This is a genomic window from Pseudomonas sp. TNT2022 ID1044 (genome assembly GCF_028656895.1).
Classification (GTDB): Bacteria; Pseudomonadota; Gammaproteobacteria; order Pseudomonadales; family Pseudomonadaceae; genus Aquipseudomonas; species Aquipseudomonas reinekei.
The window spans coordinates 1-55,045 of sequence record NZ_JAMDHB010000027.1; the positions used below are offsets into that span (position 1 = coordinate 1).

58 protein-coding genes are annotated in these 55,045 nt (G+C 58.7%); 27 read left to right on the forward strand and 31 right to left on the reverse strand.

The features are described from left to right. Positions 1-93: 93 nt before the first annotated feature. Positions 94-345, reverse strand: a complete 252-nt coding sequence (gene oprI / locus M5G20_RS26855; RefSeq protein WP_003183784.1) for an outer membrane lipoprotei OprI — start codon at positions 343-345, stop codon at positions 94-96. Positions 346-984: 639 nt separating this feature from the next. Here oprI and M5G20_RS26860 point away from each other — a divergent pair. Further along, positions 985-1,272, forward strand: a complete 288-nt coding sequence (locus M5G20_RS26860; RefSeq protein ID WP_020800382.1) for a GNAT family N-acetyltransferase — start codon at positions 985-987, stop codon at positions 1,270-1,272. Between the two features lie 72 nt (positions 1,273-1,344). Here M5G20_RS26860 and M5G20_RS26865 read toward each other — a convergent pair whose 3' ends face one another. Together M5G20_RS26865 and M5G20_RS26870 are read right to left on the reverse strand one after the other, a co-directional pair. Then, complete coding sequence (locus M5G20_RS26865; protein WP_150703802.1) at positions 1,345-2,421, reverse strand: 3-deoxy-7-phosphoheptulonate synthase; 1,077 nt, start codon at positions 2,419-2,421, stop codon at positions 1,345-1,347. A gap of 128 nt (positions 2,422-2,549) precedes the next feature. Then, a complete protein-coding gene (locus tag M5G20_RS26870; RefSeq protein WP_273921685.1) occupies positions 2,550-2,993 on the reverse strand; it encodes a PilZ domain-containing protein in 444 nt (147 codons plus the stop codon). On the opposite strand from M5G20_RS26870, the gene M5G20_RS26875 reads away from it, so the two are divergent. The 5 genes from M5G20_RS26875 to cysB all read left to right on the forward strand — a co-directional run bounded on the left by M5G20_RS26875 (position 2,992) and on the right by cysB (position 6,946). Further along, positions 2,992-3,378, forward strand: a complete 387-nt coding sequence (locus M5G20_RS26875) for a thioredoxin family protein (protein WP_273921686.1) — start codon at positions 2,992-2,994, stop codon at positions 3,376-3,378. The two genes, M5G20_RS26870 and M5G20_RS26875, sit on opposite strands and share 2 nt — an antisense overlap. Continuing rightward, positions 3,375-4,328 carry a putative 2-dehydropantoate 2-reductase gene (locus tag M5G20_RS26880; RefSeq protein WP_273921687.1) on the forward strand — a complete coding sequence of 318 codons (954 nt, stop codon included), beginning with the start codon at positions 3,375-3,377 and terminating at the stop codon, positions 4,326-4,328. Before M5G20_RS26875 ends, M5G20_RS26880 begins: the two co-directional genes overlap by 4 nt. Positions 4,329-4,354: 26 nt before the next feature. Further along, positions 4,355-5,260 (forward strand): 5'-nucleotidase, encoded by a 906-nt coding sequence (locus M5G20_RS26885; protein WP_273921688.1) that lies wholly within the window; start codon positions 4,355-4,357, stop codon positions 5,258-5,260. 94 nt (positions 5,261-5,354) lie between these two features. Further along, positions 5,355-5,858: a universal stress protein gene (locus tag M5G20_RS26890; RefSeq protein ID WP_273921689.1), complete on the forward strand. Its 504-nt coding sequence runs from the start codon at positions 5,355-5,357 to the stop codon at positions 5,856-5,858. Positions 5,859-5,971: 113 nt separating this feature from the next. Next, positions 5,972-6,946 (forward strand): HTH-type transcriptional regulator CysB, encoded by a 975-nt coding sequence (cysB, locus tag M5G20_RS26895; protein WP_007899921.1) that lies wholly within the window; start codon positions 5,972-5,974, stop codon positions 6,944-6,946. Positions 6,947-6,952: 6 nt separating this feature from the next. Here cysB and M5G20_RS26900 read toward each other — a convergent pair whose 3' ends face one another. After that, complete coding sequence (locus M5G20_RS26900) at positions 6,953-7,435, reverse strand: GreA/GreB family elongation factor (RefSeq protein WP_150736023.1); 483 nt, start codon at positions 7,433-7,435, stop codon at positions 6,953-6,955. A 2-nt stretch (positions 7,436-7,437) separates the two neighbouring features. Further along, the gene (locus M5G20_RS26905) at positions 7,438-7,845 is read right to left on the reverse strand and encodes a hypothetical protein (protein WP_273921690.1); all 408 of its coding nucleotides are present in this window, start codon (positions 7,843-7,845) and stop codon (positions 7,438-7,440) included. 124 nt (positions 7,846-7,969) lie between these two features. Here M5G20_RS26905 and earP point away from each other — a divergent pair, with 124 nt between their 5' ends. Both earP and M5G20_RS26915 read left to right on the forward strand, forming a co-directional pair. After that, positions 7,970-9,112: an elongation factor P maturation arginine rhamnosyltransferase EarP gene (gene earP, locus M5G20_RS26910; RefSeq protein ID WP_273921691.1), complete on the forward strand. Its 1,143-nt coding sequence runs from the start codon at positions 7,970-7,972 to the stop codon at positions 9,110-9,112. A gap of 48 nt (positions 9,113-9,160) precedes the next feature. Next, positions 9,161-9,730 carry an elongation factor P gene (locus M5G20_RS26915; RefSeq protein ID WP_007943632.1) on the forward strand — a complete coding sequence of 190 codons (570 nt, stop codon included), beginning with the start codon at positions 9,161-9,163 and terminating at the stop codon, positions 9,728-9,730. Positions 9,731-9,883: 153 nt separating this feature from the next. Here M5G20_RS26915 and M5G20_RS26920 read toward each other — a convergent pair whose 3' ends face one another. The 4 genes from M5G20_RS26920 to M5G20_RS26935 all read right to left on the reverse strand — a co-directional run bounded on the left by M5G20_RS26920 (position 9,884) and on the right by M5G20_RS26935 (position 13,205). Then, a complete protein-coding gene (locus M5G20_RS26920) occupies positions 9,884-10,897 on the reverse strand; it encodes an alpha/beta hydrolase (protein ID WP_273921692.1) in 1,014 nt (337 codons plus the stop codon). A gap of 34 nt (positions 10,898-10,931) precedes the next feature. Continuing rightward, positions 10,932-11,351 (reverse strand): organic hydroperoxide resistance protein, encoded by a 420-nt coding sequence (locus M5G20_RS26925; RefSeq protein WP_075948184.1) that lies wholly within the window; start codon positions 11,349-11,351, stop codon positions 10,932-10,934. A 366-nt stretch (positions 11,352-11,717) separates the two neighbouring features. After that, positions 11,718-12,179: a MarR family winged helix-turn-helix transcriptional regulator gene (locus M5G20_RS26930; RefSeq protein WP_273921693.1), complete on the reverse strand. Its 462-nt coding sequence runs from the start codon at positions 12,177-12,179 to the stop codon at positions 11,718-11,720. A 69-nt stretch (positions 12,180-12,248) separates the two neighbouring features. Then, the gene (locus M5G20_RS26935) at positions 12,249-13,205 is read right to left on the reverse strand and encodes a LysR family transcriptional regulator (protein ID WP_273921694.1); all 957 of its coding nucleotides are present in this window, start codon (positions 13,203-13,205) and stop codon (positions 12,249-12,251) included. A gap of 109 nt (positions 13,206-13,314) precedes the next feature. On the opposite strand from M5G20_RS26935, the gene M5G20_RS26940 reads away from it, so the two are divergent. Next, positions 13,315-14,064 (forward strand): sulfite exporter TauE/SafE family protein, encoded by a 750-nt coding sequence (locus tag M5G20_RS26940; protein ID WP_273921695.1) that lies wholly within the window; start codon positions 13,315-13,317, stop codon positions 14,062-14,064. Here the strand turns inward: M5G20_RS26940 and M5G20_RS26945 are convergent. After that, positions 14,054-14,908 carry a LysR substrate-binding domain-containing protein gene (locus tag M5G20_RS26945; protein WP_273921696.1) on the reverse strand — a complete coding sequence of 285 codons (855 nt, stop codon included), beginning with the start codon at positions 14,906-14,908 and terminating at the stop codon, positions 14,054-14,056. The genes M5G20_RS26940 and M5G20_RS26945 overlap by 11 nt on opposite strands. A 95-nt stretch (positions 14,909-15,003) precedes the next feature. Here M5G20_RS26945 and M5G20_RS26950 point away from each other — a divergent pair, with 95 nt between their 5' ends. Both M5G20_RS26950 and M5G20_RS26955 read left to right on the forward strand, forming a co-directional pair. Next, on the forward strand, positions 15,004-15,219 hold the full coding sequence (locus M5G20_RS26950) for a DUF1127 domain-containing protein (RefSeq protein ID WP_273921697.1): 216 nt from the start codon (positions 15,004-15,006) through the stop codon (positions 15,217-15,219). Positions 15,220-15,300: 81 nt separating this feature from the next. Further along, positions 15,301-16,530 (forward strand): winged helix-turn-helix domain-containing protein, encoded by a 1,230-nt coding sequence (locus tag M5G20_RS26955; protein ID WP_273921698.1) that lies wholly within the window; start codon positions 15,301-15,303, stop codon positions 16,528-16,530. Between the two features lie 240 nt (positions 16,531-16,770). Here M5G20_RS26955 and M5G20_RS26960 read toward each other — a convergent pair whose 3' ends face one another. Continuing rightward, positions 16,771-18,117 (reverse strand): class II 3-deoxy-7-phosphoheptulonate synthase, encoded by a 1,347-nt coding sequence (locus M5G20_RS26960; RefSeq protein WP_150736031.1) that lies wholly within the window; start codon positions 18,115-18,117, stop codon positions 16,771-16,773. A gap of 150 nt (positions 18,118-18,267) precedes the next feature. Between M5G20_RS26960 and M5G20_RS26965 the strand changes: the two genes are divergently transcribed. Then, entirely contained in the window at positions 18,268-19,023 is a 756-nt protein-coding gene (locus M5G20_RS26965) for a spermidine synthase (protein WP_273921699.1), read from the forward strand. Positions 19,024-19,040: 17 nt separating this feature from the next. On the opposite strand, the gene M5G20_RS26970 is transcribed toward M5G20_RS26965, so the two are convergent. Next, positions 19,041-19,832, reverse strand: coding sequence for a crotonase/enoyl-CoA hydratase family protein (locus M5G20_RS26970; protein WP_212625289.1), 792 nt, complete (start codon positions 19,830-19,832; stop codon positions 19,041-19,043). 420 nt (positions 19,833-20,252) lie between these two features. Here M5G20_RS26970 and M5G20_RS26975 point away from each other — a divergent pair, with 420 nt between their 5' ends. Beyond that, on the forward strand, positions 20,253-21,926 hold the full coding sequence (locus tag M5G20_RS26975; RefSeq protein WP_075948176.1) for a DEAD/DEAH box helicase: 1,674 nt from the start codon (positions 20,253-20,255) through the stop codon (positions 21,924-21,926). Between the two features lie 105 nt (positions 21,927-22,031). Here the strand turns inward: M5G20_RS26975 and M5G20_RS26980 are convergent, their stop codons facing one another. Beyond that, a complete protein-coding gene (locus M5G20_RS26980; protein ID WP_273921700.1) occupies positions 22,032-22,799 on the reverse strand; it encodes a DODA-type extradiol aromatic ring-opening family dioxygenase in 768 nt (255 codons plus the stop codon). Between the two features lie 103 nt (positions 22,800-22,902). Here M5G20_RS26980 and M5G20_RS26985 point away from each other — a divergent pair, with 103 nt between their 5' ends. Further along, the gene (locus tag M5G20_RS26985) at positions 22,903-23,559 is read left to right on the forward strand and encodes a thiopurine S-methyltransferase (protein WP_273921701.1); all 657 of its coding nucleotides are present in this window, start codon (positions 22,903-22,905) and stop codon (positions 23,557-23,559) included. Positions 23,560-23,626: 67 nt separating this feature from the next. On the opposite strand, the gene htpX is transcribed toward M5G20_RS26985, so the two are convergent. Continuing rightward, positions 23,627-24,517, reverse strand: coding sequence for a protease HtpX (htpX, locus tag M5G20_RS26990; protein ID WP_095061105.1), 891 nt, complete (start codon positions 24,515-24,517; stop codon positions 23,627-23,629). Positions 24,518-24,836: 319 nt separating this feature from the next. Next, on the reverse strand, positions 24,837-26,048 hold the full coding sequence (locus M5G20_RS26995) for a pyridoxal phosphate-dependent aminotransferase (protein ID WP_273921702.1): 1,212 nt from the start codon (positions 26,046-26,048) through the stop codon (positions 24,837-24,839). Positions 26,049-26,273: 225 nt separating this feature from the next. Between M5G20_RS26995 and msrB the strand changes: the two genes are divergently transcribed. From msrB to M5G20_RS27010, 3 genes are all read left to right on the forward strand, one after another. Next, positions 26,274-26,669, forward strand: coding sequence for a peptide-methionine (R)-S-oxide reductase MsrB (msrB, locus tag M5G20_RS27000; RefSeq protein WP_273921703.1), 396 nt, complete (start codon positions 26,274-26,276; stop codon positions 26,667-26,669). Between the two features lie 104 nt (positions 26,670-26,773). Continuing rightward, the gene (locus tag M5G20_RS27005; protein ID WP_075948171.1) at positions 26,774-27,259 is read left to right on the forward strand and encodes a glutathione peroxidase; all 486 of its coding nucleotides are present in this window, start codon (positions 26,774-26,776) and stop codon (positions 27,257-27,259) included. Further along, positions 27,256-27,717: a MarR family winged helix-turn-helix transcriptional regulator gene (locus M5G20_RS27010; protein WP_273921704.1), complete on the forward strand. Its 462-nt coding sequence runs from the start codon at positions 27,256-27,258 to the stop codon at positions 27,715-27,717. The genes M5G20_RS27005 and M5G20_RS27010 overlap by 4 nt, the downstream gene beginning before the upstream one ends. Here M5G20_RS27010 and M5G20_RS27015 read toward each other — a convergent pair. Then, positions 27,701-30,022 carry a hybrid sensor histidine kinase/response regulator gene (locus M5G20_RS27015; RefSeq protein ID WP_273921705.1) on the reverse strand — a complete coding sequence of 774 codons (2,322 nt, stop codon included), beginning with the start codon at positions 30,020-30,022 and terminating at the stop codon, positions 27,701-27,703. The two genes, M5G20_RS27010 and M5G20_RS27015, sit on opposite strands and share 17 nt — an antisense overlap. A gap of 165 nt (positions 30,023-30,187) precedes the next feature. On the opposite strand from M5G20_RS27015, the gene M5G20_RS27020 reads away from it, so the two are divergent. Together M5G20_RS27020 and M5G20_RS27025 are read left to right on the forward strand one after the other, a co-directional pair. After that, positions 30,188-31,078, forward strand: a complete 891-nt coding sequence (locus M5G20_RS27020) for an ATP-binding protein (RefSeq protein WP_273921706.1) — start codon at positions 30,188-30,190, stop codon at positions 31,076-31,078. Beyond that, positions 31,075-31,557 (forward strand): GAF domain-containing protein, encoded by a 483-nt coding sequence (locus tag M5G20_RS27025; protein WP_150736040.1) that lies wholly within the window; start codon positions 31,075-31,077, stop codon positions 31,555-31,557. Before M5G20_RS27020 ends, M5G20_RS27025 begins: the two co-directional genes overlap by 4 nt. On the opposite strand, the gene M5G20_RS27030 is transcribed toward M5G20_RS27025, so the two are convergent. The 9 genes from M5G20_RS27030 to M5G20_RS27070 form a co-directional block, all read right to left on the reverse strand. Continuing rightward, positions 31,558-34,503 (reverse strand): HD domain-containing phosphohydrolase, encoded by a 2,946-nt coding sequence (locus tag M5G20_RS27030; protein WP_273921707.1) that lies wholly within the window; start codon positions 34,501-34,503, stop codon positions 31,558-31,560. 48 nt (positions 34,504-34,551) lie between these two features. After that, on the reverse strand, positions 34,552-38,193 hold the full coding sequence (locus M5G20_RS27035) for a transporter substrate-binding domain-containing protein (protein WP_273921708.1): 3,642 nt from the start codon (positions 38,191-38,193) through the stop codon (positions 34,552-34,554). An 8-nt stretch (positions 38,194-38,201) separates the two neighbouring features. Beyond that, positions 38,202-38,828, reverse strand: a complete 627-nt coding sequence (locus M5G20_RS27040) for a response regulator transcription factor (RefSeq protein ID WP_273921709.1) — start codon at positions 38,826-38,828, stop codon at positions 38,202-38,204. 248 nt (positions 38,829-39,076) lie between these two features. Continuing rightward, positions 39,077-39,463 (reverse strand): response regulator, encoded by a 387-nt coding sequence (locus M5G20_RS27045; RefSeq protein WP_273921710.1) that lies wholly within the window; start codon positions 39,461-39,463, stop codon positions 39,077-39,079. A 180-nt stretch (positions 39,464-39,643) separates the two neighbouring features. Then, a complete protein-coding gene (locus tag M5G20_RS27050; RefSeq protein ID WP_075948097.1) occupies positions 39,644-40,972 on the reverse strand; it encodes a deoxyguanosinetriphosphate triphosphohydrolase in 1,329 nt (442 codons plus the stop codon). A gap of 110 nt (positions 40,973-41,082) precedes the next feature. Beyond that, positions 41,083-42,246, reverse strand: coding sequence for an EAL domain-containing protein (locus tag M5G20_RS27055; RefSeq protein ID WP_273921711.1), 1,164 nt, complete (start codon positions 42,244-42,246; stop codon positions 41,083-41,085). Between the two features lie 126 nt (positions 42,247-42,372). After that, positions 42,373-42,717, reverse strand: a complete 345-nt coding sequence (locus tag M5G20_RS27060; protein WP_273921712.1) for a hypothetical protein — start codon at positions 42,715-42,717, stop codon at positions 42,373-42,375. Then, positions 42,714-43,103 carry a phage holin family protein gene (locus M5G20_RS27065; RefSeq protein WP_150736047.1) on the reverse strand — a complete coding sequence of 130 codons (390 nt, stop codon included), beginning with the start codon at positions 43,101-43,103 and terminating at the stop codon, positions 42,714-42,716. Before M5G20_RS27065 ends, M5G20_RS27060 begins: the two co-directional genes overlap by 4 nt. A 1-nt stretch (position 43,104) precedes the next feature. Continuing rightward, positions 43,105-43,419, reverse strand: coding sequence for a DUF883 family protein (locus tag M5G20_RS27070; RefSeq protein WP_273921714.1), 315 nt, complete (start codon positions 43,417-43,419; stop codon positions 43,105-43,107). Positions 43,420-43,745: 326 nt separating this feature from the next. Here M5G20_RS27070 and M5G20_RS27075 point away from each other — a divergent pair, with 326 nt between their 5' ends. Further along, positions 43,746-44,954 carry an ammonium transporter gene (locus M5G20_RS27075; RefSeq protein ID WP_273921715.1) on the forward strand — a complete coding sequence of 403 codons (1,209 nt, stop codon included), beginning with the start codon at positions 43,746-43,748 and terminating at the stop codon, positions 44,952-44,954. A gap of 1 nt (position 44,955) precedes the next feature. Here M5G20_RS27075 and M5G20_RS27080 read toward each other — a convergent pair whose 3' ends face one another. Next, complete coding sequence (locus M5G20_RS27080) at positions 44,956-46,668, reverse strand: cation:proton antiporter (RefSeq protein WP_273921716.1); 1,713 nt, start codon at positions 46,666-46,668, stop codon at positions 44,956-44,958. A 207-nt stretch (positions 46,669-46,875) separates the two neighbouring features. Here M5G20_RS27080 and M5G20_RS27085 point away from each other — a divergent pair, with 207 nt between their 5' ends. The 4 genes from M5G20_RS27085 (at position 46,876) to M5G20_RS27100 (ending at position 48,981) form a co-directional block, all read left to right on the forward strand. Further along, a complete protein-coding gene (locus M5G20_RS27085) occupies positions 46,876-47,112 on the forward strand; it encodes a glutaredoxin family protein (RefSeq protein ID WP_273921717.1) in 237 nt (78 codons plus the stop codon). A gap of 170 nt (positions 47,113-47,282) precedes the next feature. Further along, a complete protein-coding gene (locus M5G20_RS27090; protein ID WP_273921718.1) occupies positions 47,283-47,600 on the forward strand; it encodes a transcriptional regulator in 318 nt (105 codons plus the stop codon). A 71-nt stretch (positions 47,601-47,671) separates the two neighbouring features. Then, positions 47,672-48,562 (forward strand): pseudouridine synthase, encoded by an 891-nt coding sequence (locus M5G20_RS27095; protein WP_273921719.1) that lies wholly within the window; start codon positions 47,672-47,674, stop codon positions 48,560-48,562. Between the two features lie 140 nt (positions 48,563-48,702). Beyond that, positions 48,703-48,981: a hypothetical protein gene (locus tag M5G20_RS27100; RefSeq protein ID WP_273921720.1), complete on the forward strand. Its 279-nt coding sequence runs from the start codon at positions 48,703-48,705 to the stop codon at positions 48,979-48,981. Between the two features lie 77 nt (positions 48,982-49,058). Here M5G20_RS27100 and M5G20_RS27105 read toward each other — a convergent pair whose 3' ends face one another. Both M5G20_RS27105 and mobA read right to left on the reverse strand, forming a co-directional pair. Next, positions 49,059-49,280: a YgdI/YgdR family lipoprotein gene (locus tag M5G20_RS27105; protein ID WP_046816110.1), complete on the reverse strand. Its 222-nt coding sequence runs from the start codon at positions 49,278-49,280 to the stop codon at positions 49,059-49,061. A 78-nt stretch (positions 49,281-49,358) separates the two neighbouring features. Beyond that, positions 49,359-49,961: a molybdenum cofactor guanylyltransferase MobA gene (gene mobA, locus M5G20_RS27110; protein WP_273921721.1), complete on the reverse strand. Its 603-nt coding sequence runs from the start codon at positions 49,959-49,961 to the stop codon at positions 49,359-49,361. 81 nt (positions 49,962-50,042) lie between these two features. On the opposite strand from mobA, the gene moaB reads away from it, so the two are divergent. Together moaB and M5G20_RS27120 are read left to right on the forward strand one after the other, a co-directional pair. After that, positions 50,043-50,582 (forward strand): molybdenum cofactor biosynthesis protein B, encoded by a 540-nt coding sequence (moaB, locus tag M5G20_RS27115; RefSeq protein WP_273921722.1) that lies wholly within the window; start codon positions 50,043-50,045, stop codon positions 50,580-50,582. After that, the gene (locus tag M5G20_RS27120) at positions 50,566-51,792 is read left to right on the forward strand and encodes a molybdopterin molybdotransferase MoeA (RefSeq protein ID WP_273921723.1); all 1,227 of its coding nucleotides are present in this window, start codon (positions 50,566-50,568) and stop codon (positions 51,790-51,792) included. The genes moaB and M5G20_RS27120 overlap by 17 nt, the downstream gene beginning before the upstream one ends. Positions 51,793-51,855: 63 nt before the next feature. Here the strand turns inward: M5G20_RS27120 and M5G20_RS27125 are convergent, their stop codons facing one another. Next, entirely contained in the window at positions 51,856-52,167 is a 312-nt protein-coding gene (locus tag M5G20_RS27125) for a hypothetical protein (protein ID WP_273921724.1), read from the reverse strand. A gap of 228 nt (positions 52,168-52,395) precedes the next feature. Here M5G20_RS27125 and yegS point away from each other — a divergent pair, with 228 nt between their 5' ends. Further along, a complete protein-coding gene (gene yegS, locus M5G20_RS27130) occupies positions 52,396-53,313 on the forward strand; it encodes a lipid kinase YegS (RefSeq protein WP_273921725.1) in 918 nt (305 codons plus the stop codon). On the opposite strand, the gene M5G20_RS27135 is transcribed toward yegS, so the two are convergent. Both M5G20_RS27135 and M5G20_RS27140 read right to left on the reverse strand, forming a co-directional pair. Beyond that, a complete protein-coding gene (locus M5G20_RS27135; RefSeq protein WP_075948083.1) occupies positions 53,297-53,953 on the reverse strand; it encodes a response regulator transcription factor in 657 nt (218 codons plus the stop codon). The genes yegS and M5G20_RS27135 overlap by 17 nt on opposite strands. Continuing rightward, entirely contained in the window at positions 53,950-54,843 is an 894-nt protein-coding gene (locus tag M5G20_RS27140; RefSeq protein ID WP_273921772.1) for a sensor histidine kinase, read from the reverse strand. The genes M5G20_RS27135 and M5G20_RS27140 overlap by 4 nt, the downstream gene beginning before the upstream one ends. Between the last annotated feature and the right edge of the window lie 202 nt (positions 54,844-55,045).

Sequence of the window (55,045 nt, forward strand, 5' to 3'; positions counted from 1 at the left end):
AATCCGCCTCCTACTCGATCCTGCAATAAATGCCGGGCAATAAAAAAGCCGACCCAAAAAATGGGTCGGCTTGATAACAATCCCGAAGGACTATTACTTGCGGCTAGCTTTTTCCAGCATGCGCAGAGCACGCTCGTTAGCTTCGTCAGCAGTCTGTTGTGCTTTTTGAGCAGCAGCCAGAGCTTCATCAGCTTTACGGTAAGCTTCGTCTGCACGAGCTTGGGAGCGAGCAGCTGCGTCTTCAGTAGCGGTCAGACGTGCTTCGGTTTCTTTCGATGCGCTGCTGCAACCGGTAGCCAGAACTGCGGCCAGAGCCAGAGCAGAGAATTTCAGAACGTTGTTCATCGTGTTCCCCTTCAAGGACTTTCAATTAAGTAGCTGTCTCCTCAGATTGAGGAAATAGCCGGCGTACATACTACCTATAACTTGAACTAAGTAAAACTGACGTGAAGCAAGAAGCAAAAAAAATTGTAGGCGTTGATTCTTTTTCGAGCAACTTTTAACTGCGCTGTTTAAAAAATATCCAGCTGCAAGGCCCGAGCTGAGCGAGCCGGAGAAGAAAAGTTCCCGACGCTTACGAGTCTTTTTCGAGTCTTGGCTAAAGTCTGGCTAGATGGATTCGTCCACACTTTTGTTCGGATTTTGCGCAGCGTCTCTCAATATCTTTCTGCTTATTCAGGTGACTTTAACAACGGGCGCTCGTCTTAAGTCTCAACATCCGGCAATGTTCAGGCTTTCGACCCTCGAGGATCTTTGGTCGAGCCAGTCCTGCGTGACCCGGAGCGGCACCTGCCAACCTGCATGATGACGAGCGTACCTTGAGCATTTCTGCCAATGGTGCCTACTATTTGTACGTGCTCGGTTACGCGAGATCGGTGTAGCTCTTCTCGGTGTCCATTCAGGCACGGGGTGGCGTAGATGTTCCTTCGCCGGAAAAACATCGGTAAGGTAGAGGTCGAAATCCAAGACCCGCGAGGAGTAGTGATGAGCGAGGCGTTGTCCATCCACCATGACCAGGCTGGTCATCAGTTCGAGACCAATGTGGACGGTCATCGTGCCTACCTGACTTATATGGATCTGGGAAAACAGACCCTGGATATCTATCGCACGTTCGTGCCTAACGCACTGCGTGGTCGCGGCATTGCTGCGGCATTGACCGAGCAGGCATTGCAGTACGCCGAGGAGATGGGCTACACGGTCATCCCGTCGTGCTCCTACGTCGAACGCTACATGGAGCGTCACCAGCGGCATGCGGCCAAGCTGAGTCAGTGACCTTCAACAAAACGAACGCATAAAAAAACGCCGGGTTGAGCCCGGCGTTTTTTTGTCTGGCGAAAAGCGCGATCAGGTACGAGCGCGTTTCGGCAGCACTTCCTTGAGCTTGGCATGCATGCTGCGCAAGGTGTTTTCGGTAGCGGTCCAGTCGATGCAGGCATCCGTGATCGACACGCCGTATTGCAGGTCGGCAAGGTCTTTCGGGATTGCCTGGCAGCCCCAGTTCAGGTGACTCTCGACCATCAGGCCGATAATCGACTGGTTGCCTTCGAGGATCTGGTTGGCGACGTTCTCCATCACCAGCGGTTGCAGGGCCGGGTCCTTGTTGGAGTTGGCGTGGCTGCAATCGACCATGATGTTCGGCTTGATCTTCGCTTTGTTCAGCGCTTGTTCACACAGGGCGACGCTGACCGAATCGTAGTTCGGCTTGCCGTTGCCACCGCGCAGCACGACGTGACCGTAGGCGTTGCCCTTGGTGGTCACGATCGACACGCCACCTTCCTGGTTGATACCGAGGAAGCGGTGCGGGCTGGAAACCGATTGCAGAGCGTTGATCGCCACGGTCAGGCCGCCATCGGTGCCGTTCTTGAAGCCGACGGCCGAGGACAGGCCGGACGCCATTTCACGGTGAGTCTGGGATTCGGTGGTGCGCGCGCCGATGGCCGACCAGCTGATCAGGTCCTGCAAATATTGCGGGGAGATCGGGTCGAGGGCTTCGGTAGCGGTTGGCAGGCCTTTTTCGGCCAGGTCCAGCAGCAGTTGACGACCGATGTGCAGACCGTCCTGGATCTTGAACGAGTCGTCTAGGTACGGGTCGTTGATCAAGCCTTTCCAGCCGACGGTGGTGCGCGGCTTCTCGAAATACACGCGCATGACCAGATACAGGGTATCGGACACTTCCGCGGCGAGAACCTTCAGGCGCTCGGCGTATTCGTGGGCTGCCTTGATGTCGTGGATCGAGCAAGGCCCGATGACGACGAACAGGCGATGGTCGGTGCCATCGAGAATGTTGCGAATGACTTCGCGGCCCTTGGTCACGGTGCGCAGCGCAGCGTCGCTCAGGGGAATATCGCGCTTGAGCTGATCGGGGGTGATCAGTGTCTCGTTGGAGGCGACGTTTAGGTCGTTGATCGGTAAATCAGCCATCGTTTACTCGTCAGGTCACGGGTGCCGGCCGCCAGCGAACCCGCGCGGCGGAGCACAGCAAATTAAGCGCGTCGGGGAGCCGAACCTTAGCGCGTTACACCGTGGCTAGACAATGGGCTGGCAGCGCTTTAATCCAGTGCAGGCTGTGCAAATGCCTTGCGAACCGTTTCGTGGGAGAACTCGTCGGCGTGTTCCTGGACCCATTCCAGCGCCAGCGCCTGAACTTCCTGCAGATCATTGTGGGAGTCGTGCTGTCGGCAGTAACGCTCGATCTGGCACACCTGCTCGCCCATTCGGGCGCTGAACAGCGTCTGCTCGTCGACGAAGGCAATGCCCACCAGGTAGCCGTGTTTTCGTCGCAGACACCAGGCCACATAGCCCAGAAAGCGCATGTCGGGGTTCAGTGTCGGCATCCGCACTTCGAGCGCCGTGCCGTGGCGCCAGGCGCGGTGATAATTGCAAGCCATGCCCCCGAGGCTGATAGTGTGCAACTGTCGTAGCGAAATACACTCAGGTTTGAGCAACGTCAATTCCACGGGCACATCGTCAGGATGAGGAATAAATCGTCCCATGAACACGGACTCCATGTGTCGGCCATCTGACATTGTTTCCCCCAGTATAGTGGTCGAATCGGAACTGACCGATTTCGACGCCGATCAACGGCTGCTGGCGATGAACGGCGTGTCGCTGGTGATTTTCACCAGTGTCGGCTGTTCCAGCTGCCGATTTGCCCGTGAGCAATTACCGGCACTCGATCTGGCAATCGATCGGCTGTGCTGGATCGATGCCGGGAACAATGGCGGGGTGGTCGAGCGATATCAGGTTTTTCATTTGCCGGCGCTGTTCCTGGTACGCGACGGTAAGTTCTTCGGGGCATTGCATTCGCGCCTGACCGGTACCGAACTGAATCGGGCGATACGTCAGGCGCTGAGTCGAACAGCAGAGGAGTTGCCATGATGGGGGCAGTTGCCAAACCGACGATCGGTATTATCGGTACCGGTGCAATCGGTGGTTTCTACGGGGTGATGCTGGCGCGTGCCGGTTTCGATGTGCACTTTCTGCTGCGCAGCGAGTTCTGCGCGGTCGCCGAAAACGGGTTGCAAGTAAACAGTGCACCCCATGGTTCGCTGACTTTGAAGCCGGTGCAGGCCTATTCGGACGCGCAAGACATGCCGCCTTGCGACTGGTTGCTGGTGGGCGCCAAGACCACCAGCAACGCGGATTTGGCGCCGGCGATCCTGCGCGCCGCCGCGCCGGGCGCCAAGGTCCTGTTGTTGCAGAATGGCCTGGATGTCGAAGACAGCCTGCGCGGGCTGCTCCCTGACTCGCTGCATCTGCTGGGCGGGCTTTGCTATATCTGCGTGCATCGCGAAGGGCCGGGGGTCGTCACCCATCAGGCGCTTGGTGCAGTGCATGTCGGCTACCACAGTGGCCCCGCCGAAGAATCGACGCGCACGGCGATCGTCGAGGAGGGTGTCGGGCTGTTCCGAACCGCCGGCGTCGACTCCCAGGCCATGGCGAACCTGCATCAGGCGCGCTGGCAGAAACTGGTCTGGAATATCCCTTACAACGGTCTGTCGGTGTTGCTCGGGGCGAGCACCACACCCTTGATGGCCGATGCCGACAGCCGCGAAATGGTCAAGGCACTGATGGCCGAAGTGGTGCAGGGCGCAATCGCTTGTGGGCACGATGTGCCGCCCGGTTATGCCGAGCACTTGTTCATGATGACCGAGAAAATGCCTGCCTATTGGCCGAGCATGTACCACGATTTCCTGCACAAGCGACCGCTGGAACTGCAGGCCATCTACGCCCGGCCTCTGGCCGCGGCCAAAGCGGCGGGCTGTGAAATGCCGCGAGTCGAGGCGTTGTATCGCAGCTTGGGTTTCATCGATCGACGTAATGCTTGAGTCGATCAAGGCAAGGGGGGAAGGGGATGCCAAAGGCAATTGACGACAAACTGGTGCTGGCGATTTCGTCGCGAGCGTTGTTCGACCTGAGTGACAGCCACAAGGTCTACCTGTCGAGTGGCGTCGAGGCTTATCGGCAGTATCAGATCGAGCACGAAGACGAAATCCTCGAGCCCGGCGATGCGTTTCCGTTGGTGCAAAAACTCCTGAACCTCAACGCCAGCCTCGGGCGCGCCCGGGTCGAAGTGATCCTGGTGTCGCGCAACAGCGCCGACACCGGCCTGCGCGTTTTCAACTCGATCCATCATTACGGGCTGGCGATTTCCCGCGCGGCATTCGTGGGCGGGCGTAGCCCTTATCCGTACCTCAAGGCCTTTGGCTGCGACCTGTTTCTTTCGACCCACGCCGAAGATGTGCGCAGTGCCCTGGATGCCGGTTTCGCCGCGGCGACTATTTTGTCCGGCGGTGCCAGCCGCGCGGCCAGCGACGAACTGCGCATCGCCTTCGACGGGGATGCGGTGCTGTTTTCCGATGAATCGGAGCGCGTCTATCAGGCCGGGGGGCTGGAGGCGTTTCAGGCCAGCGAACGCGAAGCGGCGCGCGAGCCCTTGCGTGGTGGGCCGTTCAAAGGTTTTCTCGCGGCCCTCAATGTGTTGCAGCGCGAGTTCCCGGACGGCGAATGTCCCATCCGCACGGCGCTGGTGACGGCGCGCTCGGCGCCGGCCCATGAGCGGGTGATCCGCACGTTGCGTGAGTGGGATATTCGTCTGGATGAGTCGCTGTTCCTCGGTGGCCTGGCCAAATCGGCGTTTCTCGAAGCCTTTGCCGCCGACGTGTTTTTCGACGATCAGGCCGGCCACTGCGAATTGGCCCGTGAAGTCGTCGCCACCGGTCATGTGCCCCATGGCATCAGCAACGAGCATAAGGTTTAAGCCCGCCGTTCAACGCGTTACGCAGGGCGTCGTACTCGCCAAGGCGCTGCTAAGCTGAATCAATCTCCGCCATGTTGGCATTCGAGGAGGTCATATGATTCGTTCGATGCTGTACGCCACTGACCTCGGCCTGTACGCCCCTGTGGTGATGCAGCACGCCCTGGAACTGGCTCGGACATTCAATGCCGACTTGTATGTGGTGCATGCGGTGGAACCCATGGGACTGTTCGCCGAATCCGTGCTGCAGAGCTACCTTGACGAGCAGGCGTTGAACGAGTTTCACAGCCAGGGTCTGAACACGGTCATCGCCAATATCGAGCAGCGGGTGCTGGACAGTTTTCGTGAAGAGCTGGGGGAGGAGGGGGCGCTGGACCTGAAAAGAATCCAGGCAGTGCGCGTGCTGCAGGGCGATCCTTCGCAGGTGATTCTCGACCAGGCGCAGAAACTCTCCGTGGATTTGTTGATCGTAGGTAGTCACAGCCATGGCACTGGTGCGGAAACACCGTTGGGCCGCACCGCAGCGCGTGTCTTGCAGTTGTCCAAGGTGCCGGTTTATCTGGTGCCGCTGGTGCAACGACGTCGCCAAGGGGATCGCTAGAGTGCGACCAGTGGCACTTCGACAAAAAAGTTCTAGATTTATTCTTCAAGCCATTAATATAGTTATATACCGTCGCTGATGCCCGTGGCGTCTATCTGCTTTGAGGGATTCATATGAAGCTTCAACAACTGCGCTACATCTGGGAAGTGGCGCACCACGACCTCAACGTTTCCGCTACAGCCCAAAGCCTCTACACCTCGCAACCGGGCATCAGCAAACAGATCCGCCTGCTGGAAGACGAATTGGGCGTCGAAGTGTTCGCCCGCAGCGGCAAGCACCTGACCCGCGTTACCCCGGCCGGTGAGCGCATCATCACCACCGCTGGCGAAATCCTGCGCAAGGTTGAAAGCATCAAGCAGATTGCCCAGGAATTCTCCAACGAGAAAAAAGGCACCCTGTCGATCGCCACCACCCACACCCAGGCGCGTTATGCATTGCCGCCGGTGATCAGCAATTTCATCAAGCAGTACCCGGACGTTGCCCTGCACATGCACCAGGGTTCACCCATGCAAATCGCCGAAATGGCGGCTGATGGCACCGTGGATTTCGCCATCGCCACCGAAGCACTCGAACTGTTCGGTGATTTGGTGATGATGCCTTGCTACCGCTGGAACCGTTGCGTGGTCGTGCCTCAAGGCCACCCGCTGACCAAGCTGTCGAAGCTGACCCTCGAAGCCCTGGCCGAATACCCGATCGTGACGTACGTGTTCGGTTTCACTGGCCGTTCGAAACTCGACGAAGCTTTCAGCCATCGTGGCCTGACACCGAAAGTGGTGTTCACCGCCGCCGACGCCGACGTGATCAAAACCTACGTACGCCTGGGCCTGGGGGTAGGTATCGTGGCGAAAATGGCGGTGGACACCAAACTCGACAGCGACCTGGTGGTGCTCGATGCCAGCGAACTGTTCGAGTCCAGCATCACCAAGATCGGCTTCCGTCGCGGCACCTTCCTGCGTGGTTTCATGTGCGACTTCATCGAGAAATTCGCCCCGCACCTGACCCGCGAAGTCATGGCCAAGGCCATTCAGTGCCACAACAAACAGGAACTGGAAGAGCTGTTCGACGGCGTCGAACTGCCGGTCCATTAAGCCTTTCTAGATGACCTCGGTAACAGCGAACTGTTGCCGAGCACCCGCCACCAGAATCTCCACCTCATCACCTTCGAACTTGCCCAGCAGGCTTTTGCCCAGCGGTGAGCGCGGGGTGATGACGGTAATCAACTGCCCCACCAGATCGACTTTCAGGCCCGCCGCATCAGGGGCCAGAAACAGCCATTGCTCGCGACCCTTTTCGTCTTCCAGGCCGAGCAGGGCGCCGATCTCGATGCCCCGTTGATCGTCGTACGCACGCAACGCCAGGTTCTGGCAAAGCGTCAGTGACTGGCGAATCTCTTCCACCCGTCTGGCCTGCCCGGCAGCCAGATAGGAGGCCTCCAGCCCCAGCGTGTCGTACTTGTTTTCGGCGATGTTCTCTTCGTGGGTCGCGGTTTCGTAAGCGGTCTGCGCGGCCCGCTCAGCGATGTCGAGATCGACTCGCAGCTTGTCGAGAATCAGTTGGTGGACAGTTTGTTTGTTCATGATCAATCGCAGAATTGCAGGACGTTGGCGCGGCTTTTTTCGCTCGGTGCGGTCTGGTCCTGTTGCAGCCAGAACTGGCATTTGGCGTTCGACAGATTGCGGTTGCTGCTGCGCGCCTGATCGAGTCGTTGCGCCTGCTCGTTCTTGCGCAGGTTCTCTTCATATTGCTCGAACAGAGGGCTCTGTGGCGGGATATCCGGAACCTGTTGCACCACCGGCGGGTTCGCCAGTTGCTCCACCGCCTGGGCCACTGGGGCCAGTTGTTCGCTGAAGAACAGGCGCGAGGCGAGCCAGCAGGTCAGCGCGATGGCGAGAAAGCCCAGCCACAAACCGAGGGCGATGCTGCCGGTCAGTTGCACGGCATTGAGCTGGATCGGCAACGGGCGGCGCGGTGTGGGACGGTAGGGCATGACTGCCTCCTGGCGGTGAGTCGCGGGCGAGTGTCGATTGTCGCACGAAGATTAATCGTCGTCGGCTCTTCTGCGCAGGGTAATTTATGCGGACAATCGCTGCCTTTGCCAACGGGAACCTGGAATGTCTGAATTGAAAACCCGCTGGGATATTTTTTGCACCGTGGTCGATAACTACGGCGACATCGGTGTGACCTGGCGTCTGGCTCGGCAACTGGTGGCCGAGCACTCGCTGGCGGTGCGTTTATGGGTCGATGACCTGCGTGCCTTCGAGCGCATGTGCCCCGAGATCGATGTCCATGTCGCGCAGCAATGGCAGCAAGGTGTCGAGGTCCGTCAGTGGCCGGCCGAGTGGCTGCCGACCGAGGCCGCGGATGTGGTGATCGCCGCATTCGCCTGCCAGTTGCCCGCTGCCTATATGGAGGCGATGGCCGAGCGCAAACAACCGCCGCTGTGGATGAATCTCGATTACCTGAGTGCCGAGGACTGGGTGATGGGTTGCCACGGTCTGCCATCGGTGAAATACAGGCACGTGCAGAAGTTCTTCTTCTTTCCGGGGTTTCAGAAAGGTACGGGCGGCTTGTTGCGTGAAAGCGGCTTGCTGGAACGGCGTCGGCAATTTCAACAGGATCCACAGGCTCAGCGAACATTCCTGCAAGGCCTGGGGGTCGATCGAGCGCCGGATGCGCAGTTGATTTCGCTGTTTGCCTACGAAAACGCCGGGCTGGCCAGTTGGCTGGATGCGTTGGCCGGCGATTCGACGCCCACTCATGTGCTGGTGCCTGAGGGGCGGGTGCTCGGCGATGTCCAGCGCTGGCTGGGCGTGAACGATCTGAAGGCCGGCGCGCTGCACGTGCGCGAAGCCGTGACCGTGCAGGTGCTGCCGTTTGTCCGTCAGGACCAATATGACCAGTTGCTGTGGTGCTGTGATTTCAACGCCGTGCGCGGCGAAGATTCCTTCGTCCGTGCGCAATGGGCGGGTCGGCCGTTGCTCTGGCATATCTATCAGCAGGAAGAGGATGTCCACCTGGACAAGCTCGAAGCCTTCCTTGCGTTGTATGTCAAAGGGCTATCGGAGCCTGCCAGCGACGCGATCAGCAGTCTTTGGCGGGCGTGGAACGCCGGGGAAAATATGACCGACCACTGGCATTCCACCCGTAAACACTGGCCGGAGCTGGAAAAACACGCCGAGACGTGGTGTCTGGAACAGGCCTTGCAGGCCGATCTTGCCACGGCGCTGGTACAGTTTTATGGAAATTGGATATGATACGCGGCCTAGATTTTTGTAAATCCCATCCAAATTCGGATATTCGCAATGAAAACTGGTAAAGAACTGAAACCCGGTACCGTGATCCGTCTCGAAAACGATCCTTGGCTGGTTCAGAAAGCTGAATTCACCAAGTCGGGTCGTAACAGCGCGATCATGAAGACCAAGCTGAAAAACCTGCTGACCGGTTACAAGACCGAGATCGTTTACAGCGCCGACGACAAACTGGACGACGTAATCCTCGACCGCAAAGAAGCGACCCTGTCCTTCATCAGCGGCGACACCTACACGTTCATGGACACCACTGACTACACCATGTACGAGCTGAACGCTGAAGACATCGAAGCCGTTCTGCCTTTCGTTGAAGAAGGCATGACCGATGTTTGCGAAGCGATCTTCTTCGAAGAGCGTCTGGTTTCCGTAGAACTGCCGACCACTATCGTGCGTCAGGTTGACTACACCGAAGGTTCCGCTCGCGGTGACACTTCCGGCAAGGTAATGAAGCCTGCCAAACTGAAGAACGGTACCGAGCTGTCGGTTGCTGACTTCATCGAAATCGGCGACATGATCGAGATCGATACCCGCGAAGGCGGTTCCTACAAAGGCCGTGCTAAATAAGCACTGCTTCAGGAATGAAAAAGCCCGACCATTGAGTCGGGCTTTTTTGTGTCCATCGATTGGACCGCAGCGCAAACCCGCAGGAGCCGGCTTGTTCTGGCGATAACGTCCTCGAGATCGCTATCGCCAGCAAACCGGCTCCTGCAGGTGGTGTCATTTCTTCAGATGTTCCTTGAGCTCTTGCGAAGCCTGCAACATCGCCGAACGCACCGCCGGCACCTGACTCACTACGTTGAGCAAACCGTAATCGTGGATCATGCCGTTGTAGCGAACCGAGGTCACCGGCACGCCGGCTTCATCGAGTTTGCGGGCGTAGGCTTCACCTTCATCGCGCAGCACGTCGGCACCCGCCGTTTGTACCAGCGCCGGTGGCAGGCCCTTGAGTTGCGCAGGGGTTGCCCGCAGCGGTGAGGCATAGATCTCGTTACGCTGTTTGGCGTCGGTGGTGTAGTTGTCCCAGAACCACTTCATCATGTTTTTAGTGAGGAAGTGCCCCTCGGCATACTGGTTGTAGGAACCGGTCTCGAAGTTGGCATCGGTCACCGGCCACAGCAAAACCTGGAACTTGATCGCCGGTGTGCCTTTGTCTTTGGCCATCAGGGCAACCACGGCCGCCATGTTGCCGCCAACGCTGTTGCCGGCCACGGCCAGGCGTTTGCCATCGACGTTGATGTCTTTACCGTGCTCAGCCACCCATTTGGTCGCGGCGTAAGCCTGGTTGATCGCCACCGGGTAGTGCGCTTCGGGTGACGGCGTGTAGTTGACGAAAACCGCTGCCGCCCCCGAACCGACAACCAGATCGCGAACCAGTCGTTCGTGGGTCGGGAAGTCTCCCAGCACCCAGCCCCCGCCGTGGAAGAACATGAACACCGGCAGCTCACCCTTGACCCCGGCCGGCCGGACGATGGTCAGGCTCAGCGGTTGGCCGTCGACCTGAATGGTCTTCTGGCTGACATCCGCTTTCGGCAGCGTCAGCTTGACCCCGGCCTGCGCACCCACCAGCACGGCGCGGGCTTCGGCCGGCGTCAGTTGCTCAATCGGTTTGCCGGTGCCGGCATTCAACACATCGAGGAATGCCTGGGTGTTGTGTTCAACATCACCGGCGAACGCGTTGCTGATGGACAGCGCGAGGAGGGTACCGGTCAAGACTTTGCTGAAAGTGTTCATGTTCATTTCCTGTTCGGTCTGAGTGGCTCAGTGGTTAGACGGTGACGTGCAGGCGCACTTCAACATTGCCGCGGGTGGCGTTGGAGTACGGGCAGACCTGGTGGGCTGCATCGACCAGGGTTTGCGCATCGGCTTGTTCAAGACCCGGCAGGCTGATGTGCAGGTCGATGTCCAGACCGAAACCGCCAGGGATCTGGCCGATGCCGACGTGGGCGGTGATCGACGCATCATTCGGGATGCTGCGCTTGGTCTGGCTGGCAACGAATTTCAGGGCGCCGATGAAGCAGGCGGAGTAACCGGCAGCGAACAGTTGTTCCGGGTTGGTCGCCGCACCGCCAGCGCCGCCGAGTTCTTTCGGGGTGGCGAGCTTGACGTCGAGAATGTTGTCGCTGGAGATTGCACGACCGTCACGGCCACCGGTGGAAGTTGCAACTGCGGTGTAGAGAGTTTGCATGGTGAAATCCTCGTTCGGGCTTGGTTGTTTTGCGCTAAATGTTTGCGCGCTAAGTAAGTGCGAGGTAAATGTATCGCGCTAATGTTTAGTGCGCAAGATAATTTTTTGAAAAAAAATGAAAAAAGTAAGCGGGAGCGGATGGTCACCGCTTGAAAGGCTTGAATTAGAGCGATCTAAGGGGATTTTTTTCAGCAGGAATTTTTCAGTGGAAGGGCGCGACCCCGATTTTTGCTTTCTTTAACGCAGAACGAACTGTGGGAGCGAGCCTGCTCGCGATGGCGGCGTGTCAGTCAACACACAGGTTGAATGTCACACCGCTATCGCGAGCAGGCTCGCTCCCACCGGGGATTTGCGCTTGCAGGAGCGTTAGAGGCTGTCTTGCAGGTGCTTGCGCAGCGCTTGCAGCTCCGCCTGCAGTTTCTGCAATCGCTCCAGGGTCATGCCGCTGGCGCCGAGGATGCATTGGGGGATGCCTCGGGCCTTGTCGCGCAAGGCACGACCTTTTTCGGTGAGTTCGATGATCACCACCCGCTCGTCTTCACGGCTGCGGGTGCGGCTGAGCACACCTTCGGCTTCCAGGCGCTTGAGCAGCGGGGTGAGCGAGCCGGGATCCGTCAGCAGGCGCGTGCTGATTTCGCCTACGGTCAAACCGTCCTGTTCCCACAACACCATCATCGCCAGGTACTGCGGGTAGGTCAGGCCCAATGCCTGTAACAAAGGCTTGTAGACCTTGGTCATCATCAGCGAAGTGGAGTGCAAGGCGAAGCAGGCCTGGTTGTCCAGCAGCAGGTCAGCGCAGTTGTCCGGGGTGTTGCGTTCGGTGGTCATTTTGAAGCCTTCGATCAGTGATCTTCATGAATCTAGCGGGCAAATCTTTAACGCGCCAGATAATTTGGACTAGCGGTGGGCCAGATGGGTCTGAAGGACCAGATCCCACGGCGGAATAGGGCTGAAGCGGGTTTTCAGGTATTCCAGCAGCAGGCGACTGCGGGAATTGGGTTGTTGTTGCAGGCGCAAGGCATAGATCCCGGTGATTTCCGGTTTGGGCAGGCCCTTCTCGCAGAACAGCGGCACCAGTTCCCCGCGCAACAAGTACTCGCTGGCCAGCCATGTCGGCAAATGCGCGATACCCAGCCCGGCCAGTGCGCCGCAGACCAGGGCTTCGGCATTGTTGGCGCTCATGCGGATGCGCGAGGGGCGGTGCAAGTGCATCTGGCCTTCGCGTTCGAAGCGCCAGGCGAAGGGGGGCGCCAGGCCATCCCAGTCGAGACCGTCGTGTTCGATCAGTTGCGCCGGATCGCTTGGTACGCCACGGCGCTGCAAGTAGTCCGGGCTGGCGCAGGCGATACGCACCATGCTCGCCAGCGGTGTGGCCACCAAACGGGTGTCGGCCATTTGCCCGGCGCGCAGCACCAGGTCGACCTTGCCCAGGTTCAAGCCTTGCATGTCAACGAAACTGTCGATCAGGTGAAGCTGCACATCGAGGCCGGGATAGAGCATCAGAAAATCGGCAATTACCGGCGCCAGGTGTCGCCGGCCAAACGCGGCCGGGGCATCGATACGAATCAGGCCTTCGGGTGCGCTGCTCAGAGACACCGCTTCGGCCCGGGCCAAACGCAATTCCGCGACGATGCGCCGCGCGCGCTCGGCAAACGCCAACCCCGCGGGCGTAGCGCGTACCGCATGGGTACTGCGAATGAACAACTGACTGCCGACCGCGCTTTCCAGGCTATCGATACGTCGGGCTACCGCTGAAGGGGTCAGTGGATGACGACGAGACGCCGCGGAAAAACTACCGGTTTCCAGTACGTCCAGAAACAGGCCCAGTTGTTCGGTCAGTTGATTCGGATTCATGGCGGATGTGCGCTTGTGCGAGTTTGGCAAAGCCATTGTGCGTTGCTGTGCGTTTCCGCGCCATAACCAACTGCGTAGGATGAGCAGTCTGATGTGAGAGGAAATCGCGGTGATTGAATTTTTGATGTATCTGGTCTTCGGCGCTGCCTTGGGCACGCTCGGCGGAATTTTCGGAATCGGTGGTGGCTTGATCGCCATCCCGTTGCTGGGCGTGTTGTGCGGTCTCGATCAGCAAATCGCCCAAGGGACGGCGCTGGTGATGGTGGTGCCGAACGTGATGCTGGCGTTGTGGCGTTATCACCAGCGCAACAAGATCGAGTTGCGCCACGCGCTTCCGCTCGCTTCGATGGGGTTCTGCTTCGCCTGGCTCGGTTCGATCTGGGCCGTGGGCATTGACGCGCAAACCATGCGCATCGGCTTCGTCGCCTTTCTGGTCGCGCTATCGGCCTACAACCTGGTGCGAATGTTCTACGCCAGTGCACCGGCCTCATCGCAAATGAACTATTCGTGGCCCTGGCTGGGTGTGCTCGGTGCGGCATCCGGCACCATGGGCGGTTTGTTCGGCGTGGGCGGGGCAGTGGTGGCAACGCCCGTGCTGACAAGCCTGTTCGGTACCACTCAAGTGGTCGCGCAGGGATTGTCGCTGGCGCTGGCATTGCCGAGCACCGGCGTGACGCTGGTGACTTATGCCGTGCATCATCAGGTGGACTGGATGGTTGGTGTGCCGCTGGCGATCGGCGGATTGTTGAGTATCAGTTGGGGGGTGAAAATCGCCCACGCCATGCCGGAGCGCCTGTTGCGCGCACTGTTCTGCGGTTTTCTGGTGCTCTGTGCGGTGATGCTCGCGTTTAAAGTTTGAAGCCTTCGACGATGTGTTCGGCCAGGCATTCAGTGATTGGCGACGGACTGTGCAGGTTTCGCACGAGCATGATGCTGGCTTCTGGTAGCAGCGGGAGGTCTTCGGCTTCACCGAGGATGCGCATGTCCGGGGTGATCAGGCTTTCCAGTTGCGCAGTGATCGCCAGGCCAGCGCTGACCACCGTCATGATTGCCGAGAGGCTGTCACTGTTATACGCCACGCGATAATCGCGGCCCCGGGCATCAAGGGCATTGCAGGCCCACATCCGGCAGAAGCAATCACTGTTGAACATTGCCAGCGGCAGCGGCGTTTGTTCGTGGGCGCTGTAGCATTGAGCTTCGGCCCAGACAAACCGCTCCTTGCGCAACAACTGGCCTATTTCGCTGCCCGGTTCGCGGGTGACGATAGACAGGTCCAGATCCTGACGCATCAGCAATTGTTTTGATGATTCGCAATGCACTTCGATCTGGATCAGCGGATAGGACTGGGCAAACCGCCGCAGAATCCCCGGCAGAAAACGCATCACGTAGTCGTCCGGCGTGCCGATGCGCACTGTGCCGACCATGTCCGGTTCGCGCAATGTATTGAATACTTCACTGTGCAACTTGAGGATGCGCCGCGCGTAGCCCAACAGCACCTGGCCTTCGGCGGTGAGGCGCACCTGGCGTCCGTCGCGCTGGAATAACTGGCGCTGCAACACATCTTCTTCCAGCCGTTTCATCTGCATGCTGACGGCCGACTGGGTGCGATGGACCAACTCGCCGGCGCGGGTAAAGCCACCCTGGTCGGCAATCGCGACAAAGGTGCGCAGCACTTCGGTATCGATCGTCGGGTAGCTCGACATACATCAATCTCCGAGATGGTTGCCATCAGAAACATTTGTTGGATTGATCTTAGACCCGGGCTGAGACTGGAGCCATCCAAACGGAGGGCAACAAGATGAAAGGTCAACATGAGTTCCAACACGCAGAACATCATTCGGTTCACCTGATATCCGACCTGCTGCACAAGATCAGCCGCTGGTACGAGTTGCATCGCGAACGCGAACTGCTGGCAAGCTTGAGCGACGAAGCATTGAAGGACATTGGCATGAGCCGGGCGGATGTCGAGCACGAGTCGATCAAGCCGTTCTGGAACGACCCGATGCATAAATGATCCTGGCCAATAAATGATGAGTGCGAAGCTACACAAACCCCTTACCGGTGAGGTAGGTTGCGAGCAGACAAGGAGATGCTCATGCCCGCAACGTTGTCCTTTACCCTCAAACAGGCTCGGCGTCTGGCACTGGCCGCCCAAGGGTTCAATGGGCGCCAGCCGCCAGCGGCGATCAAGGCTGTGCAGCTCAACCGCCTGATCGAGCGGCTGGGTATCCTGCAAATCGATTCCGTCAATGCCGTAGTGCGCTCGCATTACCTTCCGCTGTTTTCCCGTCTGGGTTCCTATTCTTCTGACTTGCTCGACCAGGCTGCCTGGAGTTCAGGGCGACGTCGCACGCTGTTTGAATACTGGGGCCACGAGGCGTCGTTGCTGCCCCTGTCGATGTACCCGCTGATGCGCTGGCGTATGCAACGTGCGACCCGTGGCGAAGACATTTATCAACAGATGGCGCGTTTCGGTCGTGAGCAGCAAGACACCATTCGCCGGGTGCTGGCTGCGGTTGAGGAGCAGGGCGCGCTGGGCGCCGGCAGCCTGTCGACCCGTCAAGAGCGAGCTGGCCCCTGGTGGGACTGGAGCGCGGAAAAGCATGCGTTGGAATGGTTGTTCGCCGCTGGTGAAGTCACCGTGGCTGGCCGGCGCGGATTCGAGCGGCTGTATGACTTGCCGGAATGGGTCATTCCTTCGCAGGTACTGGCGCAGCCGTGGGTCAATGAAGCCGAGGCTCAGCGAGGCTTGCTGCTGCATGCCGCGACAGCCCTGGGCGTGGGCACCGAAAAGGACCTGCGCGACTACTTCCGTCTGAATCCCGCAGACAGTCGTCCACGTCTGGCGGAGTTGGTCGAGGCGGGCGAATTGCTCACTTGCGAGGTTCAGGGCTGGAAGCAGCCAGCCTATTGCCTGCCCGAGCCCAAGGTGCCGCGCAAGGTTGAGGCCAGCGCGTTGCTGTCACCGTTTGATTCGCTGATCTGGGAGCGCAGCCGCACCGAGCGTCTGTTCGATTTTCGCTATCGACTGGAGATTTATACGCCGCAGGACAAACGGGTCTACGGCTATTACGTCTTGCCGTTTTTGCACAACGAACGCATCGCCGCGCGGGTCGATCTGCGCGCCGAGCGGGCGGCGGGTCGGTTGGCGGTGCATGCGGTGCATGAGGAGGAAACGGGGCTGGACGAGGAGGGGATGCTGGCGTTGGCCTTGAATCTGCGGCGGATGGCGGATTGGCTGGGGCTGACGCAAGTTCAGTTGAACTGCCCGCGGGCGAGTGCGGACCGGTTGCGGGTGGCATTGGCCCGGTTTGATGGTGACTGAGCTGACGCCATCGCTGGCAAGCCAGCTCCCACAGTGACCGCGTCGGACATAAATTATGTGTACGGCGCAAATTCTGTGGGAGTGCGAACCGGTTGTGGGTGGCATTGGCTCAGTTTGATGGTGACTGAGCTGACGCCATCGCTGGCAAGCCAGCTCCCACAGTGACCGCGTCGGACATAAATTATGTGTACGGCGCAAATTCTGTGGGAGCTGGCTTGCCAGCGATTGTCTTCACGCGATTTAGCGTCGAACCTGCTTCAAGGTTTCTGCTATCAAAAACGCCAGTTCCAGCGACTGATCGGCATTCATCCGCGGGTCACAATGGGTGTGATAGCGATCCGACAACCCATCTTCGGTAATCGGTCGCGCACCGCCAATGCACTCGGTGACGTTTTGCCCGGTCATTTCGATGTGGATACCGCCGGCGTACGAACCTTCCGCTTCATGCACCTGGAAGAACTGCTTCACCTCACCCAGAATCTGCGCAAAGTCGCGGGTCTTGTAGCCGCTGCTGGCCTTGATGGTGTTGCCGTGCATCGGGTCGGAACTCCACAGTACTTGCCTGCCTTCACGCTGCACGGCGCGAATCAGCTGTGGCAAGTGATCGCCGACCTTGTTCGCGCCCATCCGTGCGATCAGGTTCAGGCGGCCGGGATCGTTGTCCGGGTTGAGCACGTCGATCAGGCGAATCAGGTCTTCAGGATTCATGCTCGGGCCGACCTTGACCCCGATCGGGTTGTTCACCCCGCGCAGGAATTCGACGTGGGCGCCGTCGAGCTGACGGGTGCGGTCGCCGATCCACAGCATGTGCGCCGAGCAGTCGTAGTAATCGTTGGTCAGGCTGTCGCGACGCACGAAGGCTTCTTCGTAGTTCAGCAGCAGCGCTTCGTGGGCGGTAAAGAAACTGGTTTCGCGCAGTTGCGGCGAGCTGTCCATGCCGCAAGCGCGCATGAAGGCCAGGGTTTCATCGATGCGGTCGGCCAGGTGGCTGTACTTTTCCGCCAGTGCCGAGTTGGCGATGAAGTCGAGGTTCCATTTGTGCACTTGATGCAGGTCGGCAAACCCGCCCTGGGCAAAGGCGCGCAACAGGTTCAGGGTCGCAGTGGACTGGTGATAGGACTGCAGCAGGCGTTCCGGGTCCGGCACGCGGCTTTTTTCGTCGAAACCGATGCCGTTGACGATGTCACCACGGTAGGCCGGCAGGGTCACACCGTCGATGGTTTCATCATTGGCCGAACGCGGCTTGGCGAATTGCCCGGCCATGCGCCCGACCTTGACCACCGGACAACCGGCCGCGAAGGTCATGACAATCGCCATTTGCAGCAACACTTTGAAGGTGTCGCGGATTTTCGCGGCAGAGAACTCGGCGAAACTTTCGGCACAGTCGCCGCCCTGCAACAGAAACGCGCGGCCCTGGGTCACTTCGGCAAACTGACGACGCAATTCCCGGGCTTCACCGGCAAACACCAGCGGCGGATAGCTGGCCAGCGTTTGCTCGACCTGCTGCAAATGCGCAGCGTCGGGATATTGAGGTTGTTGCTGGATCGGCAGGGCGCGCCAGCTGTCAGGACTCCAGGGTTGGCTCATCATCATCTCTAGTGTTTTACGCTCGGGCGTCCATGTTATCAGCAATTAGTGCGTGACCTGTTCCCGTCGCTTCGCGGACAATCGCGCCTTTGCCGCAGTCTGTTGGCGGTGTTATTGCGTTGCCGGCCACGGTAACGATCGGGAGACGAAATGACTGAGGAGCGCGTCGAGCATTTGCTCGCCGAGGTGCAGGACGAATTTGGCGTGATTCGCGTGCTGGAAGTGGCCGATTACCGTTTTCTCGAATTCGGTGATGCCATCGAGCAAAGCTGCGTGTTCACCGCCGATCCGAGCTGGCTCGAGTATGACTACACCCGGGCCATGTTGATTGGCGCGCTGTGCCATGAACAGCCGGAATCCGCGCTGTTCCTCGGCCTCGGTGCCGGTACGTTGACCCAGGCATGCCTCAAGTTCCTGCCGCTCGAAGATGTCGAAGCCATTGAGTTGCGCCCGGATGTACCGCGCCTGGCCATCGAATACCTCGGGCTGGATGACGATCCGCGCCTTTATATTCGTGTAGGCGATGCGCTGGAGTTGCTTGATACCGCTGAGCCCGCCGACCTGATTTTCGTCGACCTTTATACCGACGTCGGTCCGGGTGTCGGGCATCTGGCGTGGACCTTCCTGGAGAACTGCCAGAAACGATTGAATCCCGGTGGCTGGCTGGTGATCAATCAATGGGCCACCGATGATGGCAAACCGTTGGGCGCTGCGTTATTGCGCGGGCTCTATCATCGGCATTACTGGGAGCTGCCGGTGAAGGAGGGCAATGTGATTCTGATCGTGCCGTCGGACCTGGATCAGGAGCTGGACATGGATGGCCTGGTAGCCCGGGCTGAAGGGCTGGCGCCGCGGTTGGGGTATTCGTTGCAGTCGTTGATCAAGGCCATTCGCCCGGCGACATAAGTCGGCACACAGGTAAGTCAGCAGCCTTTGAAGATTCCCGGCCGCCGCTCCACCAGTGACCGCACACCTTCCTGCGCATCCTCAGTGACCAACAGTTTTTTCACCAGCGCCGGCAAACCCTGCGCTGCCGCCGTTTCCCCTTCATAGCGCGCCTGTCGCGCCGACATCAGCGTCGCCTGAACCCCCAGCGGCGCCTGGCGGGCGATCCGCTCGGCCAACTCAATCGCCCGTGGCAGCAAGTCCTCGCTGGCCATGACTTCCTGGACCAGGCCCAGATGCAAGGCATCGCGGGCATCGAACTCGTCGCCCGTCAGCATCCAGCGCATCGCATTGCCCCAACCGGCGACCTGATGCAGGCGCAATGTGGCGCCGCCGAAGGGGAAGATCCCGCGCTGTACTTCCATTTGCGCGAAGCGGGTATTGCTGGCGCACAGGTTGATATCGGCGGCCAGCATCAACTCGATGCCGATGGTCAGGCAATAACCCTGTGCAGCGACAATCACCGGTTTGCTCACCCTGGGGCCGGCGAATACACCCCACGGATCACAACCGCCGGGCGGGGCCTGCCAGCCTTCGGTCAGCGCCGCACTGGCATTGACCAGATCCAGGCCGGCGGTGAAATGCTCGCCATGGCCGAAGACCACTGCCACACGGGCATCGCTGTCGGCTTCGAACTCACCATAGGCCAGGCTCAGCTCGTTGAGCAGGTCGAGATCGAAAGCATTGCGCTTGGCGACCCGATCCAGACCGATCAACAGGACATGACCGCGCTTTTCACGGCTCACACGGTGGGTGTTGAGCTCTTTCATGGTGCGTTTCCTCGGGCGGGAAAGGGTGTCAGACCAGCGGTCCGGGTCTTCAAGGTGAACCGTTTTAGCGCCATCGCCCGCAGGGCCGGGCCTTTGAAAAATAGACCCTTGCACGATTATCCGCAAAGCCTGTGACAGAACGCCGTACGCGGGAGTTTTGCGATAAAAAAAGCTCCCTTTTTCGGCAAATTCCGGTATAGTGCGCGCCGGCCTTTAGCCGGGCCGCGTTTAGGTAGAGCAATTCCCCGAAGTCAGCTTCGGCTGCACGTCCGTACTGCGGACTCTCCCTTGACGATTCTTTTCATTCATTCGTTTTCGCAAATCCCCGCCGACAAAGCTGCCAGGGCGACTCTTGAGTCTCAACACGGCACGCGCAGCTTTGGAGCATGGGTCTTTGCGGATGCACTTAGAGGCAGACCCATGACCCAGGAAACCGGCGGCTTCGCCGCTTTTAATCTTAATCCGAATATTCTCGCAGCCGTCACCGCGACTGGCTACGAAGAGCCATCGGCTATTCAGCAGCAATCGATCCCGATCATCATGGCCGGTCACGACATGATTGGTCAGGCGCAAACCGGTACGGGTAAAACCGCTGCGTTCGCCCTGCCGATCCTGCATCGCATCGATCCTGCAAAGCGCGAGCCGCAAGCCCTGATCCTGGCACCAACTCGTGAGTTGGCGCTACAAGTTGCAACCGCTTTCGAAACCTACGCCAAGCAAATGCCGGGCGTCACTGTTGTGGCTGTCTACGGCGGCGCGCCGATGGGCCCACAACTGAAAGCAATCCGTAATGGCGCACAGATCGTTGTCGCCACTCCGGGCCGTCTGTGCGACCACCTGCGTCGTGACGAAAAAGTACTGGCGACCGTGAACCACCTGGTTCTCGACGAAGCCGACGAAATGCTCAAGCTGGGCTTCATGGACGACCTGGAAGTTATCTTCAAGGCTCTGCCAGCAACCCGTCAGACCGTATTGTTCTCGGCCACCTTGCCGCAGTCGATCCGTGCCATTGCCGAACGCCACCTGCGCGATCCGCAACACGTGAAGATCCAGACCAAGACCCAGACCGTTACCGCGATCGAACAGGCTCACCTGTTGGTTCACGCTGACCAGAAGACTTCTGCCGTTCTCAGCTTGCTGGAAGTGGAAGACTTCGACGCCCTGATCATGTTCGTACGCACCAAGCAAGCGACCCTGGACCTGGCCAGTGCCCTGGAAGCCAAAGGCTACAAAGCCGCTGCGCTGAACGGTGACATCGCCCAGAACCAGCGTGAGCGCGTAATCGACTCCCTCAAGGATGGCCGTCTGGACATCGTTGTGGCGACCGACGTTGCTGCTCGTGGCCTGGACGTTCCGCGCATCACTCACGTATTCAACGTGGACATGCCGTACGACCCAGAGTCCTACGTTCACCGTATCGGCCGTACCGGCCGTGCCGGTCGCGAAGGTCGTGCACTGCTGCTGGTGACTCCGCGTGAGCGCCGCATGCTGCAAGTGATCGAGCGTGTAACCGGTCAGAAGGTTGCTGAAGTTCGCCTGCCGGACGCTCAAGCCGTTCTGGATGCGCGCATCAAGAAACTGACCAACAGCCTGTCGCCGCTGGTGGCTGATGCCGAATCGACCCACGGTGATCTGCTTGATCGCCTGACCGCCGACATCGGTTGCAGCCCGCGTGCCCTGGCCGCAGCCCTGCTGCGCAAGGCTACCAACGGTCAAGCGCTGAACCTGGCCGCTATCGAGAAAGAGCGTCCACTGGTGCCGAACAACGCACCGCGTGGCGATCGTCCAGAGCGTTCCGGTGACCGTCCTGAGCGTGGTGACCGTGAGCGTCGTGCTCCGATGCCACTGGGTGAAGGCCGTGCTCGTTGCCGTACCGCGCTGGGTGCGCGTGACGGTATCGCTGCCAAGAACCTGCTGGGCGCCATCCTCAACGAAGGTGGCCTGGCTCGCGAAGCAATCGGTCGCATCCAGGTGCGTGACAGCTTCAGCCTCGTCGAGCTGCCGGAAGATGGTCTGGAGAAGTTGCTGACCAAGCTGAAGGACACTCGCGTTGCCGGTAAGCAGTTGAAGCTGCGTCGCTATCGCGAAGATTGATCCGCCCCTGGGCTGATTGATCGAACATAAAAATCCCCGACTGGTTCGGGGATTTTTTTTGCCTGTTTGTTGTTCCCACGCGCAACGTGGGATCAATCATTCACATCACCCGAAGCGATAAATGTCCATGCCCAACGCGCCCATGGTGAATCCCTTGTGCGCAACACTGAATTGACCCCCGGCACTTCGGGCGAAGTACAACGGCAGCAAGTGCTCATCGCTTGGATGGTTGCGCACGGCATTCGGTGCCTGCGCGCGGTAGTCATGCAGCGCGGCTTCGTCGTCGGCAGCCAGTTTTTCGATCATCCAGTCGCGGAACGTCTGGGCCCAGGGCTCAACGCTTTCCGGACCGGCATGCCAGTCCAGTTCCCGCAGGTTGTGCGTGATGCTGCCGGAGCCGATCAGCAACACGCCGTGCTCGCGCAGGCTGGCCAAGGCATGGCCAACGCGGGTTTGCAGGGCGGGGCCGCCACGGGTGGGCAGGGACACCTGAACGATCGGGATGTCCGCCTGCGGATACATCAACGACAACGGGACCCAGACCCCATGGTCAAAGGGGCGCTGAGGGTCAATGCGCGCGGGAAGGTCACTGGCCTTCAACAGCTCGACAACTTCTGCGGCCAGTTGGGGATTGCCAGGCGCCGGGTATTGCACTTCAAACAGGGCTTTGGGGAAGCCGCCGAAATCATGCCAGGTATCAGGTTGCGGGTTGCCGCTGACCAGCAATTCGTTGCTTTCCCAATGCGCAGAAACAATCACGATGGCTTTTGGTTTCGGCATTTCCGCCGCCAGGCGCGCGAGAGCCGGCCCGCTGGCACCAGGTTCCAGGGCCAGCATCGGGGAGCCATGGGATATGTACAGGCTGGGGAACATGTATGAGCTCCTGAAGGTTAAGATGGCGCCATCTTCAATCAGATCATTGATCTAAATCTAATATAAGTTTTAGGGTGTTTTGATCGAATTTTCGGGGTTATTTATGCAACCGGAGTTTTGGCACAAGAAATGGGCGTCGAATCAGATCGGCTTTCATCTGCCGCAGGTGAACCCTTATCTGCGACGATTCTGGCCGGCGTTAAGTCTGGAAGAGGGCGCTCGTGTGCTGGTGCCCCTGTGTGGGAAGAGTCTGGATTTGTTGTGGCTTGCCCATCAAGGGCATGAGGTTCTGGGCATCGAACTGTCGGAAAAGGCCGTGGAAGACTTCTTCAGCGAACACGGCTTTGATCCCGCTGTTAGCGAGCAGGGGCCATTCAAGGTTTACCGGGCGGGTTCGATTGAGTTGTGGTGCGGTGATTTCTTTGCACTGACCGCCGGCGATGTGGCTGATTGTTCTGCGCTCTATGACCGTGCCGCCTTGATCGCGCTGCCACCAACGATGCGGGAGCAGTATGCCGACCATTTGAAGCGGATACTGCCGAAGGAATTCCATGGGTTGCTGATTACGCTGGACTACGACCAGGCACAAATGCCTGGCCCGCCGTTTGCCGTGGTCGATGATGAGGTGCAGCGCTTGTTTGGGGCTTCGTGGGCGCTGAAGATCCTGGAAGATCAGGACATTTTGAGCGAGAGCGGGAAATTCACAGAGGCGGGTGTTACTCGGCTTGAAGAGCGGGTTTATCGCCTGATGGGCCGTTAAAAGCAAAAGTCTTCAAGGCAAAAAAAACGGGGCGATCAGATCGCCCCGTTTTTTTACCGCAGAACTATCAGCCCCGACGACGAGCCAGCGCGTCAATACGCTCTTCCAGCGGCGGGTGGCTCATGAACATACGAGCGAACCCTTGCTTGATGCCACCGTTGATGCCGAAGGCGTTCAGGGTGTCAGGCATGTGTACCGGCAGGCCTTGTTCCGCACGCAGGCGTTGCAGGGCACCGATCATCGCGGCGGTACCGGCCAGGTTTGCACCGGCTTCGTCTGCGCGGAATTCGCGTTTGCGCGAGAACCACATGACGATGGAGCTGGCCAGAATACCCAGGACCAGTTCGGCGAAGATGGTTGCCACGTAGTAGGCAATACCCTGGCCTTCTTCATTCTTGAAGATCACCTTGTCGACAAAGTTGCCGATGATCCGCGCGAAGAACATCACGAAGGTGTTCACCACGCCCTGGATCAGCGCCAGGGTGACCATGTCGCCGTTAGCCACGTGGCCGATTTCGTGAGCCAGAACGGCTTTCACTTCATCCGGCGAAAAGCGCTCGAGCAAGCCCTGGCTGACCGCGACCAGTGCGTCGTTCTTGTTCCAGCCAGTGGCGAAAGCGTTCGCCTCGTAGGCCGGGAAAATCCCGACTTCGGGCATCTTGATCCCGGCTTCCCGGGACAGTTGCTCGACGGTTTGCAGCAGCCATTGCTCGTGACGCGTGCGTGGCTGGGTGATGATCTGGGTGCTGGTGCTCATCTTCGCCATCCACTTGGAGATGAACAGCGAGAACAGGGAACCGGCGAAACCAAAGACCGCACAGAAAATCAGCAGCTGATTGAGGTTGAGATCAACCCCGTTGGCCGCCATGAACCCGTTGAAGCCAAAAAGGCTCAGGGTGATGCTGGCAATCAGCACGACCGCCAGGTTAGTGGCCAAAAACAGCAGGATGCGCATCATGGTTGAAGAAATCTCCTTATGCTAAAGATGTAGCGTACTGCGGGGTATATAAGGTGCTGCACCGGGGTATTCAACCGGGTGACTATTTCAAACTGTGTCCTACGGTAAAAGCTTAGCTGCTTGCAGGGCATTTCCGACATTGATGAAGGAAGCGTTTGTAGGCCGGCAGATCTCATTCACCCCGTCGGCATTGGGCCAGAGCAGGCAGTGCAGTTACGGTGTGGGGTAGAGGCGTCAGTGTTCTACAGGGCGCAAACATGTGTTGCTGAATGAATCACCGTGCGATTCGGCAAGCGCCGTCGCACGGTGATCCGCTCGCTCACTGGCGATAGGATTTGAGGAAATTGCCGATGCGGCCGATGGCCATCTCCAGATCATCGACGCGAGGCAGGGTCACGACGCGGAAGTGGTCCGGCCATGGCCAGTTGAAAGCGGTGCCTTGAACCACCAGCAGCTTCTCGGAAAGCAGCAGGTCGAGGACGAATTTCTCGTCGTTGTGGATCGGGCAGACTTTCGGGTCGATGCGCGGAAATGCATACAGCGCGCCCATCGGCTTGACACAACTGACGCCCGGGATGTCGTTGAGCCGCTCCCACGTGCGGTTGCGCTGTTCCAGAAGGCGTCCTGGCGGCAGCACCAGGTCGTTGATGCTCTGATAGCCACCCAGCGCGGTCTGGATCGCGTGCTGGCTCGGCACGTTGGCACACAGGCGCATGTTGGCCAGCATGTCGATGCCTTCGATGTAGCTCTGGGCGTGGTGTTTTGGCCCGGAAATGGCGATCCAGCCGGAGCGGAAACCGGCGACGCGATAAGACTTGGACAGACCGTTGAAGGTCAGGCACAGCAAGTCCGGCGCAAGGGAAGCGGTGCAGATGTGCACGGCATCGTCGTACAGGATCTTGTCGTAGATCTCATCGGAGAACACCACCAGGTTGTGCTGGCGGGCCAGTTCCAGCATGCCCAGCAACACTTCCTTCGAATACACCGCACCGGTCGGGTTGTTCGGGTTGATGATCACCAGGGCCTTGGTGTTCGGGGTGATCTTGGCCTTGATGTCAGCCAGGTCCGGCCACCAGTTGGCTTGCTCGTCACACAGGTAGTGCACCGGGTTGCCACCGGACAGGCTCACGGCGGCGGTCCACAGCGGATAGTCCGGAGCCGGCACCAGCACTTCGTCGCCGTTGTTGAGCAGGGCCTGCATCGACATCACGATCAGCTCGGAAACGCCGTTGCCCAGGTAGATGTCTTCAATGCCGACGCCTTCCACCTGCTTTTGCTGGTAGTACTGCATCACGGCCTTGCGCGCGCTGAACAGGCCCTTGGAATCGCTGTAGCCCTGTGCGGTCGGCAGGTTGCGGATCACGTCCTGGAGGATTTCATCCGGCGCTTCGAAACCAAAGGGCGCCGGGTTGCCGATGTTCAGCTTGAGGATGCGATGGCCTTCCTCTTCCAGGCGTTTGGCGTGCTTGAGCACTGGGCCGCGAATGTCGTAGCAGACGTTGGCGAGCTTGTTCGATTTGCTGACCTGCATGGCGATGTGTTCCCGAAAATGAACGATCCAGGCGGCGTGTGAACAACCGCACTGGGAATCCTGCGTAATCACACAGGCCTGACGCCTTGGAGGCAGCACCCATAAATCTGTTTGAATGCGCGTGGTCTGGCTGCCAGACTGGCGTTTGACGAGGCGCAATCATACGTGCCGCCCGATCCGTGGAAAAGGTACAGATCGGGCTTTTTCAGCCGCCGAGGTGTGATGATGGAAAAGTTGGAAAAAACCCTGGAAGAATGGAAGGCCATGCTCGATCCGGAGCAGTACAACGTGTGCCGCCTCAAGGGGACGGAACGGCCGTTTTCCGGCAAGTACAACGACAGCAAGGTCGATGGTGTCTACCACTGCATCTGCTGTAACGAGCCGCTGTTCGATTCCAGAACCAAGTTCGATTCCGGCTGTGGCTGGCCGAGTTTCTACGCGCCGATTGGCGACAATGCCATGATCGAAATCCGCGATGTCAGCCACGGCATGATCCGCACCGAAGTGGTCTGCGCCAAATGCGATGCGCATTTGGGTCACGTGTTCCCTGATGGTCCACCGCCGACGGGGCAGCGCTATTGCATCAACTCCGTGTGCCTGGACCTGGTGCCGCGCGAGTAAAATCTCGAAAGCGATCAATCGATCGCTTTTCGTTTATTTAAATTGCACACAATTCAATTGCTCGCTATGTTTGGCTGATCTTCCCCAATCCGGAGTCCCTCATCATGAGCGACAACCTGCTGAACATTCCTTGCACCACTATCAAGGGCGAGCAAAAGACCCTGGCGGATTACGCCGGCAAAGCTGTGCTGGTGGTCAATACGGCCAGTAAATGCGGTTTCACCCCGCAGTACAAAGGCCTCGAAGAACTGTGGCAGACCTACAAGGATCAAGGCCTGGTGGTGTTGGGCTTTCCCTGCAATCAATTCGGCAAGCAAGAGCCGGGTAACGAAGGCGCGATCAGCGAGTTTTGCGAACTGAACTTCGGTGTCAGCTTCCCGCTGTTCAAAAAGATTGAAGTCAATGGTGCCGGTGCCCATCCGCTGTTCGTGCAGTTGAAAAAGCGTGCCCCGGGCGTGCTCGGCTCCCAAGGCATCAAGTGGAACTTCACTAAATTCCTGATCGGCAAGGACGGCCAGTTGGTCAAGCGCTTTGCTCCTGCCACCAAGCCGCAGGACCTTAGCCGCGAGATCGAAGCCCTGCTCAAATGAATAGCTTGTCAGTCGATTCCCTGAATCTCGACAGTCAGCTCTGCTTCAAGCTGTACGCCGCTTCCCGCGCGGTGATCCGGGCCTACAAGCCGATGCTCGATCAATTGGGCCTGACGTATCCGCAATACCTGGCAATGCTGGTGTTGTGGGAGTGGCAGGAGACGGCCCCGGAGCAGCCGACCGTCAAGGCACTGGGCGAGCGCCTGGCGCTGGATTCCGGCACGCTGACGCCGTTGCTCAAGCGCCTTGAGCAGCTGCAACTGGTTCAGCGTCAACGCTCGGCCCGGGATGAGCGCGAGGTGCACCTGAGCCTGTCGCCTGGCGGGACGGCATTGCGCGATCAAGTCGGACCGCTCAAGGCCCGGTTGTTATGCGACAGCGGCGTGGACCTTGATCGCCTGAATGACCTGCGTGATGGGCTGGACCACCTCCTGGGACAGATCAAGGCACTGTCGTAGCGGGTACCCACAGGTCCAGCAGCGCGGCCAGTTCTTCGCGGCGGAAGGGTTTGGCCAGGTAGTCGCTCATCCCCGCCGAACGGCAGCGCTCGCGTTCTTCCGACATGGCGTTGGCGGTCAGGGCGACGATCGGCAACTGTGGCCAGCGTCCGCTGCGACGGATCTGCCGACTGGCTTCGTAGCCATCCATCACCGGCATGTTGCAGTCCATCAGCACCAGATCGAATTCATCGCTCTCCAGCCGGTCCAGCGCCTCGGCACCGTGAGCCGCGACCGTGACGTCGCAGCCGAGTTTGCCGAGCATGCCCTTGGCCACCAACTGATTGACCGGGTTGTCCTCGACCAGCAACACCCGCGCGCGACGCTGCGGGCTGAGAATGTCGATGGGCGTGTCACTGATGGTGTGGGTTTGCGGTTGCAGGATGCGGCGCAAGGTCTGATGCAATGCGTTGCGTGCCAAGGGCCGGGCTTGCTGCTGCAACGGGGCGAGGGCGTTGGCTTGTTCGCTGGGCATGAAACTGCCATAAGCGGTCACCAGCAGAATCGGTGCGGTCAGCGTCGGGCGCAGGTTGAACAGGCACTCGGGGCAATCGGTGATCAGCACATCGGGATGCAAACCGAACAAAGGGTCGTCAATGGAGCGTTGCTGATACTCCAGCCCCCAAACGGGCAACACGCTGCCGAGCAATTCCGCCAAGCCGCTGCTCGCGGCGGTGATGGCGAGGACCTTGCCTTGCAACGGGGCTGGAACCAGGGCTCGGGTGTGGCGGGGCAGCGGTAGTTCTGCGCAGAACTGACTGCCGAAACCGGCCTCCGAGCTGATGGTCAGGCGCCCTCGCATCGCTTCACAGAGGTTGTAGGTCAGCGCCAGCCCCAACCCGGTTCCGCCGAACTGCCGGGTAATGCCGGCACCGGCCTGGGTGAACGGCTGGAAGATCTTGACCTGGGCATCCTGAGGGATGCCGATGCCGGTGTCACACACCTCAATACGTACGCCGTCACCCGCGCTCGACAAGCGAACGTCGACCCGCCCGAAGCGGGTGAACTTGAGGGCGTTGGACAGCAAGTTACTGACGATTTGCCGGACCCGCGTCGGATCGCCGAGCACCAGCGCCGGGAAGTTTGGATCGATCAGGCAAGTGAGCTCGACACTCGGTGCAGCGTTTTGCGACAACAGATTGGCCGTGTCTTCCACCAGCGCGCCAAGGTCGAACGGGATGTGTTCGAGTTCAAGCTGGCCGGCATCGAACTTCGACAGATCGAGAATATCGTTGAGCAATTCCACCAGCACTTTGCCCGAGTCGTGGGCGATGGACAGCTGTTGCTGCTGCTCGGCGGTCAATGGTCCGTCCAGCGACAGCGCAATCATGCCCAGCAGGCCATTGAGCGGCGTACGGATTTCGTGGCTCATGTTGGCCAGGAACACCGAGCGGGCTTCGGCCATGTCCAGCGCCGTGCTGCGAGCCAGCTCCAGCTCCTGATTGGATTGGCTGAGTCGGGTGTTGATTGCCTTGAGCTCCGCCGTACGCGCCGAGACGATGTTTTCCAGCTGGCCGAGGTAATCGGTCAGGCGGTTTTCGGCATTGCGGCGCTGCTGGATTTCGGTGGTGACGTTTTCAAACTGCTGGTTGGCAACCTTCACCAGGACGCCGATTTCATCGTTGGCGTGCCCGGTCGGACATTCCAGCGGCGTGGGTTCGCCGCTACTCGGATCTCGACGACTGAGTTCATGGATAAGCCGCACCAACGGCTTGGTCAGCATCATATAGAACAGCGTCAGCAGAATGCCCGTCAGGATCAGGCTGCGGGCGAAGCCGTTAAGCAAGGTCACTTCGGCCCGACGCAGGAAGCGGTAGCCGAACGAATAGGTGTCGACATCCAGTTGCAGGGTGCCAAGGGATTCGTTGGGCAGTTGGTCGAGATAGAGGCGGTCTTCGAATTGTCGCTCGGCACCGAACAACAGGTCGCTGATCATGCGATAACCGCTTTGCAGGCCGGGGCGCTTGACGTTGGCCAGCACGTTGCCGTTGTTGTCGATCAGCCGGGCGCCGATGATTGCCGGAGAACGCAACAGGCCCATGGTCAGTTCCTGGGCAAGTTCGGCGTCGATGTTGTAGGCGATGCGCGAGGCGGGGTTGTGGCTGATTTCAAGTAAAGAAACTATTTCACGGTTGATGGAGGCATCTTCACTGGCATAATCGATGCCTATTTGCAGCAGGCTGAGCAGCATGCCCAGAATGAAACCAACCAGCACGGTAAGTCGGGCCTGCTTGTAAGACAGCCGGTTGGTGAACTTGATATCCATGGGGTGTTGAACCACTTCCGTTTTCCCTTCGCTGCTCAAGCATAGTCGATCATGCCTGTATACCGATGTTCTCGCGAGCCCTTGTATAGGTGGGAATCGCTGATCGAACGCTATGTTTCGTTGCTGTATCGCCATCATTACCGTGAACGTGCCCGAGGATAAGACGTGGACTCCCGATTGAATGCTTTTCTTGAACGCGCCGATGCCGTTCTGGCTCGAATCGAACCGTTGCTGCCTGCAACTCGGCCAGCCATTGACTGGAGCCATTGCCTGGCCGCGCGCTGGCAGCGCGAGGGGCGCAGCGGGTTCCTGTTGCCGCTGGAAGTCAGCCTCGACATGCGCCTGTCCGACCTGATCGGCGTTGACCGGCAATTGGAACAGCTGGGTCGTAACACCCGGCAGTTCCTTGATGGCATGCCAGCCAACCACGCCTTGCTCTGGGGTTCGCGCGGTACCGGCAAGTCGTCGCTGGTGCGTGCCTTGCTGGCCGAGCATGCCCAGGGCGGATTGCGCCTGATCGAGATCGAGCGCGATCACCTGGCCGACTTGCCGCGAGTGGTCGAACAGATCGCTAAATTGCCACAACGTTTTGTGTTGTTCTGCGATGACTTGTCGTTCGAGTCGGGTGAGGGCGATTACCGCGTGCTCAAGAGCGTGCTCGACGGTTCGCTGGAACAAGCGCCGGACAACGTTTTGTTGTACGCCACTTCGAACCGTCGCCACCTGGTGCCGGAGAAAGAAAGCGACAACGAAAACTGGAAACGCGTCGACGGCGAACTGCACCCCAGCGAAGCCGTAGAAGACAAGATCGCACTGTCGGACCGCTTCGGTCTGTGGCTGTCGTTTTATCCATTCACCCAGGAACACTATCTCAACGTGGTCGAACACTGGATCGGCCAACTGGCTGACAAGGCCGGCCTCAAGTGGCAACGGGACGAGGAGCTGGACATCCTCGCGGTGCGTTGGGCCACGGGGCGCGGCAATCGCAACGGCCGTTGCGCGTATCAATTTGCCCGCTATTGGGTCGGGCTGAAACTGTTGGAGCACAATGCATGATCGATTTACAAAAGAGCGGCCAAGGCCTCGAAGGCTACGGCATGCTGCACGCGCAGCTGGAATCGCTGCTGGCGGACGAGCGGGATTTCATCGCCAACGCGGCGCAATTTTCGGCGTTCCTGTTCAATCAGCTTGATGACCTGAACTGGGCAGGTTTCTACCTCAATCGCAACGAAGAACTGGTCCTGGGTCCGTTCCAGGGGCAGATCGCCTGTGTGCGCATCCCGTTCGGCCGTGGCGTATGCGGAACGGCGGCGGCGACCTTGCAGACGCAACGGGTCGAAGACGTGCATGCTTTCCCCGGGCATATCGCCTGTGACAGTGCGTCGAACAGTGAACTGGTCGTGCCCCTGGTCAAGGATGGCCGGCTGATCGGCGTGCTTGATCTCGACAGCCCGAAACTGGCGCGTTTCACGGCACAGGATCAGGCCGGAATCGAGCAGCTGGCCGCGATTTTTCTGCGCCTGACCGATTGCTGATCATGCCTTGAGGCCTGCCTTGATCAGCAGGCCCGACGGGTCCACCGCATCAATTTGTTGTGGGTCGAGATAGCGCTCGGCGTAGAGCAGATAGATGCGCGCGTTGATGAACAGTCCAAACAGTTGCGGGTCGATGTGGGCGTCCCGGCACATGAATGCCATGATGCCCAGCGCTTCGCTCAAGGACTTGGCTTTCTTGTAGGGGCGGTCGGCGGCGGTCAGTGCTTCGAAAATATCGGCAATCGCCATCATTCGCGCCGGCAGGCTCATCTCCTCGCGTTTCAGCCGTTTCGGGTAACCGGTGCCATCCATTTTTTCGTGATGACCACCGGCAATCTCCGGGACGCTGCGCAGGTGTTCGGGGAAGGGCAGGTGGTTGAGCATCAGGATCGTCTGCACCATGTGATGATTGATGATGTAGCGCTCCTCGTTCGTCAGGGTGCCGCGGGTAATGCTCAGGTTGTAGAGTTCGCCGCGGTTGTACTTGTAAGGCGGCACATCGAGTTTGAAGCCCAGGGGGTTGTCTGGCGCGATCAGTTCAGCGGCGGGGCGCTCGAACAGGTGCTCGGGTTTGTCGGCTAGCAGCGACTCAATGACTGGCAGCGTTGCCGCCGGGGTGCAGGCCTGACGGCGGTTCTCTTCCCATGAAAGGCCCAGGCGGTCATCCAGGGTTCGCGTCCAGGCACGTTGACCGATGCTGCGCAGGCGTTGCAGATCTGCTTCGGCCATGGCCTCGCCCCCGAGGTTGCACTGCGCGATGAATGCAAAGTCATCATCGAGCTCCGCCAGCGCCGTATCGCGCAGTGGCGCCAGCTGTTGCTCGTCGCCACCCTGGGCAATGCCTTGCCAGTAACTGATCCAGACGTCGCGCTTGAGCACTTCGACGCGAGTGCGGATTTCGTGGATCCGGTCGTTCAGCGTTTCCAGTTTCGTGGCTTTGTCGACGACGTATTCCGGGGTGGTGATCTTGCCGCAATCGTGCAGCCAGGCAGCGATGTGCAACGCCTCCCATTCATCGTCCGTGGGGTTGTAGCCGACGAAGTCCGGGTCGTGGCTGGCCGCAGCCGCCTCGGCGAGCATCAGGGTCAACGCCGGGACGCGCTGGCAATGGCCGCCGGTATAGGGACTCTTGGCGTCAATCGCGCCGGCCAGCAGTTTGATGAACGCGTCCAGCAAGTGCTTTTGTCTGGCTTGCAGGCGCTGACTTTCGATACTCACCGCGGCGGCGCCGGATACCGCCTGCAAAAATGCGATGCGATCCGGGCGGAGTTTTTCCAGATCACTGCGATCGCCGCTATCGGCCAGCAAAAACACCAACAGCCCCACGGTTTCGTTATGACGATTGTGCAGGCGGATGCCGATCAGGTGCACTCGGGGACAGGCCATCGCGAGCAGCACTTTGTGCAAATCGCCTGCCTGTTCGAAACCGAGATTGATCACCACGTTGTCGGCGCCTGATAACTGCTGCAACCACGCGGGGCTCTGCGCATCTTGTAGCGAGTGCGCCTGAATGTCGAAGGACGACAAGGGCTGGGCGACATCGTGAATGACCAGGCCATGGGGCTCCATGCGGTCTCCGTCACCTTCGCGCAGGTAAATCAGGCCCGCCTGGGCCTGGCCGATTTTTACCGTTTCAAACAACACCCGTTGCAGCAACGGCGCGAAACGGGTTTCGGCGCTCAGGCTGTCGGTGATCTGGAAGAAGCTCGCCAGGGTGTCTTTCATCCGCGCCATTGACACGCTCAGTTGATCGACCTCAAGCACCGGAGAGCGGCGGGACAGCGCAAAGTTGAAATCGAAGCTGCGTATCGCATCGGCTTCCTGTACCAGTGCACGCAGCGGTTTGACCAGAATTCTCGAGGTCAGCCAGCCCAGCGGCAGGCACAGCAACAAGGTTGCCAGGGTTATCAGTGCGCCCTGCCAGCGCATGCGGTAGGCGTCGACGAGCAATTCATCTTCCGGCACCAGCATCGCCAGTTGCAGACCTTGGGGGCCGCCTTCCTGCATGCTGCTGCGGGCCACGATCCACTCGCGGCCGGCGGCATTCAGGCGATTGCCTTGCGTCGGGTTGTTGAGCAACGCGCCGAGGCCGGGGCTCAGGTCTGCAGCCTTGATCAGACGTGCGGACTGGTCGTCGATGATCAGTCGACTGCTGTCGGGATAAGCAATGGCATTGCCATGGGCGTCGAACAGCACGATGTCGGTGGCCGGCGTCACCACATGCTTGGCCAGGGTTGCGCTGAGGGCGGCCAGGGTCAGGTCGGCGCCCATCACCACATTTTCGCCACTGCGTCGAGCGAGGGTAGTGCCGACGTTGTGGGTGGAGAAAAAGACGTAGGGTTCGGTGGTGATCTGATCGTTGTCGTGGCTGGCGCTGGAAAACCAGGCGCGGCTTCGCGGATCGTAGGTATCGCCGGGGTTGTCGTGGCGACTGATCAGCATCAGGTTCTGATCGAAAAACAAAGACTGGGAATGAACCTGTCCGCTGGCGTTACGCTCGATGCTCCATACCTGATAGGCCGCTGTGTCCGGCGATTTGAGCAGGGTCTTCAGCGGCTCGGTGCGCAACGGCCGAACCATGAAAAAGTCACCGTTGTCGTAGCCCAGGTACAGTGAGGCGAGGTCGGGATTGTCCTTGAGTGACTGGCTGAAGGGCGCGACTAAGGTCAGGCGCTGTTCCAGGTCCGGCGCCTGGACCGCAGGCGTGTGCACCAGCAGGCTCAGCAAGTGACGAATCGGTTCGTAGGTCGCGTGCAGGTCCAGGCGCACGTCCTGTTCGATTCGATTGAAAAGCTTCTCGCTGCTCGACAGGATGATCTGTGTGGTCTGTCGATAATTGAAAATGCCCAGCACCACCCCGGTCAGCGAAAGCAGCAAGGTGAACATCACGCTGATATGCACGTGCAGGGGAAACCGGCGTGGATCCGGGCGCAGTGGGTTGGGCATGCAGGTCTCTCCATGATGGTTAACACACTGCTCAGCGTCCAAGCATAGTTAAGCCCCGGACATCCTGCCTTGGTCCTTTTTGTCGATTTGGCCTAGCAATGCCTGGTCCAGTTCGAGCATGGCGTGTTCCAGGTCCGTGCAACGATCGGCCACGTCGCCGGGCTGAAATTTGTCGTGGCACGATGCTTCGAGCGCCTCGCAGCTGTCGATCAGCCGGCTGGCCTGGACGATTCGCGCGGCCCCTTTGATTTTGTGGGCAATGTCGAGAAAAGCCTGTGGCTCCGTTGACCCGGCCAGCGCCAATAAGGCCTGGCGATCCAGCCGGTTGCTGTTGAGCAACTCGTCCAGCAGTCGCTGATTGAGCAGCGGGTTTGCTCCGGTCAACTGTTGCAAAGCGTGCATGCTGAAGGCGGGTGTGGCATGAGCAGGCGCCAGGCCTTTGACCCATTGACTCAGAGCGGTCAGCGTCAGGGGTTTGAACAGACAATCATCCATCCCCGCCTGTTTGCAGCGTTGCACTTCTTCGGGCTGTGCGTTGGCGGTAAAACCCAGCACGGTGCAGGGCGGCAACTGCATGTGGTGTTCGTGCCGGCGAATGGCGCGCGCCAGTTCGTAGCCATTCATGACCGGCATGTTGCAATCGGCGATCACCAGATCGAATTTGTCGCTTTTCCACGTTTCGAATCCTGCCTGACCATCCTCTGCAACGCGGAAACGATGACCCAGAAACTCCAGCTGCTGACACATCAGCAGGCGGTTGGCGGCGTGGTCGTCGACCACAAGGACATGCAACGGGGCGGCGGTAGTCTCGAGCGGTGTTTCGGCCTTGCCCACCTGCAGCTCGCGCGGCAGCGTGGTCAGGCGTAGCGACATTCGCACTTGAGTGCCCCTCCCGGGCTGACTGCTCAATTGCAGCTCACCGCCCATCATTTCGCACAGGCTGCGGCTAATCACCAGGCCCAGCCCGGCACCGCCCCTGCCTGATTGCCCGGTGGTATCGGTCTGGGCGAAGGGCGCAAACAGGCGCTGCTGGTCGGCTTCACTGATCCCTATGCCGCTGTCTTCAACCAGTAACATCATCTGCACCTGATCGGGTTCGGTGGCGGGTTGCAAGCTGACGACAATTCTGACCTGGCCTTGCTCGGTAAACTTGATGGCGTTGCTGACCAGGTTGGACAGCACCTGTTTGAAACGCAACGGATCCAGCAGAACATCGACTGCCGGATCAGGCGAGTCGAACTCCAGCAGCAGTTCCAGCGCTTTCTGCCGGGCGAGTCCGTCGAAGATTCGCACCACCGACGCCACGATCTCTTCAGGATTGACCCGTTCAGGGCTCAGGCTCAAATGCCCGGATTCGATGCGCGCAATGTCGAGTATGTCGCCGATCAACTCCAGCAGGTCTTTGGCCGAGTGGTACGCCACATCGATTGCCGGCCGATCAGGATGGTTGTGTTCGATACGCTTGAGGGTCAATTCGAGCATGCCGATCACCGCATTCATGGGCGTGCGGATCTCGTGGCTCATGGTGGCCAGGAATGTGCTCTTGGCCCGGTTGGCTTCATCGGCGCGCTCTTTCGCGCAACGCAGATCATCGAACAGTTGCCGCCGTTCGCTGATATCGATCCAGCCGCCGATGATGCCTTGCACTTCACCGCTGGAGTCACGGTACGGAAGAATCCAGTGATAGATCGTCAACCGGCGGCCGCCGATGTGCAGCGGCCGGTCCAGAATCAGCGGCGTGCCTTCGCTCACGACACGCCGGTAATCAGCCTGAAACTCCCGGGCTTCGAACGCATTGCTCATCGTGCCCTGGATCACGCTTTTGCCAATGACGTCTTCGCGTTTTGCGTTGAAGGCTTGCAAGTAACTGTCATTGCAACTTTGCAGCAAGCCCTGACGATCGCGCACATAGATCGGGTGAGGCGTGCCGTTGACCAGCGAGCGCATGAACTCGAACTGATCGTTCAGCGCTCGCTCGGCCGCCTTGCGCTGGTTGATCTGGCGCCGCATGTAAGCATTCCATGTCACGGAAATCATCAGCAACACGCCGGCCCCAATGACGATGTTGTAGAAGAGTCGGTGCAAGGTGCGCCAGGTGTTTTGCGTGGACTCCGAGTACCCCCGCCAGCGACTGTTGATGATGCCCAGTTCTTCCGGGGCGATGCTCAGCAATGCTTTGTTGAGGATGTCGTTGAGTTCCTTGGCCTCCCGGTCGGTCGCCAGGGAGAAGGCTGCCTGCTCGGTGCCGATGGTGGTACTGATCTGTAGCGAGTGCTCAAACAGGCGCGAAGAAATGAAATAGTTGGCAATCACCAACGAATTGACCGCACCTTCGGCCAAACCTTCGGCCAGCATTTCCACGGCGCTGAAGGTGTCCGGGGTTTCGATGAGTTTTATCTTTGGAAACTCTGTGCGCAGATACGTCATCAACGGATTGCCTTGGGCGATGGCCAGACGTTTTCCTTGCAGCTGCTCAAGATTGACCGGGCTGTCCGCCTCCCTTCGCGTCAGCAGGACATAGGAATTTTGCAGATAGGGGCGGCTGAAGTGGAGCAGGGTGTCCCGTTGCGCGCTGGGGAGCAGGGCGGCAATCAGGTCGGCCTGGTTGTTCTTGATTCGCTGGATCATGTCGGTGTCGCTGCGACTGCGCTGGATATCGAAGCGCAAGCCGGTACGCAGGCGGATCAGTTCCAGTAAATCCGCGGCCACGCCACGGAAGTTGCCGGCGCTGTCGAAAAACGTCAGGGGCGCGAACGCTTCATTGACCACCACTCGTACCACGGGGTGTTGCGCCAGCCAGCGCTCCTCACTGTAACTGAGCTCCAGTTTGTGATCGGTGAGCAAAATGTCGCTGCCGGCACTCCAGCGTTTGGCGATGTTTTCCCGAACGCTGACAGGGATCGCCAGCAACATGGCATTGATGATGCCGAGCAGTTGTGGATTTTTTTTGTTCACCGCGAAACTGAAGCCGTGGGCTTCGTGCTTGCCGAAGTTGGCCATGCGGATGTTGTTGAGGTAGCCCTTGTTGATCATGTAATGGGTGGAAATGGTATCGCCAAGAAACACATCGGCCTGGTCGAAGGCCACGGCGTTGATCGCATTCTGATAGGACGGATAGGAGGTGATGATGGCCTTCGGGTACAGCGCCTTGACTTCCTCCAGCGGCAAATAGTGATAGACCATGCTCAAGCGCATGCCGGCGAGGCCATCGGTCAATGACCTGGTTTCACCTTCACGCGTCACCAGAACCGGCTGATCTACGGCATAGGGCGCGGAAAGGACGATTTCGGCGTTGTGGGCCTCAAAACCGTTGGCCGTCCCGAGAAGGTCAACCTCGCCATTCTCCAGCGCCTCGATGGCCGTCCCCCGGGATGCGAAGCGCTGGACCCTGACCGGCAAACCGGTAATGGCGCCGAGGATGCCGGCGTAATCGGCAGTAAAACCTTCATAGTCCTTGCCACTGAGTGTCAGGTCGAAGGGTGGATAATCCGGTGCAGATGTACCCAGGACCAGCTCACGCTTGTCCTTGAGCCATTGCCGTTGTGTGGCATCGAGGCGGATATCCAGTTGCCCGGCCGTGGAGCGACTCAGCAGGGTGAAGTTTTCACTGCTCGGTGCCGCGAACAATGAGGTGCTCAGGCACAGGCCTGCGATCATCAATATCAGATAGTCCGTCAGGCGGCTGCGCATCGTCGTCCTCACACCAATGCGTTGCGCTTGGCCATTTCGATGAGCTCGACCAGGGATTTGGCTTTGAGCTTTTGCATCAGGCGTTTCTTGTAGGTGCTGACAGTCTTGTTGCTCAGGAACATGCCTTTGGCAATTTCCTTGTTGGTACGACCTTGTGCAAAAAGTTGCAGTACCATCAACTCCCGGTCGTTGACTGATTTGAATAGCTCCAGTTCGGCCCAACGAACGTCATCACCTCGTACAGGGTTCAACGCTTCGCTCGGAAAATAGTTGTAACCCGACAACACGGCTTTTATTGCGCTGACCAATTCACTGAGCTCTTCCTGTTTGCATACATAGCCCGAGGCACCGGATTGCATGCAGCGAATACCAAAAAGTGTCGGGCATTGCGCCGTTAATACCAATGTTTTCAGCGGGGTGCTCATGGCGTTGAAACGGGCGAGCACTTCCAGTCCATCAAGTTTGGGAATACTGATATCGAGAATGACCAGGTCAGGCATGCACTCGCGAACCATCTGCATGGCGTCCACCCCGTTATCGGTTTCACCAACGACTTTAAAACCTTCGTGTTCCAGCAACATGCGAACGGCAAGTCGGATGACAGGGTGATCGTCGACGATAAAAACGGAGTTCATAATCAAATCCCATGCGAGCTCAAATAAAGCGCGCACCTTAGCTCAGATAGTTGAGGGGACGTACGAACGGGTGTGCCTGTAGCAGTAATATCGGAATGGTCCTACAAGTGATAAGGAATAGGCTTACGTATCAACTAGGTTTTTAATGGAGATGAATAAAAGTTGTGTTTGTTTGTTTGCAGTTGTGTTGGGGGTTTTTGTGGCTGTTTATTTTTGGCTGTGCTTGGGTTTTTATGTCGGCCCTATGTTTAGGGTAAGGTCAACAGGTGTGTGAATTCAGATTGTTTCAATGGTTTTATCAAGTAACCGAGTAACGGTAGCTCATGAATGTTCGCCGTGCTTTCTATACCGTCCAGCTCTGCGGAAGTCAGGCTGCTCAGTAAAATTGCTTTCCTGATCATTCCAAGTTGACTGGCAAGTTTGACCAGGTCGATCCCGAGCATGTCGGGCAAACATTGGTCACACAAAAGAATATCGAACGGTTGTTCAGCGCGAAGCATTTCCTGCAAAGCGCCATGAGCACTGTCGCTTGTAATTAATCGGTAAAAACCGAAACTCTCGAGTAAATATTGTGTTGCCTTAAGCTGAAATGGATGGTCTTCCACCAGCAAGATGCGCAGATTGTCCTTGATCATGTTATTCACGCTTATTTTGTTGTACGAAAATAGTCGTGATTGTTTCGCGACAACACAGAGCAATCGATCAGTTCACTCGACTTCAGCTGTAGGGATATTCCGCGAACGTTGAATGCACTTGCGTTTCTTGTGGGTAATCGGCCATTACAGACGACGTAACGGCCGATCAGCCAATTGGGATCAGTGACTGGAACGTCCGGTCATTTCCAGCGCCATATCGCTGGCGTAGCTGTCGGTCATGCCTGCGATGAAGTCGATCATCCGTAGAAACGAGGTGTGTAAAGGGCCGTTCGGGTCGGGCGCATTGTTGCCCAGAAGATCGAGGATCCGCCGACTTTTGAACGAGGGCGTTCGACCGCCATGCTGCTCGAGTGCCGCACCGCAGAAGGCGTTAAGCAAAATCTCCAACGTGGTGTAGGCGCCAATTTCGTGCAAGGTCTTGCGTTTGTCCTGGAAGATTTTTTTACGCGCCATGTCTTTTGCGTTCAGGACGCAGCGTTTGGCCGGGCCGTGCATGTGCTCAACCAGATCCCCAGGCAGCGTACCGGCCAGCAATGTGTCCTGCTGTTCGACAAAGGCGCGGGCAGCGGCATTGGTCAGGTGCTCGATGGCCTTGCCGCGCAAGATCGCCAGTTTACGTCGACGTGAATCCCTGGGGCCGAGCTGGCGGTAGGTTTCCGGCAGATCGTCACCCACCAGGTCCAGTAACAGCGACTCGACTTCGGCGTATTCCAGCAACTCCATTTCCAGGCCGTCTTCAAGATCGATCAACGCGTAGCAGATGTCATCGGCGGCCTCCATCAGGTACACCAGCGGATGGCGCGCCCAGCGTTGCTCCTCAAGTTGTGGCAAGCCTAGTTTTTGGGCGATCTGCTCGAGCAGCGGCAGCTCACTCTGGTAGCAGCCGAATTTGTGTTTCTTGTAGCCCAGCGAATCGGCATGCTTGGCCGTCCACGGGTATTTCAGGTACGTGCCGAGCGTGGCGTAGGTCAGTCGCGTGCCACCATCGAACTGGTGGTATTCCAGCTGAGTCAGGACCCGAAAGCCTTGGGCGTTGCCCTCGAAATTAAGGAAGTCATTGCGCTCGGCTTCACTCATCGCGTCCAGCCAGCCACGGCCGGCAGCCTGCTGGAACCAGTGACGAATCGCATCTTCGCCAGAGTGTCCGAACGGCGGGTTGCCGATGTCATGGGCCAGGCAGGCCGATTGCACGACCATTCCCAGGTCACTGGGTTCGCACCAGTCGGGCAGGGCGCTGCGGATGGTTTCGCCGACGCGCATACCCAGCGACCGGCCGACGCAACTGACTTCCAGCGAATGCGTCAGGCGTGTGTGGATGTGGTCGTTGCTCGACACCGGATGAACCTGGGTTTTGCGTCCGAGGCGGCGGAACGCACCTGAGAAGATGATCCGGTCATGGTCTTTGTGAAAAGGGCTGCGGCCGAGTTCTTGCGGGCTGTGCAGGGGCTTTCCAAGGCGTTCGCGGGTAAGCAGGGTATGCCAATCCAAGGCTGGTTCTCTCCGTCAGGTGACTGAGGGCCTAGCTTCCCGGTTCGCACCACGACCTGCAAGGGGCAAGAGGGTGTTTGGTGCACGGGAAAACTTATTGAAACCTCTTCCTACAGTCCGACGGCGTCGATATCGATCAGCAGCAAGCGTTCGCCATTGTCGAAAAACTGCCCTGCGGTCAGGCAGTACTGGTTGCTGGTGGCATCGCGATAGGTGTTGGAAAGCGTCAGTCGGCGCTCGTCCCAACCTTCTGCGAGCAGGTGATAGAAGTAGGGACGCCAGGACCAGTTATGGCCCAGATAACGGCTGTCGGCAACCCAACCGTTGTTGCGCCATTCCAGGTTCGGCGTCAGTTGTGTGCCGTGGCGGTCACATTGGTAAAAGCGCAATAACCAGGGAAAGGCGTCCAGTTGCGGCAGGGCGCTCAAGGGGGCACGAGTCTGCGCCCAGGCTTGCAGGATCGCCATCAGTTCACTCAGTTGTTGGCGCATGATCTTCAGGCGCCCGCGTTCTGTGAGTTTTTGCTGAACGTAGCGTTGTCGCAATTGAGCAAATTGTTCGACGAAGGCCCCGGTGGCGAAGAATTGTTCTTGCGCCCCGGCGAACAGAAAACCCTGCACGTAGCGCGATCCGCATTCCAGGGCAAAGTGGAGCTGAGCTTCGGTTTCCACGCCTTCGGCGATAATCCAGCAACCGGTTTTCTCGGCCATTTGCGCCAGGGCCTTGACCACGTCGCTGCTCGGCCCGCCCAGCGCGGCAGCCTGGAACAGGCGCATGTCGAGTTTGAGTATGTCCGGTTGCAGCGCCAGGACGCGATCGAGTTGCGAGTAGCCGGCGCCGAAATCATCGATGGCAATCCGCGCGCCAGCCAGTCGGTAACGCGCGACCACATGCGCCAGGCGCTGGATGTCGCCACCCAGTTCGGTGATCTCGAAAACGATTCGTCGTGGGTCGACGTCATGCCTTGCCAATTGCTTGAGGCTTGGAAGCGGTTGATCCGGGCGCAGGCGGCTGATCCAGCGCGGGGAAATATTCAGGCTTAGAAACCAGTCCGGCGGTGCCTCATGTAACCGGCTCAAGGCGTTATCGCGCAGCTGGCGGTCGAGACGACGAAGCGAAATAGCGTTGGTTCTGGGGTCGGCGAACAGGGGGCCCACGGAAGCCAATTGCCCATCGGCGAGACGCAGCCGTCCCAGTGCTTCGACGCCTGCGATACGGCCGGTCGCGGTATCGATGAACGGCTGAAAGCAGGCAAGCGGTTGCCCGTCGATCACAAGGCCTCCTTAGTAGATCTTGTTTTTGAGTTTGGGCTGGGCACCGGGTAGGCACGCAGGATTGAACCCCACGATAAAGAGGTTCATCCCGCGGGTATTGCAAGAATGCAGCCAGATAGTGGCCGGTCAGTTTTTGCGCGAGGAGCCCTGCATGATCAATTTGATCAGCGGCCCCAACGTGGTGCCCAGTCGAACCAGGCGCGTCAGGCTGCTGACCCCGCCGCCATGCTTTGCACCCTTGCCGGTCAGAAAGCCGAGCAAGGTCACGGCGGCCACGCCCCACAGCGGGGCATGCTTGATGCCGAAGCCGTCTTGCAGGTTCTGCGTCATTCCGCGAACACGCTGCAGGGGTTGCAGCAGTTGCGCGGATTCGTGACGGATTTCCTGGCGATGCATTTCCATGCGCAGGCGGATCAACGCCTTGCGCATTTCCGTGCGCGAACTGTTGCTCGGGAGTTCAGGCAGGTTCATGGCAGCAGGCGCTCCCGATCATTGGCCAGTTCTTCCAGAGTGCCATGGAAGGGCGAGGATTCATCGAAAATGGCGGCTCTGAGGCGCATGCCGCAGAAGACCGCCGCCAGGGTATAGAACACGCAGAGCCCGATGATGGCCGCCAGTCGATAGGTGTCCCAAAACAGGATCAGCACCAGCGTCGACAGCCCCACCAGCAACAGCAAGGCAAATACCAGCGCCAGGCCTGCAAATAACAGCAGGCTTACCGTGCGGGCCTTTTGCTCCTGCAATTCGATGCCAAAGAGTTCGACATGACTGTGCAGCAAACCAAGGAATGCGGCGCCCAGGCGCCGCGATGAGGAGCTTGTGCCCGTCTCGGACGAGCCGGATTCACCGATTGCCATATCAGCGCCGTGTCGCCAGCAGACCAATCAGGAAGCCCACGCCCGCCGCAATCCCGACCGATTGCCAAGGGTTGGCCTGGACATAATCCTCAGTGGCGGTAACGGCAGCCTTGCCGCGCTCACGCAGGGAGTCTTCGGTCAATTTCAAGGTTTCACGTGCGCGCAGCAGACTGTCGTGGATCTGGTCTCGCAGCTCATCGGCCTGGTCACCGGCCAGGGAAGCGGTGTGCTCAAGCAACCGTTCGGTGTCGCTGACCAGTGTCTGAAAATCGCTCATCAGGATTTCTTGAGCAGTCTTTGTCTTGATGCTGGCCATTGGTGATCTCCATAGGTGGCTTTCTGAATCGTTCGAGTATGAGCCTTGTGCGAAGGTTCAGTACAAATGACTGGTACAACTTTTGCTGTGTCGTGGTGCGCCAGCCTGCGCGGTTGCGCTGTTGTCGGGCACGATTTGCGTAAAACCTTAACTCAAACGAGCGAAACCCGCGCCATTGTCCGGTATCGATCGGTTTTAACGAACCCTGTGCGCCAAAGCGGATCATCGGGAGTGATCGACTCGATTCGAGTGGTCACTACTTGGTGCATGGATTGCCCGCGTGAACTGCTTTGGTGCTTTTTTCAGCCTTTAGGTCTGCCAAATCCATGGAAAATATACAAAGCGCTGTGGACAGCCTGGTCCATAGTTCCAACACGTTGTTCATCCTCATCGGCGCAGTCATGGTGTTGGCCATGCACGCCGGTTTCGCCTTCCTCGAAGTCGGAACGGTCCGGCAAAAAAACCAGGTCAACGCATTGTCGAAAATCCTCAGCGACTTTGCGATTTCGACGTTGGCTTACTTCTTTATAGGCTATTGGATTTCCTACGGCGTCACCTTTATGCAACCGGCGGCGGTGATCAATGCCGATCACGGTTACGCTCTGGTGAAGTTTTTCTTTTTGCTGACCTTCGCCGCGGCGATCCCGGCGATCATCTCCGGTGGTATTGCCGAGCGTGCCCGGTTCGTTCCGCAGCTTTGCGCGACAGCGCTGATCGTGGCGTTCATTTACCCGTTCTTCGAAGGCATGATCTGGAACGGCAACTTTGGTCTGCAGGCCTGGTTGCTGGCGCAGTTCGGTGCCGGTTTCCATGACTTTGCCGGCTCGGTAGTGGTCCATGCCATGGGTGGCTGGCTGGCACTGGCTGCGGTGTTGTTGCTGGGGCCACGCAATGGGCGCTATCGCGAGGGGCGGTTGGTTGCGTTCGCACCGTCGAGTATTCCGTTCCTGGCATTGGGCTCGTGGATTCTCATTGTCGGCTGGTTCGGGTTCAACGTGATGAGTGCGCAAACTCTGCAAGGGGTGAGCGGGCTGGTGGCGGTCAATTCGTTGATGGCCATGGTCGGCGGCACTGTGGCGGCCTTGATTGTCGGCCGCAACGACCCGGGCTTTCTGCACAACGGCCCATTGGCCGGACTGGTGGCGATCTGCGCCGGTTCCGACCTGATGCATCCGGTGGGGGCGCTGGTGACCGGTGCCATTGCCGGGGCATTGTTTGTCTGGTGCTTTACGGCCGCGCAGGTCAAATGGAAAATCGACGATGTGCTGGGTGTCTGGCCGTTGCACGGCTTGTGCGGGGTGTGGGGCGGCATTGCCTGCGGCATCTTCGGCCAGAGCGCGCTGGGCGGTTTGGGCGGAGTGAGCCTGATCAGTCAGTTGATTGGCACCGCGTTGGGTGTCGTGGTGGCATTGGCCGGCGGCTTTGCGGTGTATGGCACGATCAAGGCGTTCCACGGTTTGCGTTTGAGTCAGGAAGAGGAGTACCACGGCGCGGATCTGTCGGTGCACAAGATCGGCGCGGTCAGTCAGGATTGATTCAGACTTCATCGTCTTCGGCGCCGGGATAAAAACCGTGCAACAGGCGATAGCGATCACGCCGCACCCGATCAATCCGGTCCTGTACTTGCGGGCCGGTCAAGCCCAGCAAGGTCAGTGCATGGGAAGCCAGCATCAGGCTGGATTCGAGCAATTCCGGCACCACCTCGCTGGCGCCGGCGGCCTTCAGCTCACTTAGCTGGCTGTCATCGTGGGTCCTGACAAGGATCGGCACATCGAGATTGTAGCGGCGTGCTTCCTTGAGGATCATCAGGGCGATATCGGTATTGTCCACTGCGATCACCAGCAGTCTTGCCCGCTCAAGTCCAACCGCGACGAGAAGTTCGCCTCGTCGTGAGTCGCCGTAATGCACGCAGTGTTCACTGGCGGCCGCTTCCTGGATGCGCACTGGATCATTATCCAGCGCGATATAGACTTGTTGCTCGTGGTTGAGAAAACGGCCGATGGTTTGGCCTACGCGACCGTATCCGCAAATCACCACATGGTCGCGCAGGCTCGCATTGAGTGCGCTGATCTCTTCGAGTTTCGCTTCTTCATTGGGCTTGCGGTGCAGACGCATCGCAATGTGTGGTGCGGCGCGCAACAGTAATGGCGTAACCAGCATCGAACAGAACGTCGCTGCCAGCAGCAGCCCCCCAAAGCTGTCGGGCATTAGCCGGTTTTGCTGCATTTGGGCCATCAAGGCAAAACAGAACTCACCGCCCTGGGCCAACGCCAGGCCACTGCGCCACGCGGTTTCACTGTCGCTGCCACGTCCCTTGACCAGTAGCGCGATGACGCAGCCCTTGATCAGCAATAATCCGAGGGTCATCGTGAAGATCAGCAAGCCATGGCTGGCAAACAGCTTCACGTCGATCAGCATGCCGATGCTGACGAAAAACACGCCGAGCAGGATATCGCGAAAAGGGCGTAGATCGGCCTCGATCTGGTGCCGGTAATGACTTTCGCCCAGCAACATGCCGGCCAGGAATGCCCCCAGCGCGGGGGAGAGACCGAGCATGTGCGTTAATGAAACAGTCATCAGTACGATAACCAGCGCCAGTAATACGAACAGTTCGGCAGAACGGGCTGCCGCCACCTCATGGAATAATCGCGGCAGGAGCCAACGGCTGGTCAATAGCAGACCGAAAAACAACGCGGCGGTTTTACCCAGTGTCAGCGGCACCGCCCAATACCAGGCCTGTTCGCTATTACCGGCGAACACCGGTACAAGGGTCAAAAGCAATACCGCGACAACGTCCTGAAACAGCAACACGGCGATAGCATTCTGGCCGTGGCTGCTGAAAATTTCACCGAGACTGCCCAGTTCCTTGCTGACGATTGCGGTAGACGACAGCGACAACCCGGCCCCCAGTAACATGGCTGGCAAGACGGGCATGTCAAACATCATCAGCAACCCGCCCAGGACAATCGAGCAGGCCAACACTTGCAGGCTTCCGAGACCAAACACCGTTCGGTGCAGGGTCAGCATTTTCGACAACGAGAACTCCAGCCCCAGGGAAAACAGCAGGAAAACCAACCCCAGTTCGGCGAGGTCCGGCAGCTGTTCATTTTCGTTGACCCAGTTGAAAGCGGTCGGCCCGATCATCAACCCGACACACAGGTAGCCCAGCACGGGGGGGAGTCGCAGTCGCTGGAACAGAGCGATGACCACCAGGGAGGAGGCGAGGATGATCAGCAGACTGGCGAACACGGAAAGCTCCTGGGCGGTCAAGGCTTTTCAAGCGTAGAAGGCAAACATACCGTCAGTATCGGGCAACTGCCGACGAAGACGACTGATATGCGTCAGGTTGTTGCAGCAATCCTCATGCTCCTTGGCTACAGCCCAGATAATTCAATGGCTCGACGGTTTTCCAAGGCAGGCCTAATATGATCACTTAATTTTTTCGGTTGATCCCTCATGCTTCCTGAATGTCAGTTGTTCGGCACCTTGGGGTGCCATCTCTGTGAAGTGGCCGAATCCATGCTGATGGAATTCGTCGAGCGTGGCCTGTTGGTGGAACTGGTGGATATCGCCGAAGACGAAACCTGGTTCGCGGCTTACAGTCTGCGCATTCCGGTGTTGCGACGGGTCGACACAGGGGCTGAGCTGGGCTGGCCCTTCAGTCCCGATGAAGTCGTGGCATTCCTGCGGTAACGATTTTCACGGCAATGATGTTCCCGCCGGTCGTACTTTACGATTGATCCTCTTGGCTTAAAGGTTGATATTCGGATACTGTATGCGCATACAGTTATTCGCAATGCAGTTCTTGCCGCTGCCGGTTACCCGGCGAAAGTGCGCAGGTTCAGGCGTGAGAGGGAAAAATCGTGGTCAATGTCGAGCAATTGAAAAGCAGCGTGAACCGGATGTCGGTGGACGTGTTACGCGAGGCAGTCCTCGAATTGCGCCTGGACGGGCTGGTGACGGAAGGAAAAACCCCTTTCAACAAAGTCCACTTCAATACCTGTTTTGCAGAAATCGAAGCGCTGTTCCAGCGTGCTGGCTTTCACCGGCGGCTGGACGTCGTGGGTTATCAGGGTTTGTTGTATGCGATTTATGATCCGGGACGCTGGGAAGCGGTCGACGTACTGCGCTGGCTGAAGGAGTACACCGAAGCGGCGGCGCGTACGCAGATTCCGGCCTGAAGAATCTCCGCTAGGTTCGACCCCGTTGCTGTTGGATAATGCCGCCCTGCATTGAGGGTCAGAACGTTCGTATGTCCACTTCATCTTTTTCCGCCGCACACAGCCAGGCCAGCACGCTCTATTTACCGGCTGGCCCATGGCAGACCGTAATCGACTGTTTGTGCGAGCACTTCAGCGCCATCAGTCGTGAGCAATGGCTGGACAGGGTCGCCCGTGGGCGCGTTCTCGATGGACACGGCATGCCAATCGCGCTTGATCTGCCGTACAAGGAAGGTTTGAGGATTCATTATTTTCGCGAAGTGCCGGACGAAAAACCCATCCCGGTGACTGAGTCGATCCTGTATGCAGATGAACATCTGGTGGTGGCAGACAAGCCACATTTTCTCCCGGTGACACCGGCCGGTGAGTATGTGGAGCAGACATTGCTCAGACGGCTGATCCGCCGTCTGGATAATCCGCACCTGGTGCCGCTGCATCGCATCGATCGCCATACCGCTGGCCTGGTGCTGTTTTCCGCCAGCCCGCAAAGTCGCTCGGCGTATCAATCCCTGTTTCCAACCCGGCAGATTGAAAAGCGCTACGAGGCCATTGCCCGGGCATTACCTGATCTGTCTTTTCCGCTGATCCATAAAAGCCGACTCATTGATGGCGAGCCATTCTTTCGCATGCAGGAAGGTCCGGGCGTCAGCAATACCGAGACGGCGGTGGAGGTCAGGGAAAAAAATGGCGATCTGTGGCGTTACGGCCTCTATCCGGTAACGGGCAAGAAGCATCAGTTACGTGTGCACATGACCGCCTTGGGCGCGAGTATCTGCAACGACCCGTTTTATCCGCAGGTACTCAGGGACGCGCAAGATGACTACGCCAACCCTTTGAAACTGCTGGCGCAAGGGTTGAAGTTTGTCGATCCGGTGACCGGGGAAGAACGAGAGTTCGAGAGTGCAATCACTCTGCAATGGTGATCGCGGTACGGAAAAAATCGAATTTCCACGCGGGTTTACAGTCATTTGAACAGGCACCACGAATGTGGCGTTCAATGATCTCGGTACCGCCAATGAGTCTCCCCGGGCAGTGCCGAGGCTTTCCAAGCCAGGAGATACTCATGAAACGTACCGTTTTTGCTGGAATGTTCATTTGCGCTGCAATGTTGGGCTCTCCCGCTTTTGCTGCCGACAGCGATCTTTGCACCATCAAGCTCCAGGAGCTCAAGGACAAAGTAACCAGCCTGCCAGCGACGTCCGAAAACACCACGATGGAAATCAAGCGGATGCAGGCAAGTGCTGAGGCGGCCCGGGCTGCCAATGATGACAAGAAGTGCATCACCGAGGCCACTCAGGCGCTGACTCGGGCGGATAAACTGAACAGCGAGCCGAATCCGTAGCCTCTCGTACTTAAACAGCAAACAAAAAAATGCCCCGACTGATCGGGGCATTTTTGTATCCGGTGATGCCGCCAGGCTTACAGCTCTTTGACGGTACGAACCTGATCCTTGTTGATGCGGGTCTGCTTGCCATCCAGCTGTTCGAATTCGTAGAAGCCCGATTCGTCATCGTAGTTTGGCGTGTCGACGGCCTGGATTTCGCGACCATCATTCAAGGTGATCACTGTAGGCGATGCGCAGCCGGCGAGGGTAGCGAGGCCCAGTGCGAGCATGAAAGTGGCGAGGGTCCGTTGAGTCATGGGTGTGTCTCCGAAAATGAATTCTTTTGGTTACCGAGCTTGAGACGTAAACAGCGCCCGCAAGTTCCTTGGGTAGTGTCAGTCTGACACAGTGTTGTGCGTGCTTAACAGTTCTGGCGTGTTCAGGTTGGCCAGGCGCGGGTCATTGTCGGGGCACTGCAAGGCTATCGCGCCCAGCTTGCGCATCACTCGCCCCGGGCTGCGCTCACCCTCGTGCCAGGCATTCTCAAAGTCCGCGAGAAGGGCCACAGGGATAACGCATAGCAACGGTTCCCAGTGCTCGTCATGCCACAACATCAAGGGTTTGTCTGGATGCTGGCCGGCGGTTTCGCGCATGTTGGCAAGCAGGGCAGCATCGATGCGAGGCACGTCACAAGGCAATACCAACAGGTGTCTATGCCGCGCTGCTTTCAGGCCAGCACGAATCCCGGCCAGAGGCCCTGGAAAGTCACCTTCATCGTCATGCACCAACTGGTCGGCGTAGGCGGCGTACTTTTCCTGATTGCGGTTGCAGGAAATGATCAGGTCGTCGCTCAGGGGGCGGGTCTTGCGATGCAAATGCGCAATCAGCGGCTCGCCGTGCCATTCCAGCAACCCTTTATCCTGTCCGCCCATGCGCTGGCCGCGCCCGCCTGCCAGGAGCAGAATCGAGCAAGGTGGCAATTGTGCATTCGAAGTCATGGCAGTTCTCCATGGGGGCGGCGAAAAAAGGGAGCGCTGTGATATAACACCGGGCTGTTTCTCCTACAACTGGACGAGCCTATGAAAGCCAAGGCTGATGTACCTTTCGCGCCGCTGAACATTGCGGTTTTGACGGTCAGCGACACCCGTACCCTGGAAACCGATACCTCAGGCCAGGTCTTCGTTGACCGATTGACGGCGGCCGGCCATAACCTGGCTTCCCGGGTACTGCTAAAAGATGATCTCTACAAAATTCGTGCGCAAGTCGCCAACTGGATTGCCGACGAAGTCGTGCAGGTCGTGCTGATCACGGGCGGCACCGGTTTTACCGGGCGCGACAGTACTCCGGAGGCGGTGAGCTGTCTGCTCGACAAACAAGTCGATGGTTTTGGCGAACTGTTCCGGCAGATTTCCGTGGCGGACATCGGCACGTCGACTGTCCAGTCCCGCGCCCTGGCTGGTCTGGCAAATGGCACGCTGGTCTGCTGCCTGCCAGGTTCGACCAATGCAGTACGGACCGGCTGGGACGGCATTCTTGCCGAACAGTTGGATTCACGCCATCGCCCCTGCAACTTCGTCCCTCATTTGAAACAGGCAGCGCCTTGTGAATCCCGTGGGTAAGCCGGGCAAGACCGGCAGCCTGATGCCGGTCGAGACAGCATTGGCGCGGTTGCTGGAAATGGCGGACGCCACACGGGTTCTTGAGCGTGAACGCTTGCCGTTGGCCCAGGTTCAGGGCCGTGTGTTGGCGGATGATCTGCTGTCGACGCTGGATCTCCCGCCATGGCCCAACAGCGCCATGGACGGCTATGCGCTGCGTACAGCTGACTGGACCGGTGAGCCGCTGGTTGTCAGCCAGAAGATTTTTGCCGGTCAGGCTCCCGAACCTTTGAAGCCCGGCACCTGTGCGCGGATTTTCACAGGGGCACCTGTTCCAGCCGGAGCCGATTGTGTCGAGATGCAGGAAAACGCTGAAGTCCTGGCGGACGAGCGAGTCGCATTTATCGAAGCCATCAAACCCGGGCAAAACATTCGTCCACAGGGCCAGGAAACGACTGTCGGTGAACTGGTTTTGCCGGCGGGTACGCGCTTGGGGCCGATCGAGCAAGGTTTGGCTGCGTCGTTGGGTTGCGCCGAGCTGGATGTGGTCCGCAAGGTCCGTGTTGCGGTTCTGTCCACCGGCGATGAATTGATTGAGCCGGGTCAGGCGCTGGGCCCGGGGCAGATCTATAACAGCAACCGTGTGCTGCTCTGCAGTTGGTTGCAGCGTTTGGGTTGTGACGTGGTCGATGCCGGGATTCTTCCTGACGATCTGGACACCACGCGTACGCGACTCGGCGAACTGAAAGATGTCGATCTGATTCTCTCGACCGGTGGTGTATCGGTGGGTGAGGCTGACTTTCTGGGCATTGCCTTGCGTGAAGAAGGTGAGTTGAGTTTGTGGAAGCTCGCCATCAAGCCGGGCAAGCCGCTGACATTCGGACATTTTCGTGGCGTTCCGGTCATCGGCCTGCCCGGTAATCCGGCATCGACACTGGTGACCTTTGCCTTGTTGACCCGGCCTTATCTTTTGCGTCGTATGGGCGTCAGAGACGTCGAGCCATTGAAGGTGCAAGTGCCGTGCGGGTTTGACTGGCCCGTTGCCGGCAACCGGCGTGAATACTTGCGTGGTCGCCTTGAGAACGGCCGGGCGATCATTTACAAAAATCAGAGTTCTGGCGTGCTGCGTAGTGCCGCCTGGGCCGACGGACTGGTTGAAGTATTGGAGGGGCGAACGCTGGTTACAGGTGACAGCGTCAGCTTCATCCCTTTGAGTGAAGTTCTGGTCTGATTCCTACAGCGGTGAAGTCTCACAAACCCGGTGGTTGAAACCGGGTTTTGCGTTTTCGGCTGCTTAATGTGCCAGCAGCAACGTGACAAGCTGGTCGAAACGGCTGTTGGCGATCCAGCCAAGCAGCCCGAGCACCACGGCCGTTCCGCCCGCGGAATAGGCCAGCCTGTGTTTGATGGACTTGACGTCACTGCGCACTTCTTCCATGTCCTTGCGAATGTATTTGAGGTGTGTCTCCAGCTCAGTGACGCGCGGTTCCATATCAACTTCTCCCTTGGTTTTTTTGCTGCTTGCGAAATCTGCCTGATGATCGGCCCATTTTTCAGTGATCGGTACAACCGGCATCACTGGCAACCTGATGTCATGGTTTTGCATGGCACATCCTTGTGTTTGTCCTGCTGATGACTGAAATCCGTGGCCCCCAAGGTGTACCAATCACGAATATTGGTCAATTGAGCCGATTCCTCAGGTTATGTAAGAAAAATCCCGTCCTTGTAGGACGTGCAGGACGCCCCCTGGAAAAAAATCAAATTCGTGCGACTTTTAAGAGGGGCGGCGAGGTCAACATCTCCTGTACGCCATTCAATTCCGGGAGTGAACACCATGAGCGAACGCAAGGCGCTGTTGATTCTGCATGGCAAGCAGGCGCTCAACGAGGAGGTGCGCGCGGCTGTTGAAAGCAAGCGCGAGCAAGGCTGGGAGCTCGCCGTTCGGCTGACCTGGGAGGCTGGCGACGCACAGCGCCTGGTGGAAGAGGCAATGGCCGCGGGCTACCCACACATTATTGCCGGCGGGGGGGATGGTACGTTGCGCGATATTGCCGAAGCCATGGCCGCGCAATCGGCGCAGGCGAGCCTGGTGCTGATGCCCTTGGGAACCGCCAATGATTTTGCACGCGCTGCCGGCGTCCCGCTGGAGCCTGCAGAGGCACTGAACCTTCTGGACGTTGCATCGAGCGCCATCGATCTGGGAGAGGTCGGCGGGCAGGTGTTTCTGAATATGGCCACGGGGGGATTTGGCAGCCAGGTCACCGCCAATACTTCCGAGGACTTGAAAAAAGTGCTCGGTGGCGCGGCGTATCTATTCACCGGCCTGTCACGGTTCAGTGAACTGCACGCGGCTTACGGTGAATTGCAGGGGCCGGACTTTCACTGGAGCGGCGAGTTGCTGGCCTTGGGCATCGGCAATGGCCGACAGGCGGGCGGCGGGCATGTGTTATGCCCGCAGGCGCTGGCGGACGATGGATTGCTCGATATCAGCATCTTGCCGGCGCCGCAGGAAGTGGTCGGGACTTTGAAAGACCTGCTGGCGGACGGCTTCGGCATCGATAGCATGTTTGTCCGGGCCAGGCTTCCATGGGTCGAGATCAAGGTGGCCGAAGGTTTGTACATCAACCTCGACGGCGAACCGCTGGAAGGGGACAACCTGCGGTTTTCTGCGCGGCCCGGAGCGCTGCGGGTGCATCTGCCCGCAGATTCTCCGCTGTTGAGCGCAAATGAGGCGGTCAATCGTCCAGACTGATGATTTGCTCGCGCACGGCGAACAGCACCAGGCCGGCCACATCGTAGATTTGCAAACGTTTCATGATTTGCGAGCGATGGGTTTCGACAGTCTTGACGCTCAGGCCCAGGCCGTTGGCAATCTCCCGGGTGGATTTTCCGCGCACGATCAAGCGCAGGATTTCCAGCTGGCGGGCGGTCAGGTTGTGCGAGTCCGCGGGCTCAGGGTGTTTCTGGTTTCGGGTCAGCGCCTGGTTGATCACCGTATGGGCGATGGCCGGGCTGAGGTAACGTTCATTGTTGCGCAAGGCTTCCAGCGCATGTTCCAGCTCGGTGGCGGTGGTGTCCTTGAGCAGATAGCCGTGGGCGCCGGATTCCAGCGCCTGCATGATCAGCGCCGGGTCGGTGTGCATCGACAGGATCAGTACCTTGCTCTGCGGACGGATCTTTTTCAGTTGCTGCAAGGCTTCGAGGCCGCCGGTCTGCTTCATGGAGAGATCCAGCAGCACGATATCCGGAGATAGATGCTCGACCATCGCGAGCAGTTGTGAGCCGTCATTGGCCTCGCCAATGACGGCATAGCCAGGAAGGTCCATCACCAGGGCGCGCACGCCAGCCCTGATCAGCGAGTGGTCATCCACCAGAAGTAAGTTACAAGTCAATGCATAACCTTATTCGTACTGGCCCGCTCAAGCGCGCGGGGCGCCCAGGGGAAGAGTGCTTCGATTTGGGTGCCTTTGCCCGGTTCGCTGGTAACCGTCAATGTTCCGCCGAGTTGGTTGATCCGTTCCGACATGCCGGCCATACCACGCTGCCCCTCGCGACCCGGATCAGTGGCCGGCGCAAAACCCTGACCATCGTCACTGATGTGCAGGCGTAGACCCTTGGGCAATCGCGTCAGGCAGACCAGCAGGTTCTTTGCCTCGGCATGCCGCAGAATGTTGGTGACCGCCTCCTGGGTGATGCGAAACGCCGCGACGGCCATTTCTTCCGGTATTCCGGTCAGGCGTTGATGGCATTCCAGGCTCCAGTTCACCGGAGCGTTGGCCAGCGTTTTAAGCAAATGAGCGCGCAGACTGGCTTCCAGTCCCAGGCTGGTCAATTGCCGGGGATTGAGGATGGCCGATACATCGCGGACTTTGGCGAGGGTTTCTTCCAGCGTGTCGCACAGTATCGCGCATTGTCCCTGAAGCTCTTCCGGCATTCGGCGTTTGAGCCAGTCACTTTGCAGTTTTGCTGCGGTGAGTAACTGGCCGATGTCGTCGTGCAGTTCGCGACTGAGTCGGTGACGCTCGTTCTCCTGGACCTGCAGCAAGCGATCGGCCAGCTCTTGCGGCTGGAACTTGATCGACTTGCGGGACAGGCGGTATTGCACCCACACACAAGCAAGTGACGCGACATTAAGGATCAGCACCCCCAAAGGCAGGTGAGAGGACAGGCCATAGGTAAGCAGGCTGCCGAGCGTCGAGCAGGCACACAGCAATAGGGTGAACCGGCGAGCGTTTTCTCGTGAGGGTGGCCACATGATGATCGACTTGAGGCTGGCGTACATAACGGATGGAGCCAATGGAGGTTCGCTGCGGGCAGACCGGTCATGCTGGTTGACGGATCTCTGTTTTGTAGTGTTTTGCATCGACTTCAACGGTGCGTACTTCCGATGAGAAATCCGGCCTGAAACTTGATCGTTGCAGTCACCCACAATCACATTGCTATTAATTGACGTCAACTAATGGGCGGCATAATAGCACCGAACA

Bases quoted from the DNA above. Each gene is read 5' to 3' on its own strand.
- M5G20_RS27125 (WP_273921724.1), bottom strand. From the start codon at position 52,167: ATGCAAAACCATGACATCAGGTTGCCAGTGATGCCGGTTGTACCGATC.
- M5G20_RS26880 (WP_273921687.1), top strand. From the start codon at position 3,375: ATGATGGGGGCAGTTGCCAAACCGACGATCGGTATTATCGGTACCGGT.
- M5G20_RS26865 (WP_150703802.1), bottom strand. From the start codon at position 2,421: ATGGCTGATTTACCGATCAACGACCTAAACGTCGCCTCCAACGAGACA.
- M5G20_RS27060 (WP_273921712.1), bottom strand. From the start codon at position 42,717: ATGAACCTGCCTGAACTCCCGAGCAACAGTTCGCGCACGGAAATGCGC.
- M5G20_RS27140 (WP_273921772.1), bottom strand. From the start codon at position 54,843: ATGTACGCCAGCCTCAAGTCGATCATCATGTGGCCACCCTCACGAGAA.
- M5G20_RS26950 (WP_273921697.1), top strand. From the start codon at position 15,004: ATGAAAGGTCAACATGAGTTCCAACACGCAGAACATCATTCGGTTCAC.
- M5G20_RS27035 (WP_273921708.1), bottom strand. From the start codon at position 38,193: ATGCGCAGCCGCCTGACGGACTATCTGATATTGATGATCGCAGGCCTG.
- M5G20_RS27095 (WP_273921719.1), top strand. From the start codon at position 47,672: ATGTCCACTTCATCTTTTTCCGCCGCACACAGCCAGGCCAGCACGCTC.
- M5G20_RS27045 (WP_273921710.1), bottom strand. From the start codon at position 39,463: ATGATCAAGGACAATCTGCGCATCTTGCTGGTGGAAGACCATCCATTT.
- M5G20_RS26945 (WP_273921696.1), bottom strand. From the start codon at position 14,908: ATGTCGAGCTACCCGACGATCGATACCGAAGTGCTGCGCACCTTTGTC.
- msrB (WP_273921703.1), top strand. From the start codon at position 26,274: ATGGAAAAGTTGGAAAAAACCCTGGAAGAATGGAAGGCCATGCTCGAT.
- M5G20_RS27065 (WP_150736047.1), bottom strand. From the start codon at position 43,103: ATGGCAATCGGTGAATCCGGCTCGTCCGAGACGGGCACAAGCTCCTCA.
- M5G20_RS26935 (WP_273921694.1), bottom strand. From the start codon at position 13,205: ATGAATCCGAATCAACTGACCGAACAACTGGGCCTGTTTCTGGACGTA.
- M5G20_RS26870 (WP_273921685.1), bottom strand. From the start codon at position 2,993: ATGGGACGATTTATTCCTCATCCTGACGATGTGCCCGTGGAATTGACG.
- M5G20_RS26965 (WP_273921699.1), top strand. From the start codon at position 18,268: ATGACTGAGGAGCGCGTCGAGCATTTGCTCGCCGAGGTGCAGGACGAA.
- M5G20_RS26875 (WP_273921686.1), top strand. From the start codon at position 2,992: ATGAACACGGACTCCATGTGTCGGCCATCTGACATTGTTTCCCCCAGT.
- M5G20_RS26980 (WP_273921700.1), bottom strand. From the start codon at position 22,799: ATGTTCCCCAGCCTGTACATATCCCATGGCTCCCCGATGCTGGCCCTG.
- M5G20_RS26955 (WP_273921698.1), top strand. From the start codon at position 15,301: ATGCCCGCAACGTTGTCCTTTACCCTCAAACAGGCTCGGCGTCTGGCA.
- M5G20_RS26985 (WP_273921701.1), top strand. From the start codon at position 22,903: ATGCAACCGGAGTTTTGGCACAAGAAATGGGCGTCGAATCAGATCGGC.
- M5G20_RS27015 (WP_273921705.1), bottom strand. From the start codon at position 30,022: ATGGATATCAAGTTCACCAACCGGCTGTCTTACAAGCAGGCCCGACTT.
- htpX (WP_095061105.1), bottom strand. From the start codon at position 24,517: ATGATGCGCATCCTGCTGTTTTTGGCCACTAACCTGGCGGTCGTGCTG.
- M5G20_RS26970 (WP_212625289.1), bottom strand. From the start codon at position 19,832: ATGAAAGAGCTCAACACCCACCGTGTGAGCCGTGAAAAGCGCGGTCAT.
- M5G20_RS26890 (WP_273921689.1), top strand. From the start codon at position 5,355: ATGATTCGTTCGATGCTGTACGCCACTGACCTCGGCCTGTACGCCCCT.
- cysB (WP_007899921.1), top strand. From the start codon at position 5,972: ATGAAGCTTCAACAACTGCGCTACATCTGGGAAGTGGCGCACCACGAC.
- mobA (WP_273921721.1), bottom strand. From the start codon at position 49,961: ATGACTTCGAATGCACAATTGCCACCTTGCTCGATTCTGCTCCTGGCA.
- M5G20_RS27040 (WP_273921709.1), bottom strand. From the start codon at position 38,828: ATGAACTCCGTTTTTATCGTCGACGATCACCCTGTCATCCGACTTGCC.
- M5G20_RS27075 (WP_273921715.1), top strand. From the start codon at position 43,746: ATGGAAAATATACAAAGCGCTGTGGACAGCCTGGTCCATAGTTCCAAC.
- M5G20_RS26900 (WP_150736023.1), bottom strand. From the start codon at position 7,435: ATGAACAAACAAACTGTCCACCAACTGATTCTCGACAAGCTGCGAGTC.
- oprI (WP_003183784.1), bottom strand. From the start codon at position 345: ATGAACAACGTTCTGAAATTCTCTGCTCTGGCTCTGGCCGCAGTTCTG.
- M5G20_RS27005 (WP_075948171.1), top strand. From the start codon at position 26,774: ATGAGCGACAACCTGCTGAACATTCCTTGCACCACTATCAAGGGCGAG.
- M5G20_RS26905 (WP_273921690.1), bottom strand. From the start codon at position 7,845: ATGCCCTACCGTCCCACACCGCGCCGCCCGTTGCCGATCCAGCTCAAT.
- earP (WP_273921691.1), top strand. From the start codon at position 7,970: ATGTCTGAATTGAAAACCCGCTGGGATATTTTTTGCACCGTGGTCGAT.
- M5G20_RS26885 (WP_273921688.1), top strand. From the start codon at position 4,355: ATGCCAAAGGCAATTGACGACAAACTGGTGCTGGCGATTTCGTCGCGA.
- M5G20_RS26860 (WP_020800382.1), top strand. From the start codon at position 985: ATGAGCGAGGCGTTGTCCATCCACCATGACCAGGCTGGTCATCAGTTC.
- M5G20_RS27100 (WP_273921720.1), top strand. From the start codon at position 48,703: ATGAAACGTACCGTTTTTGCTGGAATGTTCATTTGCGCTGCAATGTTG.
- M5G20_RS27025 (WP_150736040.1), top strand. From the start codon at position 31,075: ATGATCGATTTACAAAAGAGCGGCCAAGGCCTCGAAGGCTACGGCATG.
- M5G20_RS27070 (WP_273921714.1), bottom strand. From the start codon at position 43,419: ATGGCCAGCATCAAGACAAAGACTGCTCAAGAAATCCTGATGAGCGAT.
- M5G20_RS27085 (WP_273921717.1), top strand. From the start codon at position 46,876: ATGCTTCCTGAATGTCAGTTGTTCGGCACCTTGGGGTGCCATCTCTGT.
- M5G20_RS26925 (WP_075948184.1), bottom strand. From the start codon at position 11,351: ATGCAAACTCTCTACACCGCAGTTGCAACTTCCACCGGTGGCCGTGAC.
- moaB (WP_273921722.1), top strand. From the start codon at position 50,043: ATGAAAGCCAAGGCTGATGTACCTTTCGCGCCGCTGAACATTGCGGTT.
- M5G20_RS26915 (WP_007943632.1), top strand. From the start codon at position 9,161: ATGAAAACTGGTAAAGAACTGAAACCCGGTACCGTGATCCGTCTCGAA.
- M5G20_RS27030 (WP_273921707.1), bottom strand. From the start codon at position 34,503: ATGCCCAACCCACTGCGCCCGGATCCACGCCGGTTTCCCCTGCACGTG.
- M5G20_RS26920 (WP_273921692.1), bottom strand. From the start codon at position 10,897: ATGAACACTTTCAGCAAAGTCTTGACCGGTACCCTCCTCGCGCTGTCC.
- M5G20_RS26960 (WP_150736031.1), bottom strand. From the start codon at position 18,117: ATGAGCCAACCCTGGAGTCCTGACAGCTGGCGCGCCCTGCCGATCCAG.
- M5G20_RS27010 (WP_273921704.1), top strand. From the start codon at position 27,256: ATGAATAGCTTGTCAGTCGATTCCCTGAATCTCGACAGTCAGCTCTGC.
- yegS (WP_273921725.1), top strand. From the start codon at position 52,396: ATGAGCGAACGCAAGGCGCTGTTGATTCTGCATGGCAAGCAGGCGCTC.
- M5G20_RS26930 (WP_273921693.1), bottom strand. From the start codon at position 12,179: ATGACCACCGAACGCAACACCCCGGACAACTGCGCTGACCTGCTGCTG.
- M5G20_RS26995 (WP_273921702.1), bottom strand. From the start codon at position 26,048: ATGCAGGTCAGCAAATCGAACAAGCTCGCCAACGTCTGCTACGACATT.
- M5G20_RS26975 (WP_075948176.1), top strand. From the start codon at position 20,253: ATGACCCAGGAAACCGGCGGCTTCGCCGCTTTTAATCTTAATCCGAAT.
- M5G20_RS27105 (WP_046816110.1), bottom strand. From the start codon at position 49,280: ATGACTCAACGGACCCTCGCCACTTTCATGCTCGCACTGGGCCTCGCT.